Genomic DNA, 56,925 nt, shown 5'->3' with positions numbered 1-56,925 from the left:
GAAGCCGGGCCGCAAGTGGGGGATCTCCACGCTGATCGCGGATGCGGAAATTCTCGAGGATCCGACCACCCGCCGCGTGTGGGTCGAATTCTCGTTCGCGCCGAAGATCAAGAAGAAGCTGCTCGACCCGGTCCAGTACGCGCGTCTGAGCCTGCAGTTCCAGAGCCAGCTGCGCAGCAGCGCGGGTCTCGCGCTGTACGAGATCTGCGTGCGCTACCTGACGAACCCGAGCCACCTGACGATGCGCGAGCCGTGGGAATGGTGGCGGCCGATCCTGTCGGGCACACCCGACACGGAAGCCGGCGACGAAGCGAAGCGCGAGTACAAGTACTTCAAGCGCGACTACCTGCGCCCGGCGATCGCGGAAGTCAACGCGGTCACGAACATCTTCGTCGAGCTGATCGAGCACCGCGAAGGGCGCCGGGTTGCCGAGATCCAGTTCCGCGTGACCGAGCGCAAGCAGCCGATGCTCGCGCTCGACGAACACCCGAACGTGTTCGACAGCACGCTGGTCGACCGGATGGTGAAGCTCGGGATCCCGCTGAAGGAAGCGCAGACGCTCTACGCGGACAGCGAGGAAAACCGGATTCGCGCCGCACTGCAGATGACCGAGCAGCGGATGCGCAGCACGACGCTCCCGCCGGTGCGCAGCGCGCCGGCGCTGTTCAAGGATGCGCTGAAGAAGGGGTATGCGCCGCCGGTCGAATCGGTCGACGCGCTGCCTGCCGGCACGCCGTCCGCGAAGGTCGCGGCTGCCCAGCCGGACGATCTGAAGGCCCGCTTGCTGAGCGAGTTCGCGGCGTTCCGCCGCAAGGAAGCGAAAGTGCTGTACGAAGAGCAGGGCGACGCGGAGCGCGAAGTGGCGCGCGAGTCGTTCGAATCCGAGGCGTTGCCGACGATGGGCTCGCATCTGCGCGACGACTGGCGCAAGCGCGGCCTCGATTCCAAGCTGGCCGAGACGGCCTTTTTCGACTGGCTGGCGCAGAAGACCTGGGGCGAGCCGACGGACGGCGACCTGCTGTCGTTCACGCTGAACCAGTCGCGGGCCGCTTGAGGCCCGCTCAGGCCCGTTGACGGGCCGCCGCCGGCTCCGCCCCCTGATCGGGCGGGACCGGCGCCCTCAATAGGCCCTGCGGGCCGTTTCCCTCACTCCGACAACAGCATCCGCTCGAGCTGCTCGAGAATCGCGTCGCGCTTGTCCTTCGGGAGGCCGCGCAGGCGCAATTCGATGCGGTCTTCGCCATACGACTTCAGGTCGCCGACCGACTTGCCGCCGAGCTTGATCTCGAGACGCTGCGCATAGCGCTGACGGCCCGCAGGCTTCGGCGTCTCCTGTGCCGCGACGCGACCCTTGACGATGTCCGACACCTGGCGCGTGCTGAGATCGTCCGACACGATCTTGTTGATCAGCCGCAGCGTGGCCTCGGTGCCGCGCGCATTGTGATAGCGGCCGACCTGATACGCCATGTTCGATCCGAAGCGATCGGGGCGTGCGACCATTTCCTGCATGATCGCTTCCGGCAACTTGCCGATCGACAGCGCGACGGCCACCGTCGACTCGTCGAGGCCGAGATGCTCGGAGAGTTCTTTCTGGCTCTGGAAATGCTTGTCGTCGAGGAAGCGGCGCCACACGACAGCGTTGTCGAACACCGTCTGCGAATCGCGCTGAACGTTCAGGTCGTAGCCGAGCTTGTAGCTCTGGATGCCGATCGGCACATCGATCACGATCGCCTTGACCGATTCCTTGTTCGCTTCCTTCAGCGCCCGCACGCGACGCCCGCCATCGCTGACGAAATATGTGCCCGGGTTGTCGTAATCCGGAATCACGTGGATCGCCTGCTGCTGTCCCTGCTTCGCGAGGTTGACCGCGAGTTCGGCAATCGACGATTTCAGATAGAAGTGCCGCGGGTTGAACGGACTGTGCTTGATCGCCTTCAGCGGCAGCTCGATCACCTGCCCGGGTGCATAGCGATTCTCGAGACGCCACGCGCGATATTGCTGCGATTCGTCGATCGACGGATCGATCGTGAATTCCGGAGCAGGCGGCGGTGCGATGTCCTTCTTCGCGGATTTGGTCGGCGCCGGGGTCGGCGTCTCGGACTTGACGATGCCGTCGATCGCATTGAGCCGATCAAGCGCCGTGCGCTTCTCGCTCGTCGTGATATCCGGGCGCGCTTGGAATCCTTTGGCAAATTGGGAGGGTTTCATGTGACTCCTTTGTGCGCATAAAGTCAGGGCAGCATGGCGACGATTTCGTCGGCGCATGCGCGAATTTCGGCGGCGGCCAGCTTGCCGCCACGATCGTTCATCTGCAGCACGGTCTGACCGAGCGCCATCGCCTGCTTGTACGCTTCCCGAGTCGGAATCTGCGTCTTCAGCAGCGGGAAGCCGAGTTCCTCGAGCGCACGCTTGAGCTCACGGGTCAGCATGCGCTTCTCTTCGGTCTTGTTCAGCAGGAAGACCGCGCGGAGGTCTTCGTTCATCACCTGCGCCTGCTGAATCAGTTTGACCAGCCCGACGCTCGACCAGTAGTCGGCCGGCGACGACGACGTTGGGATCACGGCAATCGACGCGGCCAGCAGGACGACACCGGAGACTTTCTCGGTGATCGACGGCGGGCAGTCCACGACGATGATGTCGTAGTCGTTGATGAACTTCTTGATCTCGCGATGGATCTGGCCGTCGGCCTCGGCAAGGTTGACGACCGGAAACGGGATGCCGTTGTCGCTGTCGCCGGATGCGCTCGACCAGTGAACGAGCGTGTTTTGACGGTCTGCGTCGATGACGAGGACGCGCTTCCCTTTTTCATGGAACGCGGCGCCGAGATGCATGGCAATCGTGCTTTTGCCGACGCCACCTTTTTGTTGAGTGACTGCAATGATTTCCGCGGCCAATTTTCACTCCTGTTTTGGTCGTTGGAATTCTACAGGACGATATTTGAATTTCAATGAAATTGTCGTTCGACAACTACGCGTTGGCCATTCGGACGATCGGTTTATGCGCATAAACGAGCGGCGGATGTTCGATGGCTCGTTTGGACGGTGTGGTGAAGAGGAAGCGGCTGATGCCGAGTGATCGATGCGGTGCTCAGGATTACGTCTTCACGGGCGTATCGTCGGGGCCGTTCGTGGCAGAGATATCTCGACGCTCTCCCCTTTCGCGGGACGAGTCGCGTTGCCTGCGAGCCGCGAGTTTGTGCGCATAAAGACTGCGGAGGCCGATCGATGGGCTTCGTCGCTAGAGCGCATGGCATTCACTCGCGAGCGACCGGCGTGAGCTGCGCGTCGTAGTCAGGTGCGTAGATCACGAGGTGCGTCGTTGAATGGACGTGCATGGAGGCAATGTCCTGCCGGGCCGTAGTGTTTATGCGCATAAACCAGAGGCAACGATAGGCCGCGACGAAGCGCCGTTGGCAGAGACTACGCCTGAGTCAGGCGGCAACGACGTCATGTTGGGGACGACGGTCTATCGATATAGCCATCGCGCAGTGCCGTTGCGTGTCGACATACGTCCATGCCACGAGCCACGCTGTACCTCGCCCGGCAATCGCGCGCTTTATGCGCATAAACCTACCCGGCGTGTTCCGCAATCGCATACCCCTTTCGCCACCCGAGACAGCCCTCACGAGACAGCCCTCACGAGACAGCCCTCACGAGACAGCCCTCACGAGACAGCCCTCACGAGACAGCCCTCACGAGACAGCCCTCACGAGACATCGGCTGCGCCGGTCGTCGGCCCCGCGAAGCCACCCGCCCGACTTTATGCGCATAAACAACCACTCTTCGACGCGTCGCCGAACACAGGACACTCCCCTCTCGCGATCACTGCGCATCGCCAAACCGAAACCGCCTCAGCGACCTATCAAGAGGAACCCCACACCGATCTCGATTGCCCCCCATCAGGCCCCTCGATGCAGACTCGCTACAATACAGGCCTCACCCCTCCTGCCTTGAACGATGATCACGATCTACCACAACCCCCGATGCTCGAAATCCCGCGAGACGCTTGCGTTGGTCGAGTCGCTGAATACCGCCGGCGTGCCGCTGAATGTCGTCGAGTACCTGAAGACGCCGCCGACTGTCGAGGAACTGGACACGCTGCACAAGCAGCTCGGCCGCCCGGTCCGCGACATGCTGCGCGACGGTGAGGAGCCGTACAAGGCGTTGAATCTGGCCCGCGCGGATCTGACCGACGCCGAAGCCTACGGAGCGATCGTCGCTCATCCGGTTCTGCTGCAACGCCCCATCGTCGTGTATCGCGGCAAGGCGGCTATCGGTCGCCCGCCCGAGTCGGTGAAGGCGCTGTTCGAATAATTCTTGCCGCGCGTATTTTTCTTATTGCATCAACGCGCTCCAGCCCGGCACGCGCAACGGCAATCCACGCCGACGCGCTCGCCGGGCCGCACCCGCCAGCCACCACCGGAACGATGCGTCGGCAGGCACCGCGACGCCTAGCCCCCACCGGACGATCCATCGTCACCGTCCGGCTCCCGCCCGGCCGCCGCTTTCGCGGCCGTCCGCAACAGCGCGATCTGTCCGCGATAGGCGCGGCATCCGCTGCAGGTCGGCAGATGCACGCGCACCTGCAGGCGCTCGTGCAGCGTCAGACGCCGATCGAGCGCATCCGACAGCAGTCGCGTCACGTCAGTACATTTCCCCGGCAGCATCTTCGGTCGTCAGTCCTTTTTCGCTCAGGCAGGTTCGCAGGCGCGTGCGCGCCCGATACAGCAGCACGCTGCAATGATTCGTCGTCAGCGTCAATTCACTGCAGATGTCCACGATCTCGACATCGAGGAATTCGCGCATCATGAACACGCGTCCGATCTGCTCCGGCAGATGGTCGAGGCACGCCTGGAACAGCGTCCAGAATTGCTGCTGCTGCAACAGCGTTTCGGGCTTCGGCCACGGACGCGGTTTCGCGTGCGCGGCCCAGTGACCGTTGTCCTTGAACAGTTCGCGATCGAGCACGGATTCGCCGTCGAGTTCCGCATCGAGCGCGGTCAGGCTCACCATCCGCTGCCGTGCGCGCAGCACGTCGATCAACTTGTTGCGCAGGATGCCGAACACCCAGGTCTTGTGGGCCGACTGTCCGGCGAAATCGCCGGCATGCGACCACGCGGCGGCCAGCGCTTCCTGCACGGCGTCTTCGGCCGCGTCGGCGTCGCGGAGCTGGAGTCGCGCGAAGCGCAGCAGGTCGCGCCGCAGTTGCGCGAGATAGGTGGGGTCGTCGTATGCGGACGGCATGTCTGGGTGGCAGTGTCTCGAGGCGACCGCGCGTGCGTCACGGAGCGGGCGCGTCGCGGTGCGAGCAGCTTACTGGGCGCGGTGCCGGCCTGCAACGCAATGTTCCGTCACGATTTCACGAAGCCGGTCGCCGCGCTGCGCTATGCTTGCCGAACCCTGTCGCGCGCGTCGACGCCGACACGCGGCGGGCAATCTGTAACGTCAGAACATAACGGTCGAGTTATCCACAATTTCTGTGGAAAACCTTGTGGAAAGTCGGCCGGACGGCCCCGTGGGACGGCTCGCGGGCTGGCTTGCCTATAAACAGACCTTTGTCGCTCATTCGGAAGCAATCGATCCGATTCCTCACTCACCGGAAGGAGAATGCCATGTCCTATCGTATTGCGGTCGTCGTCGGCAGCCTGCGTCGCGCGTCGACGAACCGTGCGCTCGCGCACGCCGTGATCTCGCTCGCCCCCGCCGATTTCTCGTTCGAGTTCGTCGAGATCGGCGAGCTGCCGTTGTACAGCCAGGACTACGACGCGGATTTCCCGGACGTCGCGAAACGCTTCAAGCAGTCGATCGAAGCCGCCGACGCGCTGCTGTTCGTCACGCCCGAGTACAACCGGTCGATTCCGGGCGTATTGAAGAATGCGCTCGACTGGGGTTCGCGCCCGTGGGGTTCCAACTCCTGGTCGGGCAAGCCGGGCGCGGTGCTCGGCACGTCGCCGGGCGCGGTGGGAACCGCGCTCGCGCAGCAGCACCTGCGCAACGTGCTCGCGTACCTCGACGTGAAGACGCTCGGTCAGCCGGAGATGTTCATCAAGCACGATCCGGCGCGCATCGACGACCAGGGGCAGATCGTCAGCGAGGACACGCGCAAGTTCCTGCAAGGCTTCGTCGATCGCTACGCGAGCTGGGTGCGCCTGCTGAAGTCGGCGTGATGTCGCCGGCCTGATCGCCACCCCCGTTCACGCCGCCGGCGCCGGCCCGCCCGCAGCGGGTCACGCGCCGGCGTGGCGTGCGTCGCGCGCTTCGCGGATGCCGAGCAGGATCTCGTCGAGCAGCGCGATGTCGAACGGCTTCGACAGCACGCGGACGTTGACGGTGCGCGTGCGGTCGAGTTCCTCCGCATAACCCGTGACGAGAATCACGGGCAGTTTCCCCGGCCGCTTCTCGATCGCTTCGGCGAGATCGATGCCGTTCAGGCGGCCCGGCATGTGGATGTCCGAAATCACGAGATCGAACGCATCGTTCGCGGCGGCGCCTTCGATCAGGCGCAACGCGTCGTCGGCAGTCGGCGCATAGGTCACGCGATGACCGAGCAGCGACAGCAGCGCCTCCGTGCCGGCCGCGACTTCGCCGTTGTCCTCGACGAGCAGCACGTGCAGGCCGGCGAGCGCGCCGCTCCCCGCATCGTGCGCGACGGCCGCCGGCCGCGCGACGACATCCTCGGCGCGCGCGCGCGGCAGGTACAGACGCACCGAGGTACCCGCGCCGACCGCGCTGTCGATCGTCGCAAGGCCGCCCGAGCGTTCGCAGAACGCGAATACCTGGGGCAGGCCGAGCCCCGTCCCCATCCCCTGCGCCTTCGTCGTGAACAGCGGCTCGAACGCGCGGGCGAGCACGTCGGGCGCCATGCCCGAACCCGTGTCGTCGAGCGAGATCTGCACGAAGTCGCCGGTCAGCGGGAAGCCGTCCTCGCGGCGCAGCGTGACGTTGCGCGCGCCGACCGTGAAGCGTCCGCCGGTCGCCATCGCATCGCGTGCGTTGACCGCGAGGTTGATCACCGCGAGCTCGAGCTCCGCGACGTCCACGCGGATCGGCCAGACGCCCGGCTCGATCGCGACGACCAGCGACGACTTCGACCCGAGCGACGTCTTCAGCAGTTCGCGGCACGTGCCGACCCATTGCCCGACGTCGATCGTCTCGTTGTGCAGTGGCTGCTTGCGCGCGACGCCGAGCAGCTGGCGCGTGAGCGACTGCCCGTTCTTCAGCGCGCGTTCGATCGCGCCGAGCTCCTTGTCGAGATGCTGGACGCCGCGCCGCCGCGCGATCTGCACGTTGCTCGAGATGATCATCAGCAGGTTGTTGAAGTCGTGCGCGACACTGCCGACGAGATTGCCGAGCGCCTGCATCTTGCGCGACTGCCGGTACGCCGATTCGATCGAGCGCCGCATCGACGCTTCGGCCTGCCAGCGGTCCCACGCCTCTTCTTCCGCCTTCAGCCGCTTGAGCGACAGCCAGATCACGGACCACAGCGCGACCGACGGCGCGAACATCGAGAGGAACAGCACGCTCAGGTGTTCGTACCATTCATGCCAGATCGCCGACGTGCGGTACGCGCAGCTCACGTAGACGGGATAGCTGCCGACCTGGCGATACGCGACGATCTCGCTGCTCGCGCCGTCGTGGCGCACGCGCACGACGCCGGCGCGCGGATCGTTGCGCGCATTGCCGAACGTGATCGAGCGATCGGTGTGCGCGAGCGACGGCGGCGGCGGATACGACGCGATCACCGCGCCGTCCGAGCGCGCGAGCGCCATCGTCATCGGCGTGCTCGCGCCGCCGAGCAGGTCGCGGTAGAACGCGTTGAAATACGACGACTTCAGCGCGATCGACACCATGCCGGCGAACGAACCGTCGCTATGGCGCCGCGCGACGCCCGTGTTGAACACGGGGATGTTCTCGAGCTTGAGCGGCCCCATCATCAGCCGCGAGATGTGTTCGATGACCTTGCCGTCGCGAATGCCGGCGAAGTCGTCGCGGTTCGCGATCGACGCGTACGGCGCCGGATAGTAGAGGCTGTTGGCGAGCAGCATCCCGCTCGCGCCGAAGATCGACACGGCCGCCACCTGCGGATAACCGCCGCCGATCGTGTTCAGCGCTTCGTGGATGTCGGATTCCCTGCTGCGCACGGTCGCGTCGTCCATGTCCTGCACGAGGTCGACGATGCGCGCATCGAGCGTTTCGCTCAGGTCGAACACCTTGAGCGCATGCTCCTCGGCGACGCGCACCGTGCGCATCGTCACGTCGCTCGCGGCGGCCTCGCGCGCCTTCAGGTCGTTGTACGCCATCACCACCACGTAGATGCACGGCAGCACGATCGCCGCGACGAGCAGCACGATCAGCGTGACGCGGCGCACCGCGAAGTCGTGCTCCGGTGCGCCGGACGCGTAGCTGCCGTCGTCCTGCCAGTCGTCGGCGGGAGGGGGGGCGGGGGCGCGGGAGTCGGCAGGCCGTTCGGACGTCATCGAGGAAAGCGGGTGAGGCAGAGGTGTCTGCCATCATAAACGAGTTGCGACGGCCCGCCGCGCGGCGCCGTACGGGCGTCATCCCGTCGTATGTGACAGCGGTAAACCGTCAGATTGAAAACGCGACGAATCCGGCAGCGCAAACGTACACAAGGAAAAATTTTGCGTGCTTATCTCGAAAATGGTCGCGGCTGTTTTCGGAATGGCCCGCGATCGGATCGATTCTGTCCGAAATGGTGAAAATGGCGAGTTGCATCGCCTCCGGTTTACTCCGAGAATCGCGCCTTGCTTTCCCTATGACAGATATATGCGCCCGCCGGCGATGCCGCGCGGTGCGTCGCGCGCATCTGCGTCGCGGCGCCCGTGCGCGGCCGCAAGGCGGTTGCCCGCGCCCGAAACGCATGGCACTAAAGAAGTGCGCCGCGCGGTCGTTAACGCGAGAGAGACCATTCCGTATACCGCATCGCCCCATGCCTTTGCCGATTGTAATTGCCGACGATTCGCTGCTCGCTCGCAAACTTCTGACAAAGGCGCTGCCGGGAGACTGGGACGTTGACGTCGCGTATGCGGCGAATGGTCGCGAGGCCTTGGCGCTCTATCGTGACGGCAAAGCTTCCGTGATGTTTCTGGACCTGACGATGCCCGACATGAGCGGATATCAGGTCCTGGAAACACTGCGCCACGAAGATCTGAACACGTTCGTGATCGTGGTATCCGCCGATATCCAGCCGCAGGCGCAAGCACGCGTGCGTGAATTGGGCGCGATCGCATTCGTTGCCAAGCCCGTGACGTCGGAGGCATTGCTGCCCATTCTCAAGGAGTATGGGTTGTATGCCTGAATCGGTGTTCACGGCGGAGCAACGCGACGCGTTGCAGGAGATCGCCAACCTTGCAATGGGCCGCGCCGCCGCGCGGCTGGCGTTGCTGCTCGGGCATTTCATCGAGCTGTCGGTGCCGCGCGTGCGCGTCGTGAAAGCGGCCGACGCGGGCGACGCGCTGCGCGAGATGACGGGCATCCACGACAACGTGACCGCCGTGCGCCAGGGCTTCCGTTCCGACATCAAGGGCGAGGCGATCGTGCTGTGCCGCACGGCGGGCGTCGCGCGGCTCATGTCGGTCGTCGACCGCACGTTCGGCGACGGCGTGTACGGCGGGATGGCGACGCCGGACGAGCTCGTGTTCGACGTCGCCAATGTGCTGATGGGCGCGTGCGTCGCGTCGATCCTCGACGAACTCGGCCGCAAGCCCGTGTTCTTTCCGCCGGGGCTGCTCGGCGCGAACGTGTCGTTCGACGACGTGTTCCAGCCGAACGAACTCGGGTGGAGCGTCGCGCTGCTGCTGGAGGTGAACTTCGGGCTCGAGGACCACACGTTCCGCGCGCATTTCGTGATGCTGATGGCCGAGGATTCGATCCGGCTGATGGGCGACGCGCTCGACGCGTTGCTGTCCGCGCTATGACGGCCGCCGCCCCGTCGCTGAGCGACCTCGTGATCGAGCGGGTCGGCTTCGGCCTGTTCGTGCTCGACCGTTCGATGACCGTCCTGATGTGGAATCGCTTCATGCAGGACCACAGCGGTATCCCGGCCGCCGACGTGATCGGCCGCAACCTGTTCGACTGCTTTCCGGACCTGCCGCACGCGTGGCTGTCGCGCAAGCTCGAGAGCGTGTTCCAGCTCGGCAGCTTCGCGTTCAGCTCGTGGGAGCAGCGGCCCTACCTGTTTCGCTTCGAGCACGACCGGCCGATCACGGGCGGCGTCGACTACATGCAGCAGGACTGCACGTTCATGCCGCTCACGCGCGGCCGCGACGTCGAGGCCGTGTGCGTGACGATCTCGGACGTCACGCATGTGAGCGTGATGCAACGGGAGCGCGAGGAAGCGGTCGCGAAGCTGCGCGAACACGCGAATCGCGACGGGCTGACCGGCATCGCGAACCGGCGCTTCTTCGAGGCGCGGCTCGGCGACGAATTCGCGCGCTGGCAGCGCTACGGCGGCGACCTGTCGGTGCTGCTGTTCGATCTCGACCACTTCAAGACGATCAACGACCGCTTCGGGCATGCGGCGGGCGACGCCGTGCTGCGCGAAACCGCGCGCCGCGTCGCGTCGATCGTGCGCGGACAGGATACGTTCGGCCGGTTCGGCGGCGAGGAATTCGCGCTGCTGCTGCCGTGCACGAATCTCGACGAGGCGATGCGGGTGGCCGACAAGGTGCGCGACGCGATCGGCAGCCTGCCGGTCGACGCCGAGGGCGTCAGCGTGCCGGTCACGGCGAGCGTCGGCGGCGCGTGCGCGAAAGCCGGCGCGCTGACCTGCGACGTGCTCGTCAACGAGGCCGACGCCGCGCTCTATCGCGCGAAGCGGCTCGGGCGCGATCGGTCGGTCGCGTACGCGTGACCGGCCGCGCCCGCCCTGCTCAACCCTTCGCGATGTCGGCGAGCACGCCGGCCAGCACGGCCGGCTGCGACACGAACGGCGAGTGGCTGCTGTCGAGCTGGTGTACGTGGGTCGGGTTGCCGGGTGCGAACGCGTCGGCTTCGTCGATGAAGCGCTGCTGCAGCGCGGGCAGGATCACGCGATCCTGCAGGCACTTGATGTAGTGACGGTCGAGCGCGCCCCAACGGGCGGCGGTCGTCGGAATCGCGGTCGCGAACGGCGCGGCCGGCACGTCGCAGCTCATCAGGTTCGCGACCGCATCGAAATCGGCCTGCGGCACGTCTTCGTACAGCGCGCGCTTCATCAGTTCGCGATATGCGGTGTCGCCGCTGTGCGGATCGACGCGCAGCGCACCGGCCACACGCGGGCTCGCGAGCATCAGCGGGCCGAGCAGCTCGCCCTGGTTTTCCGGCGCGCGCACGTAGTCGAGGCCCGGCACGCCCGACGCGGGCATGAACGCCGCGAGATAGACGATCTTCGCGATCTTCTCCGGCGCGCGTTCGGCGGCCGCCGTGATCGCGAGGCCGCCCATGCTGTGCCCGACCAGCACGACCTTGCCGCGGCCGAGCGCGTACGCGTCGTCGACGGCCTGCATCACCTGCGTCGCGTATTCGTCGAGCGTGGTGTTCGCGACCGGCGACGGCTCGGCGCCGAACGCGTCCTGGTCGAGCGGCCGGGCGAGATACGACGCGGGAAAGCGGGCATGGATGCCGTGCGCGGGCAGGTCGCGCGCGATCGACAGGTAACCGCGCGCGGCCAGCGCGGCCGCGACGTGGGCGTAGCACCACGCGCCATGCCACGCGCCGTGCACGAGCACGAAAACGGGATGATCGGCCTGCGGGGTGGCGGTGTCGTGCGTCTCCATGGTGTCCGTATTTTTTGCGGGAAAGGTGTCATCTTAGACGAACCGGCCGGCATCGAGACGCGATCGCGCGGCGCGTTTCGATGCCGGCAACGATCCGTCCCTTTGTGTCGCGCAGGCCACATTTCGTCGGGATCCGATTTGAATTTGTGCCGAAGCGCGCTAATTTGTTGCTTTACCTGCGATTGCGCCCCATGAACGTCGACTATCTCTTCTATCGGAAGCCGAACAAACCCGGCCCCTATTCGCTCGACGACCTGGGCGACATCGCGCCGCCGATCGGCCCGGGCGACGTGGTGCGGGCGGGCATCGCGCGCGTGTTCGAGCAGATCGACTGGCAGGAATCGCCCGACGTGCCGGGCGCGTGGTTCGGCACCGGCGGCGCGGTTTTCCAGTTCACCGCCGAGCCCGACGGCCGCGTGACGAGCTTCATGGGCTCGCGCCTCGAGCGCCGCTCGATGCTGCAGCTCACGCGCGAAATGGGACTCATCGCGCTCGATCTGCAGCGCGACATCGTCTACGGCTGACGCACCGCGCGGCGCCGGTTCGCCCAGGCCGGCTGTGCGGGCCTCCCGACAGCGCTGAACGCCCCGCCAGACAGGGCGCGTGTCCGCCATCGAACTTCAAAGATTGCTATACTTTCGGCCAATTCCGGCTTCCGGCCGGTAATTTGTGCCTGTCTGCGTCGATCGTTCGCATATCTCGCACGCATTCGACGCCCTGACCATCCCAGCCGGGCATGGCTTCTTCAATCGCCCCGCGTGGGTGTCTCCGTGGAGCTCGTCTTGGCCGTTTCCCATTCCGTCGTGGACGAACAAGAAACCGACGCCGCTGCCGTCACATCGGGCAGTTCTTTCTATCTGGCGATGCGCATCCTGCCGGCCGTGCAGCGCGATGCGATGTTCCAGGTCTATGCGTTTTGCCGCGCGGTCGACGACATCGCCGACAGCGACCTGCCGCGCGCCGAGCGCAACGCGGGCCTCGATCGCTGGCGCGCGGACATCGACGCATGCTTCGCCGGCCGCCCGCCGCGCCACCTGGCCGCGCTCGATCGCGAGATCCGCGCGTTCAACCTGCAGCGCGACGATTTCCACGCGATGATCGACGGGATGGCGATGGACGCGGCGGAAGACATCTGCGCGCCCGACGAGCCGACGCTCGACCTCTTCTGCGACCGCGTCGCGAGCGCGGCCGGCCGGCTGTCGGTGAGGATTTTCGGGATGCCGGAAGCCGAAGGGATCACGCTGTCGCACCACCTCGGCCGCGCGCTGCAACTGACGAACATCCTGCGCGACATCGACGACGACGCGGCGATCAACCGCTGCTACCTGCCGCGCGAACTGCTCGCGCGCGAAGGCATCGCGATCACCGATCCGGCGACGATCGTGCGCGATCCGGCGCTGCCGCGCGTGTGCGCGACGCTCGTCGAGCGCGCGCTCGAGCATTTCCGCCAGGCCGACGCGGTGATGGATACCTGCCCGCGTGCGCAGGTGAAGGCGCCGCGCATCATGTCGGGCGCGTATCGCTGCATTCTCGAGGCCGCGATCGCACGCGGCTTTGCCGCGCCGCGCGCCCCGCTGCGCAAGCCGAAGGCGCGCATGCTGATGATCGCCGCGCGCTACGCGCTGTTCTGAGTCGACCGACGCGATGCCCAGAACCGTCCATGTGATCGGCGCAGGACTCGCGGGCTTGTCGGCCGCGGTCGAGCTGCAACGGCGCGGGCGGCGCATCGTGCTGCACGATGCGCATGCGCACGCCGGCGGCCGCTGCCGGTCGTGGTTCGACGGGACGCTGAACACGACGCTCGACAGCGGGCTGCACACGGTTTTCGCGGGGCAGCCGGCGACGCAGCGCTACCTGCGCGCGATCGGCGCGGCCGATCAGCTCGCCGGGCCCGCGCTGGCTGAATTCCCGGTGATGGACATCGCGTCGCAACAGCGCTGGACGCTGCGCTTCGGCAACGGCCGCTGGCCGTCGTGGCTGTTCGATGCCGCGTCGCGCGCGCCGGGCACGACGCCGCTCGACTACCTCGCGCTTGCGCCGCTCGCGCTCGCCCGCACGGGCCGCTCGCTCGCGCAGACGATGCGATGCGACGGCGTGCTGTGGGATCGCTGGCTGCGGCCGTACTTCCTCGGGGTACTGAATATCGAGCCGCGCCACGCGAGCGCCGAGCTCGCGCGCGCCGCGCTGTGCGGCACGTTCGCCGCGGGCGGCCCCGGTTGCCGTCCGCGCGTCGCGCGCCGCGGGCTCGGCAGCGCGTTCGTCGAACCGGCGCTGCGGATGCTGCAGTACGGCGGCGCGCAGATTCGCCTGAATTCGCGGCTCGACGCGTTCGAGTTCGGCGCGCACGGCAATGCGGTCGATGCGGTGTCGATCGGCGGCGAGCGCATCGATCTCGCGCCGGGCGACGCGGTCGTGCTGGCCGTGCCGCCCGAGGTCGCGCAGCCGCTCGTGCCGGAACTCGCCGCGCCCGACACGTTCAGCGCGGTCGTGACCGCGTATTTCGCGGTCGAAGCGTCGGCCGGCCATCCGCTGCAGACGACCGTCGTCAACGGCGTCGTCGATGCGGTGCGGAGCGGCGACGGCCAGCTCGCGGCGACGATCCGCGATGCGGGCCGCTGGCTCGACATGCCGCGCGACACGCTCGCGCGGCGCATCTGGGAAGACGTCGCGCGCGTGACCGGCGCGAACCCGGAAACCATCCCCGCGTGGCAGCTCGTCGTCGAGCCGCGCGCGGGCTTTGCGGCGGTGCCGTCGCAGGAAATGAAACGTCCGGCCGTGCGTACGCGCTGGACCAATCTTGTACTGGCGGGCGACTGGATTGCCACCGGCTTGCCCGCCACGATCGAGGGCGCGATCCGTTCCGGCCAGCTGGCCGCGGACGTGCTCCAGACGCAATAAAGAGAGGGACCGATGAACGATCTCACCGAAATGGCTACCTTGTCCGCCGGCGCCGTGCCGGCCGGCGTCGACGCGGCCGTCGCGCGGGCGACCGACGCGCTGCTGGCCGCGCAGCAAGCGGACGGCCACTGGGTCTACGAACTCGAGGCGGATTCGACGATTCCCGCCGAATACGTGCTGCTCGTCCACTATCTTGGCGAGACGCCGAACCTCGAGCTCGAACAGAAGATCGGCAAGTATCTGCGCCGCATCCAGCAGGCCGACGGCGGCTGGCCGCTGTTCACCGACGGTGCGCCGAACATCAGCGCGAGCGTGAAGGCCTACTTCGCGCTGAAGGTGATCGGCGACGACGAGAATGCCGAGCACATGCAGCGCGCGCGCCGCGCGATCCACGCGATGGGCGGCGCCGAGATGTCGAACGTGTTCACGCGCATCCAGCTCGCGCTGTACGGTGCGATTCCGTGGCGCGCGGTGCCGATGATGCCGGTCGAGATCATGCTGCTGCCGCAGTGGTTCCCGTTCCACCTGTCGAAGGTGTCGTACTGGGCGCGCACCGTGATCGTGCCGCTGCTCGTGCTGAACGCGAAGCGACCGCTTGCGAAGAACCCGCGCGGCGTGCGCATCGACGAGCTGTTCATCGACCCGCCGGTCAACGCCGGGCTGCTGCCGCGCCAGGGGCATCAGAGCCCGGGCTGGTTCGCGTTCTTCCGCGTGGTCGACCATGCGCTGCGCGCGGTCGACGGGCTGTTCCCGAGCTACACGCGCGAACGCGCGATCCGCCAGGCCGTGTCGTTCGTCGACGAGCGCCTGAACGGCGAGGACGGCCTCGGTGCGATCTATCCGGCGATGGCCAACTCGGTGATGATGTACGCCGCGCTCGGCTATGCGGAAGATCATCCGAACCGCGCGATCGCGCGCAAGTCGGTCGAGAAGCTGCTCGTCGTGCACGACGATGAAGCGTATTGCCAGCCGTGCCTGTCGCCGGTGTGGGACACGTCGCTCGCCGCGCATGCGCTGCTCGAAACCGGCGATGCGCGTGCGCAGGAAGCCGTGCTGCGCGGCCTCGAATGGCTGCGCCCGCTGCAGATCCTCGACGTGCGCGGCGACTGGATCTCGCGCCGCCCGAACGTGCGGCCCGGCGGCTGGGCGTTCCAGTACGCGAACGCGCACTACCCGGACGTCGACGATACGGCCGTGGTCGTGATGGCGATGGATCGCGCGCAAAAGCTCACGCAATCGGACACGTATCGCGAATCGATGGCGCGGGCGCGCGAATGGGTCGTCGGCATGCAGAGCAGCGACGGCGGCTGGGGCGCGTTCGAACCGGAAAACACGCAGTACTACCTGAACAACATTCCGTTCTCCGATCACGGCGCGCTGCTCGATCCGCCGACGGCCGACGTGTCGGGGCGCTGCCTGTCGATGCTGTCGCAGCTCGGCGAGACGCCGCTGAACAGCGAGCCGGCCCGCCGCGCGCTGGACTACATGCTGAAGGAACAGGAGCCGGACGGCAGCTGGTACGGCCGCTGGGGGATGAACTACGTGTACGGTACGTGGACCGCGCTGTGCTCGCTGAACGCGGCCGGCCTGACGCCGGACGACCCGCGCATGAAGCGCGGTGCGCAGTGGCTGCTGTCGATCCAGAACAAGGACGGCGGCTGGGGCGAGGACGGCGACAGCTACAAGCTGAACTACCGCGGTTACGAGCAGGCGCCGAGCACGGCGTCGCAGACGGCCTGGGCGCTGCTCGGCCTGATGGCGGCCGGCGAAGTGAACAACCCGGCCGTGGCGCGCGGCGTCGACTACCTGGTTGCCCAGCAGAACGAAGAAGGCCTGTGGGACGAGACGCGCTTCACCGCGACGGGCTTCCCGCGCGTGTTCTACTTGCGCTACCACGGCTATCGCAAGTTCTTCCCGCTGTGGGCGCTCGCGCGCTACCGCAACCTGAAGCGCGCGAACGCGACGCGCGTGACGGTCGGGATGTAACGCGTGGCGACGACGCAGCACAACGGCGCATTGCCCGTCATCGCGGTGACGGGGATGGCGTTCGAGGCGCGCATCGCACGCGGTGACGGCGTCGAGGCGGTGTTCGCCGCGCGGGCCGACCGGCTCGAGCGCGCGCTCGCCGATGCGACCGCGCACGGTTGCGCGGGTATCGTGAGCTTTGGCACGGCGGGCGGCCTCGCGCCCGATCTCGCGCCCGGTGCGCTCGTGATCGCGAACGCGATCGACGGGCCGTTCGGCCGCGTGGAGACCGATGCGGGCTGGAGCGCGCGGCTCGTCGCCGCGCTGCAAGACACGCCGGTGTGGGCGCGCGTCACGCGCGGCACGATGGCGGCCGTCGGCGCGCCGGTCGTCAGCGAACAGGACAAGGCGTCGCTGCATCACGCGAAGGGCGCGCTGGCCGTCGACATGGAGTCGCACATCGCGGCGGCCTTCGCGGCCGCGCGCGGCGTGCCGTTCGCGGTGTGCCGCGCGATCGTCGATCCGGCGTGGCGCACGCTGCCGCGTGCGGCGACGGCCGGCCTGCGCGACGACGGCAGCACGGCGATCCTGCCGATCCTGCGCGAACTGCTGAAGCAGCCGTCGCAGCTCGGCCCGCTGCTGCAGGTCGCCAGCGATGCGCGCGCGGCGCGCACGACGCTGATCCAGGCCCGGCACGCGTTCGAGCGGGCGGGCGCGATGCGGATCGTTTGAGCGGCGCGCGCCGCTTTTTCTCCCCTCTTCGCGTTTTGCGCGGACAAAAAAAGCGCGCTGCATGATGCAGCGCGCTTTGTTCTTGCGCGGTCGCCGTGGTGGCGTTACTGCGCGGCCGGATTGCTCGCGGGCAGCGTCGGCATCGCCGGCGCGATCGGCGCGCCGTTGGCGGCCGGCGCCGTCGTGGCGCCCGACGATGCCGGGACCGATGCAGCCGCCGGCGCGCTCGCGGGCATCGCACTATCCGCACCCGGATCGTCGTACTGCGGCAATCCCGGCGCGGCCGGTGCGTTGTTCGGCGTGGCGCCCGATGCGCCGCCCGACTCGCCCGGATCCTCGTAGTTCGGCAAGCCGCCCGGCATGGTCGGCGTAGCCGCCGGCACCGCACCGGCTTCACCCGGCTCCGCGTAGTTCGGCGCCGCGGCCGATGCCGACTGGCCGTGGTACGTGAGCGACTTGCGCTGCTGCAGGTACGCGTCGCGCACGAACGAATACGGATCGAGCGCGGCCTGCTTCAGCAGGTCGGTCGCGCCGAGCAGGTCCGAACGCGCGCTGATGAACTGCGCGATGTACATCGGATTGCGCGCGGCCGGCTCGATGTAGTTCAGCAGGTTGAAGCGCACGTCCACCGCGCGGCCGACGCCGTCGCGGATCGTGCTCGGCCCGAACACGGGCAGCACGAGATACGGGCCGGACGGCATGCCCCAGCGCGCCATCGTCAGTCCGAAATCCTGGTGATGCTTCGGCAGCCCGGCCGGCGTCGCGATGTCGATCAGGCCGGCGACGCCGAACACCGAGTTCATCGCCACGCGCATCAGATCCTGCGTCGCATCGGTGATGCGCAACTGCAGCAGGTTGTTCGCCATGTTGCCGAGATCGCCGAGGTTCGAGAAGAAGTTGCTGATCGCGGTGCGTACCGGCGTCGGCGTGACTTTCTGGTAGCCCTTCGCGATCGGCTGGGCGATGTTCGTGTCGACCGTGTCGTTGAACTTGTACATCGCCCGGTTCATCGGCTCGAGCGGGTCGTTGGGATTGCGGTTCGGTCCCGTCGCGCAGCCGGTCAGCATCGCGCTGGCGGCGACGGTCGCCGCAATGATTCGCACCTTATTCATTGATTCCTTGCGATTGGTTCTTGGCGCGTTTGACGCGCGGTTTGCCCATCAGGACGGGCTGGAACACCACGGCGCCGATCAGCGTACAGGTCAGGGCCAGCGCGAGCAGCTTGCCCATGCTCGACGTGCCCGGATGATGCGACAGCCACAGGCTGCCGAAGGCGGTCGCCGTCGTCGCGGCGCTGAACAGCACGGCATGCGTGAGGCTCGAATGCAGCAGCCCCGTCTGTCCCGCGCGCCACGCCATCACGAAATACACCTTGAACGCGACGCCGACGCCGAGCATCAGCGGCAGCGCGATGATGTTCGCGAAGTTCAGCGACATGCCGAGCACGACGCACATCTCGAGCGTCACGATGCCCGACACGAGCAGCGGCACCAGCGTGCGCAGCACGTCGCCGAAGCGGCGCAACGTGACCCACAGCAGGATCGTGATCGAGATGATCGACCACAGCGCCGCATGCAGGAACGCGTTGATGATCGTGTCGGCCGAATGCAGGATCGAGATCGGCCCGCCGGTCGCGCCCGGTTCCGCGGCCTTCACGGCCTTGGCGAAACGGCGCAGCATCGTGTCGTCGTTCGGGTCGACGCCCTTCGGCACCTTCGGCGAGATCTGCACGAGCGCGTGGCCGTCCGGCGCGACCCAGTCGCGCACGACTTGCGGCGGCAGCGATTCGCGCGTGATGTCCTGCGGCTGCAGCAGCGAAGCGAGCTGGTCGAGCGCGATGCGTAGCGTATCGGAGAACGCGCGTTCGGCACGGTCGCGCGTCGCGCTGTCGGCGGCGGCGAGCTTCGCGAGCGACGCGGACAGGTGCTGCGCGGCGGCGGCGCCCGGGCCGGGGTGATCTTCGGCTGCATAGCTCAGCAGATCCGACACGCGCTTGAGCGCGGCCACGCGTTGCGCGTCGGTCGCGGGCGGCGCGGCCGGCTGCGTCAGCGCGGGCAGCAGCTCGCTCGCGGCCGCGGCGATCGCCGCGCGCTTGGCCGGCTGGTCGGCGGGGATGAAGGTCGACAGCGTGGTCGTGCGGCCGACTTCGGGCAGCGCGTCGAGGCGCTTCGCGGCCGCATCGGCTTGCGCGAGCGACGGCGCGAGCAGCGTGACGTCGTTGACGGCGGCTTCCGGCGAATCCTTCAGCGCGAGCAGCGTCGCCATCGATTCGCTGTTCGGATCTTTCAGGTGCAGCGGGTTGAAGTCGAAATGCAGGAACGCGAGCAGTGGCAGCGCGCCGATCACGACCGCGAGCGTGCCGATCAGGATCGGCTTGCGGTGGCGATCGAGGTAATCGTCGACCGGCGCGAGCCACGGAAAGCCCGGCGTCTTCGATTCGCCCGGCGGCGCGAACAGGCGCAGCAGCGCGGGCAGCAGCGTGAGCGTGGTCAGCAGCGCGACGAACATCCCGACGCCCGCGATCAGCCCGAGCTCGGACACGCCGCGATACGCGGTGGGGATGAACGAGAAGAAGCTCGCCGCGACGGCCGCGGTGGCCAGCGCGAGCGGCATGCCCATCGAGTGCGCGGCGCCGATCAGCGCGTGATCGATGCGCGAATCGCGGAAGCGTTCCTCGCGGTACTTCACGCCGTACTGGATCGAGAAATCGACGCCGAGGCCGACGAACAGCACCATGAACGCGACCGAGATCATGTTCAGCGAGCCGACCATCGCGAGGCCGAGTGCGGCCGTCACGACGAGGCCGACGAACAGCGTGACGAGCACCGAGCCGATCATCCGCTTCGAGCGCAGCGCGAGCCACAGGATCACGAGCACGGCGAGCAGCGTGAGCACGCCGTTGAGCGCGGCGCCGTCTTCGACCGACGCGAATTCATCGTCGGCGAGCGGCTGTTCGCCGGTCAGGCGCACGGCCGCGCCGTAGCGCTTCTCGAGGTCGAGCGACCGGGCCGCGTCGCGGATCACCTGGCTCGTCGCCGCGCCGGCCTTCAGCGCGCCGTAGTTGACCACCGGCTGCACGGTGACGAACGCGCGCGCGGGCTGCCGCGCGGCATCGTTGTCGACCAGCGCGCGCCACGAGAACGCGGCCGGCTTGCCGGCCAGCACGTCGTCGACCGTCGCGGCGCTGCGCGCGAGCAGCTTCGCCATCGCGGGCAGCTTCACCTGGCCGGTCAGGAGCGGCTGGCCGAGCGTGGTGGACAGCGTGGTGGCGAGCCCGGTGAGGCTCGGGTTCTTCGCGAGTTCGTTGACGAGCGGGCGCGCGCTCGCGAGCTGCGCGGTCGTATCGGTGACGTCCTGCGGCGACAGGAACAGCAGCCCGTTGTGCTCGAAGAACGGTCCGCCGCCCGGCTCGGCGACGGGGCCGATGCGGCCGGCGGCGGCGTCCTTCTGCAGCGCTTCGGTCAGCGCGTGCGCGGCGGCCGTCGCGAATTCGGGCGCGGGCGCCTCGACGACCGCGAGGATCGTGCCGTTGCGTTGCGGGAACGCCTTGTCGACGGCTTGCCCGAGCGCGGCCCATTGCGGCTCCGCATCGACGAGCTTGCTGATGTCGGTGTTGATCTTGAAATGCTGCGCGACGTAGACGCCGCTGAAGGCGGCGATGACGAGCGACAGGACGACGACCCAGACGGGGCGGCGCACCGACCACGCAACGAGTCGGACGATGAGAGATGTCACCATGTGGCGGTGGGGAGCGGCTGGCAAGGGCAAAGTAGCCAAGTATACCGGCGCGGGGCGGCGACGGTCGTGACGTTGGGGAGATTCGGGGCGGGAAGGATATTTGCTCGCGACGTTGGAATCGGATCGCGCGGCCGGTCCATTTGTATGGGGATATTTACATAATCGACGCGGCGCTGCGCCGCCACGCCGCCGCGCCGCCTGTGACAAACGGCGCTGAAAGGTAACAGTCGGTCACCGGGCGGCAGCGGGGCGTCAGGCCCGGTATACTTTGCTCCACCGGCCGATGCAAAGAGCCGGCCGTTTTTTCCCATCGAGTGCGAAATTCGTATGAAACGTCATCTGTTTGCTTTCGTCGCGGCGGCCGCCGTGTCGGTTTCCGCTTTCGCGCAGAGCGCGCCGGTCGATATCGTCCGCACGGCGGTCGAGGGCACCGTCAACGCGATGAAGGCCGATCCGGCCGCGCGCGGCGGTGACATGGCGAAGGTCACGCAGGTCGTCGAGCAGCGCTTCCTGCCCGCGACCAACTTCGAGCGCACGACCCGCATCGCGGTCGGCGACGCGTGGAAGCAGGCCACGCCGCAACAGCAGCAGGAGCTGTACAAGCAGTTCCGGTTGCTGATGACGCGCACCTATGCCGCGTCGCTCGCGCAGCTCGGCGGCCAGGACGCGAAGTTCTCGTTCAAGGCCGGCGGCGCGTCGGGCGCCGATGCGCTGGTGCAGTCGACGGTGACGACGCCGGGCGACAGCCAGTCGGTCGGCTATCGTCTCGGCAAGGTCGGCAACGACTGGAAGATCTACGACATCGACATGTCGGGTGCGTGGCTGATCCAGGTCTACCAGGGCCAGTTCAAGAGCCAGCTCGCGACGGGCGGGATCGACGGCCTGATCGCGTATCTGCAGAAGCACAATTCGCGGACCAACTGACGACCGCTGCAAGGCTGCGGTCTGGATGGACGAAGGGCGCCCCCGGGCGCCCTTTTTTCATCGCGGCGCGTCGGCCGCGCGTCATGCGCCGACGCCGAGCATCCGCAGGCAATCGTCGACCACCGCATCGACGAACGCGGCGCGATCCGTTTGCGGCGCCGCGATGATGTGATCGGTCGCGCCGTGCACACCGGCATAGATCAGCAGCGCGGTGACCTGCGGGTGCGCGAGCCGCCACGTGCCGGCCCGGGCGCCGCCGTCGAGAATCGCGCCGAGCTGCTCGAGGATCGCGTTCTTGTCGGCATTCTCGCGATCGTGGTGGTGATGGTTCGTGTAGACGATGTCGTGCGTGCGATAGGTTGCGGCGTAGATGTCGATGCTGGCGCGGATCCATGCGCGCAGGCGCGCGAGCCAGTCGTCGGCGTCGCACGCGTCCACCGCCTGCTGCAACTGGTCGAGGAACGATGCGGTGTAGCGCTGCGCGAGCGCCGCGAGCATGTCGGTCTTCGATTCGAAGTAGTGATAGAACGTGCCCTTCGCGACCTGCGCGTGCTCGACGATCTCGCTGATGGTGGTCGCTTCGACGCCCTGCGCGAGGAACAGCGTCTCGGCCGCGGCCATCAGTTCATCGAGGCGGACTTCCGCCGGCTTCGTGCGCGGCTTGCCCGCCGGCGCGTCGTCTTTCACTGTCCTGATCCCTGCCTTGGTCCTGTCCGTCATCGCGCGGCTCGACGCCCGTTCATGCAAAGCCCGCAGTTTAGGCCAGCGCCCCCGTTTACGGCCAACATGATCCATTGACCGACGGTCAGTCGATATATAAGATGAGAATCATTCTCATCAATGGGCCCGTCGCGGGTCGACCGCCATGTCTCGCTACCGTCGCGCCGCACTCGTCCTGGCCGCCTGTCTCGGCACCTTTCTCGCCACGCTCGACATCAGCATCGTCAACGTCGCGTTGCCGACGCTGCAGACGGCGCTCGATACCGATATCGGCGGCCTGCAGTGGGTCGTCAATGCGTACGCGCTCGCGCTGTCCGCGTTCATGCTGTCGGCCGGCCCGCTCGGCGACCGCTACGGTCACAAGCGCGTGTGGCTCGCGAGCGTGATCCTGTTCACGGCCGGTTCGATCGTCTGTGCGTGCGCGGGCCGGATCGGGCCGCTGCTGGCCGGCCGCGCGATCCAGGGGCTCGCCGGCGCGTTGCTGATTCCCGGCGCGATGCCGATCCTCACGCATGCGTTTCCCGATGCGCGCGAACGCGCCCGCGTGATCGGTGGCTGGTCGGCGTTCAGTGCGCTCGCGCTGATCCTCGGGCCGCTGCTGGGCGGCCTGCTCGTCGAGCATGGCGGATGGCAGGACATCTTCCTCGTCAACGTGCCGATCGGCATCGTGGCCGTGCTGCTCGGAGCCTGGGGCATTCCGGAGCGCCGGCATCCGGCGCATGCGGCGTTCGATCCGTTCGGGCAGGCGCTGAGCGTGGTGTGGCTCGGGTTGCTGACCTACGGGCTGATCGGGATCGGCCAAGCCGGTGTGTCGCAGGTGAAGGTGCTGGCGCCGCTGGCGGGCGCCGCGGTGGCGTTCGTCGTCTTCGTCCGGGTCGAAACGCGGGTCGAGCGGCCGCTGCTGCCGGTGTGGCTGTTTCGCGACCGGCGGCTGGTGCGCGCGAATCTCGCGTCGTTCGTGCTCGGGTTCTCCGGGTACAGCAGCCTGTTCTTCCTGTCGCTGTTCCTGCAGCAGGCGCAGGGTCGTGCGCCCGCCGCGGCCGGCTGGCAACTGATGCCGCAGTTCGTGATGACGGCGATCACGTCGATGCTGTTCGGGCGCATCGCGGCACGCATGCCGCTGCATACGCTGATGGTGGCCGGGTACGGGCTGATCGGCACGATGCTCGCGATCATGGCCGGCTTCGGTGCGACAACCCCCTACGCGGCGGTCGGCGTGGTGCTGGCGCTGCTCGGCGTCGGCATGGGGCTCGCGGTGCCGGCGACCGGCATGACCGTGATGGAACTGGCGCCGGCCGAGCGCGCGGGCATGGCGTCGGCGACGATGAACGCATTGCGCCAGACCGGGATGAGCCTGGGCATCGCGGTGCTCGGCAGCATGATGAGCGTCGGCGCGTTGCACCGGATGACGGCCGCGATGCACGCGGCGGGCGGTGCGCACGCGGATACGCTTGCGCGGCAGGCCGTGATGGAGCACGTGCTCGCGGCCGGGCGGCCCGACATGCTCGGCGCGTATCGGGATGCGATGGCGCACGGGTTTTCGCTCGCGATCCTGTGTTCCGGAATCCTCAGTATGGTGATCGCGCTGATGTTGACGATGCGACGTGAAAAGGCGCAGCAAGCGGCCGTGTCGTGCGTGACGTCTTCACGGCCGGAGCCGGAATGAGAAGGCGCGCGGGCGGGTCGCGGCGGATCGGTTCGACAGGCGTGCCTACCGCCGCCGATGCTCGACCGCGAACTTGATCAGCTCGGCCTGCCCTTCGATCTCCAGCTTGCGCTTCAGGTTGAGCCGGTGCGTCTCGACCGTGCGCACCGACAGCCCCGTCTGTTGCGCGATCTGCTTGCTCGACAGCCCCTCGGCCAGCGCGTCGAGGATGTCGCGCTCGCGCGGCGTCAACCGGTCCAGCGGCGACGCGGTCGCGCTCGCCTGGATCATGCGCGCGGCCAGCCCTTCGCTGAAGAACGTCTGCCCGGCCAGCACGGCGCCGATCGCGCGGACGATCTCGCTCGCGGGCGAATCCTTCAGCAGATAGCCGCTCGCGCCGGCACGCACCGCCTGCGTCACGTACTCGATGTTGTCGTGCATCGACAGCATCAGCACGCGAATGCCCGGAAAGCGCTCGTGGAATACGCCGGCGAGCGTGATGCCGTTCATGCCGTTCATGCCGACGTCCATCAGCGCGAGATCGGGTTCGAGCGACGCGGCGAGCGCGAGCGCCTCGTCCGCGTTGCCGGCCTCGCCGACCACCGACAGATCGGCCGCTTCGAGCCGCATCCGCAAGCCGTCGCGTACGAGCGGGTGGTCGTCGACGAGCAGCAGTCGGGCGGCGGGCCGGGCGGTATCGGGGGCGCTCATGCGTGAAAGGTCTCCTGTAATGGGGCGCGTCGTCACGCCGCGCTGCGCAGCGGCACGCGTGCGGCGACGATCGTGTGGCCCACTTGCGACGTGATCGTCAGCGTGCCGCCGAGCGCGTCGAGGCGCTCGCGCATGTTGCGCAGGCCGATGCCGCGGCGCGCGTCGGCCTGCGAGCGTTCGGCGTCGAAGCCGCAGCCGTTGTCGGCAATGGTCAGCGTGACGGTTTGCGCGCCGACGTCGAGCGTGACGGCCGCGCGCGACGCCCGCGCATGATGCACGATGTTGCTCAGCGCTTCCTGCGCGATCCGGAACAGCGCGGTGTTGACGGCTTCGGGCAAGGGCTGCGTGCCGCTGTGCGCGACCTGCGTATAGCCGATGTCGATGCCGCTCTCGGCGCCGAGCTCGCGCACGAGTTGCTCGAGCGCGGCCGCGAGGCCGAGATCGTCGAGCATCGACGGCCGCAGCGCATGCGAGATGCGCCGGACTTCGCGCAGCGTATCGCCGAGCCGCCCGACACCCGACGCGAGCGCCTGCTCGGCTTCGGGCACGCGCGACGTGCCGCGCTCGAAGCGCGCGAGCGCGGATTCGAGCATCAGCTTCGCGGACACCATCATCTGGCTGATCCCGTCGTGCAGTTCGCGGGACAGCCGCGCGCGCTCCTGCTCCTGCGATTCGACGACGCGCTGCGCGAGCTGCTTGAGTTTCGCGTCGGCGCTGCGCGACTCGCTGACGTTCAGCACCAGCGCGCACACGGCGATCGCCGCCGCGCCGGTGAGCGCGATCGCGGTGAGCCAGCTCATCGTGCGCTCGATGTTCGCGGACGCGCGCGCGTCGATGCGCTGCAGCGCGGTGTCGACGTCGTCGAGATAGATGCCGGTGCCGACCATCCAGCCCCAGCGCTCGAGCGCGACGACGTAGCCGAGCTTCGGCGCGACGCGGCCCGTCGACGGCCGCTGCCATGCGTAGCGCACATAGCCGCCGCCCTGCGACGCCGCGCCGATCAGCTTCTGGATGGTCAGCGCGCCCTGCGGGTCGCGCATCGACCAGAAGTTGTGGCCGACGCGTTCGGGCTCGCGCGGATGCATCAGCGAATTGCCGTGCAGGTCATACACGAAGAAATAGCCGTCCGGGCCGAAATCCATCTTCTGCAGCATCGCGAGCGCCTGCGTACGCAGCAGCGCGTCGTCGCGCGCATTGCGGCCGCTCGCGTCGTAGAGCGGCATGATCGCGCTCGTCGCGAGCTCGACGTAGTGTTTCAGCTCGACTTCCTTGCTCGACAGGTACGCGGCCTGGATCGTCGCGTGCTGCGTGCGCGCAAGCGACGTCGCCTGCTGGCGCACGCCGAAGCCGATGCCGGCGATCGCGAGCAGGAACGGCACGATGGCCAGAAGGAAGATCTTTGCCTTGAGTCTCATGGTGGTGCGAAGCGGCCGCGAACCGGCGCGGCCGTGGTGCGGCTGGCCAGGCGCGGCCAGCCAGGCGCGGCCCGGCCGGGGACGTCGGCCGCGCGGTGGCGCGGTGGCGTATCGAGCCGATATTGTCGGTGATTTTGCCTGCGGACGGCGGCGGCCCCGCCGCTGCCCGTACGCTCAGGCCCGCCGCGACTGGCGTTCGTCGGGCGGCGTGGCCGCCTGCACGACGATGCGGTTGCGCCCGCCTTCCTTCGCCCGGTACAGCGCATCGTCGGCCAGCTTCAGCGCGGCCTGGATGTTGTCGTCGCGTTCGGGATAGCTGGTCGTCACGCCGATGCTCACCGTCAGCCGGCCGACCGTGCCGGCGTCGTGGCGGATGCCGAGATCGAGGACGCCCGTGCGGATCGTTTCGGCGATCGTCACCGCGCCGTCCGAGTCGATGTCCGGCAGCACCACGACGAATTCCTCGCCGCCATAGCGCGCCGCATAGTCGGCCGGGCGGCGCAGGCAGCCGGCGATGCAGTGGCCGACCGCGGCGAGGGCGTCGTCGCCGGCCTGGTGGCCCTGCGTGTCGTTGTAGCGCTTGAAGTAATCGACGTCGATGAACAGCAGCGACAGCGCATGTTGCGAGCGCGCGGCACGCCGCCATTCGCGCGCGAGCGTGACGTCGAGCATCCGGCGGTTGTCGAGGCCCGTCAGGCCGTCGGTGCGCGCGAGCGCCTGCAGCTCGGTTTCCGCGCGATGACGCTTGCGCAATTGCACGTCGAGCAGCAGCGACAGGCCGACGAAGCCGATCGCGAGCACGACCATCGCGGAGCCGATCGGGATCGCACGGTCGTACCACGCGGCGTAGGTGTCCGCTTCCGAGCGCGCGACCATGACGATCAGCGGCAGGCCGTCGAGGTGCCGGAACACGTACAGGCGTCGCACGCCGTCGATCGACGCGGTATCGGCGAAGCTCCCTTCGCTGGCGGTCATGAAATGCCGGAACGTGCTCGCGCGACTGATGTCGCGGCCGACAATCCTGGGGTCGTAGGGCTCGCGCGCGACCATCTTGCCGTCCGTGTTGATCAGGGCAACCGAGCCGCGATCGCCGAGCGACAGGCGCGAGAACAGATTCTGGAAATATTCGAGCCGGATCGACATCACCGCGACGCCGCCGAACGACCCGTCGGGCCGCGTGATTCGCCGGCTGAGCGCGATGCTCGGCGAGCCGCCGCGCAGCCGCGAATGATACGGGGGGCTCACGTACAGGCCGATCTCGGGGTGGTCGCGGGGCACGGTGAAGTACGGTTCGTTCGCGAAGTTGGCCTTGCGCGGCACGTCGCTCTTGCCGTCGACCGCGATGTCGCCCTTTGCGTCGAGCACGTAGATGCCGCCGAGGTACTTGGCCGTCGTCGCGCGGTCGAACAGCACCTGGCGGCGCAGCGGCATCGGCAGCTTGGTGACGTCGGGGTCGTTCGCGCCTTCGACGACCGCCTGCAGCGACAGCGAATAGATCTCGATGTTGCGTTCGATGTCCCACGACGCCATCAGCGCGAGATTCTGCTGCATGCTGCGCGAACGGTCGCGCGCGTCGATGCGGCCTTCGTACAGCACGATTCCGCACAGGAGCAGCAGGATCAGCGCGATCAGCAGCCCCGTATAGAAGATCAGGTGCGGCAGCAGGAACCGGCGCAGATGAGCGGCGACACGGCTCGTCAGGCCGGATTCGCTGGGCATTGCGTAGTCGGTTTCGGCCATGGTCCGTGGATCGGGGGCATCGTCGCCGGGCGGCGGGTCGATGCGATTGTTCGTATGACTACCGGTGGCGATCCGGTGCGCAGCCCTCTGCCCGTGCCAGCCTTTCGTTCAGCGGAAAAAACGGCCGCCGATTATCGACAATCGCGACCGGATAAACCCTATATTCACAGGTAAACATTGACTGCAATTCGACGATCTGACGAATTGCGTGATGCGAATTCCACGGAGTATAACGCGCGTGTTTGCGTGCGCGGAAAATGTTGCATCCTGTTGATCGGGGTCAAATTACGGTGTAATCCCGGGCTTGCCAATATCGGGCGCAGCGTTGCGGCGCAAGGCTTCGCGGGGGAGCGGGGAGGTCGCGCCGACGGTTGCGGATACCGGCGGATTAATGGTGGGCCGGCGACAGGCGCCGATTATCGGTTTCAACGCTCGGCTGAACGCGAATATGAAAACGGGCAGCCGCGAGGCTGCCCGTTTCGCGAGGCCGGCGTACGGCCGGCGCCCGGCATGCGGGACGAACCCGCATGCGCAGGTTCATGCGCCGCGCTGTTGCGCCTTGAACGCGAGCCGGAACTGATGCAGCAGCGGCTCGGTATAACCGCTCGGCTGCGACGTACCTTGCAGCGCGAGCGCGCACGCGGCCTGGAACGCGGTCGACTGGTCGTAGCCGGGCGCCATCGGGCGATAGTTCGGATCGCCGGCGTTCTGCTGGTCGACGACGCGCGCCATCCGCTTGAACACGTCGAGCACGAATGCCTCGGTGATCACGCCGTGGCGCAGCCAGTTCGCGATGTGTTGGCTCGAAATGCGCAGCGTCGCGCGATCTTCCATCAGGCCGACGTCGTGGATGTCCGGCACCTTCGAGCAGCCGACGCCCTGTTCGACCCAGCGCACGACGTAGCCGAGGATGCCCTGCGCGTTGTTCTCGACCTCGCTCAGGATTTCCGCCTCGCTCCACGCGGCACGCTCGACGACCGGCACGGTCAGCAACCCTTCGAGCAGTGCGTCGCGCTCGCTCGCGTACGGCGTCTTCTCGAGTTCCTGCTGGACGGCCTGCACGTCGACGAGGTGGTAGTGCAGCGCGTGCAGCGTCGCGGCGGTCGGCGACGGCACCCATGCGGTGTTCGCGCCGGCGCGCGGATGCGCGATCTTCTGCTCGAGCATCGCATGCATCAGGTCCGGCATCGCCCACATGCCCTTGCCGATCTGCGCGCGGCCGCGCAGGCCGGCCGACAGGCCCGCGAGCACGTTGTTGCGCTCGTACGACTGGATCCACGCCGACGACTTCATGTCGCCCTTGCGGATCATCGGGCCCGCTTCCATCGCGGTGTGCATCTCGTCGCCGGTGCGGTCGAGGAAGCCGGTGTTGATGAACGCCACGCGCGCGGCGGCGGCGGCGATACATGCGGCGAGGTTCACGCTGGTGCGGCGCTCCTCGTCCATGATGCCCATCTTCAGCGTGTTGCGCGGCAGGCCGTACAGATCCTCGATGCGCGCGAACAGCGTGTCGGCGAACGCGACTTCCACCGGGCCGTGCATCTTCGGCTTCACGATGTAGATCGAGCCCGTGCGCGAATTGCGCTTCGCCTTCAGGTCGTGCAGCGCGCACAGCACCGTGACGACGCCGTCGAGAATCCCTTCCGGAATCTCGTTGCCGTCGCGGTCGAGCACCGCGCCGTTGGTCATCAGGTGGCCGACGTTGCGCACGAACAGCAGCGAGCGGCCATGCAGCGACAGCGTGCCGCCGGCGGGCGTCGTGTACTCGCGATCGGCGTTCAGGCGGCGCGTGAAGGTCTTGCCGCCCTTCGCGACTTCCTCGACCAGCGTGCCCTGCATCAGGCCGAGCCAGTTGCGGTAGAGCTGGACCTTGTCGTCGGCGTCGACCGCCGCGACCGAATCCTCGCAGTCGATGATCGTGCTGACCGCGGCTTCGAGCACGACGTCCTTCACGTTCGCGAGGTCGGCGCGGCCGATCGGCGTCGACGCGTCGATCTGGATCTCGAGGTGCAGGCCGTTGTGCTTCAGCAGGATCGCGGACGGCGCATCGGCCGCGCCCTGGTAGCCGACGAACTGCGCGGGCTGCGCGAGCGCGACGTTGCCCTGCGCGGTTTCGACCGCGAGCTGGCCGTCCTGCACGCGGTAGCGCAGCGCGTCGCGGTGCGAGCCGCTCGCGAGCGGCGCCGCGGTGTCGAGCACGTTGCGCGCGTAGTCGATCACGCGCTGGCCGCGCGTCGGGTTGTAGGCCGACGTGCGTTCGGCGCCGCCGTCTTCGGGTAGTGCGTCGGTGCCGTACAGCGCGTCGTACAGGCTGCCCCAGCGCGCGTTCGCGGCGTTCAGCGCATAGCGTGCGTTCGACAGCGGCACGACGAGCTGCGGGCCGGCCTGCGTGGCGATCTCGCTGTCGACGTTCGCGGTGGCTGCCGCGACGTTCGACGGGACCGGCACGAGGTAGCCGATTCGTTCGAGGAATGCGCGATACGCGGCATGGTCGCGAACCGGGCCGGGGTGCGCGCGATGCCACGCGTCGAGTTCCTGCTGCAGGCGGTCGCGTTCGGCGAGCAGCTCGCGGTTGCGCGGCGCGAGGTCGTGCACCAGGGCCGAGAAACCGCTCCAGAACGCGGCCTTGTCGATGCCGGTGCCCGGCAGCGCTTCGTTTTCAATGAACTGGCTCAGCGCTGGCGCGACTTGCAGTCCTGCTTGGTCGATCATCGTGAATCCTCCCGGGGAAAATGCGCGCGGTTTGGCTGGTTATTCCGCGACGCTCTGTGTACCGGCGCGGGCGATCTGCGCGTCCTGTTCGGACTTTACGCCAGACACACCGATCGCGCCTGCAATCCGGCCGCCGACCGTGACCGGCACGCCGCCTTCGAGCAAGCCCGTCAGCGGCGCGCTCAGAAACGCGGTGCGGCCACCGTTGATCATATCCTCATACGCCTTCGTCTCGCGACGGCCGAGCGCCGCCGCGCGGGCCTTGTCCTGCGCGAGGGCGCTGCTGGCCGGCGATGCGCCGTTCAGTCGAGCGAACGCGAGCAGGTGGCCGCCGTCGTCGACGACGGCGATCGACACGGCCCAGCCGTGGCGTTCCGCTTCCGCGCGCGCCGCGGCGAGCATGCGCTCGGCATCGGCCAGTTCGAGTTCGGGTTTCGTTTGCATGGGTTTCCTCCGGAAGCGGCGGTCAGGTGACCAGCCGGTTGTCGACGAGCTCGATCCAGTGGCGCACGGGCGTGCGGCCCGCGCCGTTCAGATGAGTCTGGCAGCCGACGTTGGCGGTGACAATCAGGTCCGGCTGCGCCGCTTCGAGCGCATCGAGCTTGTTGTCGCGTAGTGTCGTCGCGAGGTCGGGTTGCGTCAGCGCATACGTGCCGGCCGAGCCGCAGCACAGATGGCCGTCGGCGACATTCGTCAGATCGAAGCCCAGCCGCGTCAGGATGCGCTCGACCGCACCGCCGAGGCGCTGCGCGTGCTGCAGCGTGCACGGGCAATGGACCGCGACGCGCCGTGGCGTCGCATCGGCGAGTGCGTCGAGCGGCTCGGCCGCGATCACTTCGGCCAGATCGCGCGCGAGCGCGCTGACGCGCCGCGCCTTCTCCGCATAGACGGGGTCGGAGCGCAGCAGGTCGCCGTATTCCTTCACGAACGCGCCGCAGCCGCTCGCGGTCAGCACGATCGCCTCCGCACCGGCCTCGATCGCGGGCCACCATGCGTCGATGTTGCGGCGCGCGCGCTGAAGGCCCGCATCCTGCGCGTTCAGGTGATATTCGGTCGCGCCGCAGCAGCCGGCTTCGCGCGCGGGGCTCACGCTGATGCCGAGCCGGTCGAGCACGCGCGCGGCAGCCGCATTGGTGTTCGGCGACAGCGACGGCTGCACGCAGCCCTCGAGCATCAGCACGCGCCGTGCATGACGCACGGCCGGGCGCGGCGCGGCGGCGGGCACGGCGGCCGGGATCTTGTCCCGCAGCGTGCCGGGCAGCAGCGGGCGCAGCGCGCGGCCGGCCTTCAGCAGCGCGGCGAACGTGGCCGGGCGCGGCACCACGTGACGCAACCCGGCGCGCAGCAGGCGTTCGCGCGCCGGCCGTTGCACGCGCTTTTCGGCTTCCGCGCGACCGATGTCGAGCAGCGTGTGATAGCGCACGCCGGACGGGCAGGTCGTCTCGCAGTTGCGGCACGTCAGGCAGCGGTCGAGATGCCGTTGCGTGCGTTCGCCGCACGGCTCGCCTTCGAGCAACTGCTTGATCAGGTAGATGCGGCCGCGCGGCCCGTCGAGCTCGTTGCCGAGCACCTGATAGGTCGGGCAGGTCGCATTGCAGAAGCCGCAGTGCACGCACGCGCGCAGGATCGCTTCCGCTTCGTCGGCCCGGGCGAGGGCCTTGCTTGCTTCGCTGAGATTGGTTTGCATCGGCGGGTCGGGATCGGGTTCGCGTCAGAAGTCGGCGTAGAGCCGGCCGGGATTGAAGATCGCGTGCGGGTCGAGCTGCGCCTTGAGCTGCCGGTGCACGCGCAGCAGCGCGGGCGGCAGCGGCTGGAACGGCTCAGGTGTCGTGCCCGGCGTGAAGCAGGTCGCGTGGCCGCCCCATTGCGCGGCCAGGCGCTGCACGTCGGCCGGCGCCGCGTCGCTTTTCAGCCAGCGCTGCGCGCCGCCCCAGTCGACGAGCTGCGCGCCCGGCCACGCGTCGAGCGGCGCGGCAGCCGGCACCGACACGCGCCACAGCGGACGCGGGTCGTCGAAGAACGGCAGCGCGAGATCGCGCAGCCGCGCCCAGAATGCGTCGCCGCGGTCGTCCATCCGGTCGCCGCCGATCATGTCGCGCGCGGCCTTCACCGAGCCGTCGCCGCCTTCGATCCGCACGCGCAGTACGCCGTTCGCGTGGCACGCACCCGCGAGCGGCAGCCCCGCGCGACGCCACGCGGCGACGCGCTGCACGGCTTCGCTTGCCGCGAGCGTCAACGCGAGATCGCACGTCGCGCGCGGCTTCGGCAGCACCTTCAGCGACACTTCGGTCACGACGCCGAGGCAACCGAAACTGCCGGCCAGCAGGCGCGACACGTCGTAGCCCGCGACGTTCTTCATCACTTCGCCGCCGAAGCGCAGATGCTTCGCGTGGCCGGTGATCACGCGGCAGCCGAGCACGAAGTCCCGCACCGCGCCGGCCCACGGACGACGCGGGCCCGACAGCGCCGCCGCGAACATGCCGCCGACGGTGGCCGCGCCGCCGAACGACGGCGGCTCGCACGGCAGCATCTGGCCGGCCGCGTCGAGCATCGCGTCCAGATCGGCGAGCGGCGTGCCCGCGCGCGCGGTGATCACGAGTTCGGTCGGGTCGTACGACACGATGCCGCGATGCGTGCGCACGTCGAGCGTGCGGCCTTCGACCGGGCGGCCGGCGAACGCCTTCGTGCCGGCGCCGCGGATGCGCAGCGGCTGGCGATCGCGGATCGCCGCGTCGACCTGCGCGACGAGCGCCGCGCTGTCGTCGATGGATTCGATGTCGCGTCGCATCAGAAGCGCTCCAGTTCGGGAAACGGCAGCTTGCCGTGATGGACGTGCATTGCGCCGAATTCGGCGCAGCGGTGCAGCGTCGGGATGTTCTTGCCGGGATTGAGCAGCCCCTGCGGATCGAATGCGGCCTTCACCGCGTGGAAGAACGTGATTTCGTCGGCGTTGAACTGCACGCACATCTGGTTGATCTTCTCGCGCCCGACACCGTGCTCGCCGGTGATGCTGCCGCCCGCCGCGACGCACAGCTCGAGGATCTTGCCGCCGAGCGCTTCCGCGCGGTCGAGCTCGCCGGGCCGGTTCGCATCGAACAGGATCAGCGGGTGCATGTTGCCGTCGCCCGCGTGGAACACGTTCGCGACCGGCAGCCGGTATTCGGCGGACAGCGCGGCGATCCCTTCGAGCACGCGCGGCAGCTCGCGGCGCGGGATCGTGCCGTCCATGCAGTAGTAGTCGGGCGACATCCGGCCGACCGCCGGGAACGCGTTCTTGCGGCCGGCCCAGAAGCGCTGGCGCTCGGCTTCGTCGCGCGCGACGCGAATCTCGCTTGCGCCCGCGTCGCGCAGCAGCGCGGCGACGCGTTCGGCATCCTCGTCGACGTCGCTGGCCGCGCCGTCGAGCTCGCACAGCAGGATCGCCTGCGCGTCGACCGGATAGCCCGCGTGGATGAAGTCCTCGGCCGCGCGGATCGCGAGGTTGTCCATCATCTCGAGGCCGCCAGGGATCACGCCCGCGCCGATGATCCGCGCGACCGCGGCGCCCGCCTCGGCGACGTCGTCGAAGCTCGCCATCAGCACCTTCACGCTCGGCGGCTTCGGCAACAGCTTCACCGTCACCTCGGTGACGATGCCGAGCATTCCTTCGGAGCCGGTGAACAGCGCGAGCAGGTCGAAGCCCGGTGCATCGAGCGCGTCGGCGCCGAGCGTGAGCGTGTCGCCGTCGATCGTCAGGATCTCGACCTTCAGGATGTTGTGCACCGTGAGCCCGTATTTCAGGCAGTGGACGCCGCCCGCGTTCTCGGCGACGTTGCCGCCGATCGAGCACGCGATCTGCGACGACGGATCGGGCGCGTAGTAGAGGCCGAGCGGCGCGGCGGCCTGCGAGATCGCGAGATTGCGCACGCCGGGTTGCACGCGCGCGATGCCGGCATCGGGGTCGATGTCGAGGATCCGGTTGAACTTCGCCATCACCAGCAGGATGCCTTTTTCGAGCGGCATCGCGCCGCCCGACAATCCGGTGCCCGCGCCGCGCGCGACGACCGGTACGCCGTGCGCGGCCGCGACGCGCAACACCGCGCGCACCTGGTCGACCGTGTCGGGTAGCACGACCGCGAGCGGCACCGTGCGGTACGCGGCCAGCCCGTCGCATTCGAACGGCTTGAGCGCCTCGCGTTCGTGCAGCACGTCGAGGCCGGGCGCCGCCGCGTGCAGCGCGGCGACGAGGGTGGCGCGATCGACGGTCGCCAGCGGCCCGTCGATCCGTTCGTCGTAGATGAAACTCATTGGTTCGTCTCCACCATGCGGGCGGCCGCGCGAGGCGCGACACGCCGGAAGGACAGGATTCTTGGCGGCCCGCGCGGGCATGTCCAGACGTCGCGAGGGTGGTCATACCAGTTTTTGATACGCGATCGATCCTGCGTTCTTGAATGATCGGCAAAACCCAACGACAACAAGGCTTTGTGCGAAAATCGGTGTCATCTGTCCAAAGTGGTCATACCAGTATGGAAATGCAGGAGCGGGAAGGGCCGGCGCGACGCGTGGCCGACGTCGTCGCCGAGCGGATCGAGCAGTTGATCGTCGACGGCGTGCTGAAGGCCGGGCAGGCGCTGCCGTCGGAGCGGCGGCTGACCGAGAAGCTCGGCGTGTCGCGCACGGCCGTGCGCGAAGGCATGAAGCTGCTGCACGCGCGCGGGATCATCGATACGACGCACGGCAAGGGTTCGTTCGTCGCGAGCCTGACCCCGCAGCGTGCGATCACGCCGATGATGCATCTGCTCGGCTCGCAGCCGCGTACGCTGTACGACCTGTTCGAGGTGCGCGGAATGCTCGAGGCCGAGGCCGCGCGGCTCGCGGCGCTGCGCGGCACGCCGGCCGATTTCATCCTGATCCGGCGCCGCTACGAGGAAATGACGGCGGCCGACGCGCAGGATCTCGATCCCGCCGCGCGCGCGAAACTCGACCACGCGTTTCATCTTGCGATCTGCGAGGCGTCGCACAACCCCGTGCTCGTCAATACGCTGCAGTCGCTGACCGACCTGCTGCTCAGCTCGGTGTTCGCGTCGGTGAACAACCTCTATCACCGCGAACCGCTGAAAAAGCAGATCGACCGTCAGCACGCGCGGCTCTACAACGCGGTCACGGGGCGGCTGCCCGACCAGGCGCGCAAGGCCGCGAGCGAACATATCCGTCAGTGCGTAGACTATCTGCGCGAGATCGAGCAGGAGGAGCAGCGGCTCGTGCGTTCGACGTTGCGGCTCGAAGGGTGGACGTAAACGGGCGGTGGCTCGCCTGCACGTTGATGTAAATCACGCCTGGTGCGCTGTCGCTGCGGCCTCACGATCGAATATGTCACAATATGATCTATTCGGCGCGCGGCTTGGCATCGCTCGTGCACGTGGATGCAACACGTACGGTGTACCGTCGAGCGTGATACGCCACTGATCCCGCTTCTGACAGGAGGATGCTGCATGTCGATTCCGACGCGTGGCGACGGGCACGACGCCCGCGCCATCCAGATCCTGCATCGCCCCGTCTGCGACCTGCTCGGCTGCACCTGGCCGATCGTGCTCGCGGGCATGGGCGGTGTCGCGCGCGCGGAGCTCGCGAGCGCCGTGAGCGCGGCCGGCGGGTTCGGCTTTCTCGGCATGGTGCGCGAGCCGGTTGCGCTGATCCGCAGCGAAGTGCAGCGAGTGCGCGCGGCGACCGATCGCCCGTTCGGCATCAATCTGATTCCCGCGTCGACGCCGCCCGATCTGCTCGATGCCCAGCTCGACGCATGCGTCGAGCTGGGCGTGCCCGTCGTCGCGCTGTTCTGGGACGTGATGCCGGCCGTCGTGCGGCGCCTGCGCGACGCGGGCGTGTGCGTGGTGCATCAGGTCGGCTCGCTCGACGATGCGCGCGCGGCCGAAGCGGCCGGGGCGCAGGCATTGATCGTGCAGGGGCGCGAGGCGGGCGGCCATGTCCGCGGCGACCGGCCGCTTGCCGCGTTGCTGCCCGACGTGATCGGTGCCGCGAACGTGCCGGTACTCGCGGCGGGCGGGATCGTCGACGGTGCGGGCGTGGCGGCCGCGATGGCGCTCGGCGCGCAGGGCGCGGTGATGGGCACGGCCTTCATCGCGACCCACGAATCGTTCGCGCATGCGTATCACAAGCAGCGCATCGTCGAGGCGCACGAAGGCGACACGCTGCTGACCGACATCTTCCACATCAACTGGCCCCGCGGCGCGAGGGTGCGCGTGCTGCCGTCGAGCGTGACGCGCGGCGAACGCGGCGATCCGTTCGGCGACGCGCGGACCGTGATCGGCGACGAGGAAGGGCGGCCGATCTATCTGTTCAGCACCGATTCGCCGCTGCGCACGATGACCGGCGATGTCGAGGCGATGGCGCTGTATGCGGGCACGGGCGCGGGGCGGATCGAGGCGGTCGAGATGGCCGGCGACGTGTTGCAGCGGATCGTCGTCGGCGCGGCCGCGATACTCGACAAAGGCGGCACGGGGACGCCGGCCGGCGCCGTCGACGAGCGCGAACACGAGCGCCGCGCCGCGTTGCTGGCTACGCTCGATGAATTGCTGGAAGCCGAGCGCGCGGGTGCGCGCGTCGCGTCCGAGACGGCGACCGAGGTGACCGACGATCCCGAGCTGCATCGGCTGATCGCCCGTATCCGCCAGGACGAGGCGCACTGGTGCAGCGTGCTCGTCGACGCGATCCGGTCGCTCGACGCGGTGCCGACGCGCGCGACCGGCGCGTTCTACGAGAAGGCGATGGCGATCGACGATCTGGCGGAGCGGATGGCGTTCCTGAATCGCGGCCAACGCTGGGTCGTGCGCAAGCTGCAGACCTTGCTGCCGACGCTCGCCGATCCGGACATTCACCATGCGCTGTCGTTGATGCTGGTCGCGCACGAGAAGAATATCGGGGCGGTGGACGTGCGGCTGCGCGGCGGCGCGGGCGGGGCGCAACCGGCGCGGTAACCGCTAGAATTGCGGTTTTCGCCCGGAATACGTCCATGTCTTTTGCCTCGCTTGGCCTGATCGAGCCGTTGCTGCGTAACCTGCAGGGCCTCAATTACCAGACACCCACGCCGGTGCAGGCCAAGGCGATTCCCGCCGTGCTCGGCGGCAAGGACGTGATGGCCGCGGCCCAGACCGGCACCGGCAAGACGGCCGGCTTTGCGCTGCCGCTGTTGCAACGGCTGGTGCAATACGGCCCGGCGGTATCCAGCAACCGCGCGCGCGTGCTGGTGCTGGTGCCCACGCGCGAACTGGCCGAACAGGTGCTGCAAAGCTTCGTCGAATACGGCAAGGGCCTCGATCTGCGGTTTCTGGCCGCCTACGGCGGGGTGAGCATCAATCCTCAGATGATGAAGCTGCGCAAGGGCGTCGACGTGCTCGTGGCGACGCCGGGCCGCTTGCTCGACCTCAATCGCCAGAACGCGGTGCAGTTCGATCAGGTGCAGACGCTGGTGCTCGACGAAGCCGACCGCATGCTCGATCTCGGCTTCGCGCGCGAACTCGACGCGGTCTTTGCCGCGTTGCCCGCCAAGCGCCAGACATTGCTGTTCTCCGCCACGTTCTCCGACGAGATCCGCACGATGGCGGCGGGCATTCTGCGCAACCCGGTCGATATCAGCGTCAGCGCGCCCAACGCCACGGCCAGCAAGATCAAGCAGTGGGTGGTGACGGTCGACAAGCGGAACAAGCCGGACCTGTTCATGCATCTGGTGGCGCAAAACAAGTGGGAGCACGCGCTGGTGTTCGTCAAGACCCGCAATGGCGTCGATTATCTGGCGGTGATGCTGGAGAAAGCCGGCTATGCGGTCGACACGATCCACGGCGACAAGCCGCAACCCGCGCGTTTGCGGGCGCTGGAGCGTTTCAAGGCGGGCGAAGTGCAGATGCTGGTCGCCACCGATGTGGCGGCGCGCGGACTGGATATCGACGATCTGCCGCTCGTGATCAACGTCGATCTGCCGATCGTCGCGCAAGACTATGTGCACCGTATCGGCCGCACCGGCCGCGCGGGCGCCAGCGGCGTGGCGGTATCCCTCGTATGCGCCGATGAAGCGCCGCAACTGGCGGCGATCGAAGCGCTGATCCGGCAGACGCTGCGGCGCGAAGAAGAGCCGGGTTTCGAAGCCGAGCATCGCGTGCCGGAAACCAGCGCGACGGGCCAGATCATCAAGAAACCGAAAAAGCCGAAGAAGCCCAAGGTGCCGCAAGCCGCGCCGGTCGCGAGGCAAACGCCGGGCAAGAAGCCGCATACGCCGAGCAACGACGGCAGGCGCAAGCCGGGGGCGCAGCATGCGACGGCCGCTGGTGCCGGTAAAGGTCCGGACTACACCATCGGCAGCCCGTTCAGCGTGCAGAAGCCGCGCAGCAAGCCAGCCGGGAAGGCGGGGGCGGCGAAGCCCGCCGGGAAATCCGCCGGTGGGCGCGGCAAACCGTCCAGGTAGGCCGAATCTTCCTGTCCGGGGTGCCGAGACGATTGAATCGTCCGATGCAGTGGACGAATACGGGTGGCTGGAAGCAGCGCGGCCGGTTTTCTCGTTGCCGACCTGAAACCGGCCGCGACCCGGCCTTCCCGGCGTGACCGACGATGTGCGATGACTGAAGTGAGAGAGGGAATGACGACGACATTCGACGAGGCGACAACGGCGGCGATCGCCGCGTTTGCCCAACTGGATTTGTACACGGCCGTGCAAGCGATGCGCGCCGAGGCCGATTATGACCACGAGCGGGACCAGTGGATCACGCGCTATATCGACGAGCACGGCGGCGGCGTGGACGATGCCGAGTACGACGCCTTGCATGCGCAGGCGCAGGCAACGCCGGAATACGCGCACTTCATCGATGGGGTTCGCCAAGAAATCCTCGAATACTTCGGCGTGACCGACGATCAACTGGACTGCATGATCGTGCTGCGCGAGGACGACAGCGATGCGCTGTGGGCGGAGGTCAACCGCCAGCGGAGCGCGCTGGGAACCGGTGAAGTGCGCGGCGATCTCTGACAGGCCCGTCATTCGCCGGTCCTGTGGGTGGGTCATTCGAGCATGTCGATTCCACCCGGGTATCGGATGCTCGCCTATCGGTCTTCTCGCGCAAGTCGCAGCAAGACGTCGGCGAGGGCCCGAATTTTCGGTTGTGCCGCACGTTGGGGCGGATAGACGAGGAAGTACGAAAGGCCGTCTCGAGCCACGTCCTCGAACGGCGTCACCAGCGATCCGGCGCGGAGCCGGTCTCTTGCCATTCGCGGGTCGCCGATTGCAACGCCGTGTCCTTCCATCGATGCCGCGAGCGTCAATTCGAGGGTATCGAATACGAGTCCGCGTCCCGCATCGACCTGGCGTGCCCCGACATGATCGAGCCAGCACTTCCATTCCGCGTGGCTGGGCCCGGGATGGAGCAATTCGACCTGCGCAAGGTCGGCAACGGATCGCAGTGAGGTTGCCAAGGCGGGCGCGCACATCGGCGTGAGCATCTCGGCAAACAGCGGGATCGCCTCCATACCGGTCCATTGCCCCGTGCCGCGCACGACGACGGCATCGACGTCGGACGTCGTGAAATCCGGCGTGTCGTCCGCGGATGTCGAGATACGAAGCTCCGTTCCGCTCATCGCGCGCTGGATGTCCGGCAGCCGCGGGAGCAGCCAGCGAACGGCGAACGTGGAAGGCAACTTCAACGTGAGCACCGAGGTCGCCCGTGCATGGACGTCCGCGTGCCGAACCAATTGCGTGAGCACGTTGACCGCGACCGTCAGCAGTGCATTCCCTTCCGCCGTCAACGTCAGGCCCGATACGTGGCGCACGAAGAGTGCGCATCGGTAATGCGTCTCCAGCTGCTGTATCTGGCGGCTGACCGCACCTTGCGTCCGGCATAGGTGGTCCGCCGCCTTGCTGACGCTGCCCAACTGCGCCGCGGCGACGAACGACTGAATCGCCGCCAACGGCGGGAGCGGCCGCGTCAGGTCGGCCAGCGGATATGCATGCGCCGCATACCCGGGTTGCAAATTTTTCGATTGTTCGGTCATCGGGGCGTCGCTATCGTGCGTCTACCGGATGCCCTGTTCTTGCGAGTGAACGGGGTCGTCAACGAATGATCGGAGGATAGTCTTGGGCTCAACGTCGGGATCACTATATACGCAACAGGTTCGCGCCTACCTTCGGGAACTGGAGCGAGGCGATGTCGGCGCCATCTGCGCGCTATTTACGCCGGACGCGCGGATTTTCTCGCCCTTTCTCGGCTGGATGCAGCCTGAGCCCTTCTTTTCGAAGGTCGCTGCCGCGTCGGGAGAAAGCAGGATTACGCCGATCGATATCTGCGTCAGCACGAGTGGCGCTCGCCGTGCGACCGGTTACTTCATCTACGACTGGGGCCTGAAAGACGGCTCGGCGGCGCGCTTCGAGTGCGTCGACGTATTCGAGTTCGACGTCGCGGGGCTCATCGAACGAATGATCATCGTCTACGACACCCATCCGATTCGCAGTACGGTCGGCGACAAGTACGCGTAGCCGAATCGATGTCGAGCAAAGTCGCGCCCAGACGTCCAGGCGCGTCGAAACCGGCAGTCAGCTGCGCGTTTAATCGGTTGGCGGCATTGGAGCCTGGATGGCGGGCCAAGGTCGCCAACCGACATCGCCCCAATCTGCAAAGCATGAAAAAAGCCCGCCGAAGCGGGCAACCTCACGATGCGGAGGGGGAGATTCGAAACGCGAGCGGCGCGCGTTCAGCCTTTCGTCGCGCCGAACGTGAGCCCCGCGACGAAATGCTTCTGCATCGCGAAGAACATCGCGACCGACGGCAGCGCGGCGAGAATCGACCCGGCCGAGACGAGGTTCCACGAAGTCGTCCATTGACCTTTCAGCGCGGCGACGCCCGCCGTGATCGGCGCCGCCTCGTCGCCTTGCGTAAGGCACAGCGCCCAGAAGTAATCGTTCCACACGAACGTGAACACGAGAATCGCGAGCGCGGCCAGCGCCGGCCGGATCAGCGGCAGCACGATCCGCCAGAACACCGTCCATTCGCCCGCGCCTTCGATGCGCGCCGCCTCGATCAGCTCGAACGGCAGCTGCTTGATGAAGTTGCGCAGGAACAGCGTGCAGAACCCCGTCTGAAATGCGACGTGGAACAGGATCAGCGCTTCGACGGTATTGAACACGCCGAGCCGCAGCGACAGGTCGCGCACCGGAATCATCAGCACCTGCACCGGCACGAAGTTGCCGGCGACGAACGTGCCGAACAGCGCGGTATTGCCGCGAAACCGGTAGGTCGCGAGCGCGAAGCCGGCCATCGCCGCGAGCGCGATCGAGCCGATGACCGACGGCACGGTGATCTGCACGCTGTTCCAGAAGTAATGCAGCATCGGCGACGTGGTCAGCGCATCGCGATAGTTCTCGATCATCGCGAAGCGGCGCGGCCAGCCCCAGTAGTGACCTTCGACGAGTTCCTCCGTCGAGCGCACCGACGTGACGAACACCGCGATCATCGGCAGCAGCCAGATCACGAGCGCGACGGGCAGCGACAGCTTGTACAGCCGGCGCGATACCGGCTTCCAGTGGGCAACGGGTGTCGGAAACATGATGAGTGGGCTCCCGAAAGGTCACTGCTCGTTGCGCAGCATGCGGCGCAACTGGAACACGATGTAGACGAGCATGATCGCGAACAGCACGACCGCGATCGACGCGGAATAGCCGAGCCGGTAGTACTTGATCGCCTGGTCGTACATGTAATACGCAAGCACGGTCGAGCTTTCGAACGGGCCGCCGCCCGTCATCACCGAGATCAGGTCGAAGCTGCGCAGCGCGCCGATCACGGTGACGACGATTGCCATGAAGGTGGTCGGCCGCAGTTGCGGCAGCACGACGTGCCACAGCAGCGCGAAGCCGCGCGCGCCTTCCATCCGCGCGGCTTCGATCTGTTCCGGGTTGATCGACGTGAGGCCGGTCAGGTACAGGATCATGCAGTACGCCGTCTGCGGCCACAGCGCCGCGAACACCACGCCGAGCGTCGCATAGCGTGCGTCGCCGAGCACCGGGATGCCGTGCCCGGCGATGAGCGCGAGCAGCCCGAAAGTCGGATCGTAGAACCACGAGAAGATCAGCCCGACGACCACGCCCGACAGCACGAACGGCGCGAAGAACAGCGACTTCACGAGCCGGATGCCGCCGACCGCCTGGTTCAGGTACAGCGCGAGCGCGAGGCCGAGCGGCGGTGCGAGCATGAACAGCACGAGCCAGATCACGTTGTTGCGCAGCGCGGTGTAGAACGTCGGCGCCTGCAGCAGCTCAGCATAGTTCGCGAGCCCGACGAAGGTGCGCTCGGTCATCCCGTCCCAGTTGTACAGGCTCAGCCACAACGTCGACAGGATCGGCCAGATCACATAAATGGCAACCATTGCGCAGGCCGGCGCGAGAAACAGCCACGCGGCGCGCCGTTGCCGCCGCACGGCGGGCGACGGCCGGCGCGCGGGCAACGCGGTGGTGGACGGGCCGCGCGGCGGCGGTGCGGTGCCGGCGGGCGGGGGGGACGTGATCGGACTGGACACGGCAAGCCTCCTGAACGGACACGGCGGCGCGCGGCCGCCGGTTGGGTCACGCGGTCACTTCTTGTAGATCCGCTTGCGGGTCTGTTCGAGTTGCGCGAGCACCGTATCGAGCTGCGCGGGATTCGCGAGGAACTGCTGCATGCCCTTCATCCCTTCGTCGGCCATTTCCTTGGTCATGTCGCGGTCGTAGAACTGCGCGACGCCGCCCTTCGTGTCGGCGAGGATCCGGAAGCCGATGCGCGAGATCGGATCGGCCGGCTCGGGCGACTTGCTGTTGGCCGACAGCGAGCCGAGCCCTTCGGCGAGCTTCGCGCCCATCTCGGGCGTTTCGACGAACGCGAGGAACGTGTGCGCGTCGGCCTTGTTCTTCGCCTTGGTCGGGATGTGCAGCGATTCGACCGGGCCGTCCTCGGCGGTCGGCACCTTCGGGTCGATGATCGGAAAGCGGTAGTAACCCATTTCCGGCTTCACGTTCGGCGGGAAACCGGCCGCGATGAAGGTACCCATCAGCATCATCGCGGCCTTGCCCTGGAACAGGAACGGCTGCGCGCCGTCGAGATCGTAGGACAGCGCGTTGTCGATGAAGTAGCCCGAGTCGATCAGCGATTTCCACGTCGTGTAGACCTTCTTCACGCGCGGGTCGGTGTACGGCACGTCGCCGGCCATCAGTTGCTGATGGAACGCGTTGCCGTTCAGGCGCAGGTCGAGATAGTCGAACCAGCCGGCGAGCGTCCACGCGTCGCGGCCGCCGATCGCGATCGGCGTGATGCCGGCCGCCTTCAGTTTCTTGCACGCATCGAGAAACTGGTCCCACGTCTTCGGCTCGTCGGCGATGCCGACCTTGCGGAACAGGTCCTTGCGGTAGAACAGCCCCCACGAGTAGTAGACGGTCGGCGCCGCGTATTGCTTGCCGTTATAGGACGACGCGCTGCGCGTCGACGCATACATCGCATCCCAGCCGTTCTTCGTCCAGTCGCCGCTCAGGTCCTCGAACAGCCCGCGCTTCGCGTAGTACGCCATCCGTTCGCCCGCGTGCCAGTTCACGACGTCCGGCGCGACGGTGGTGAGCCACGCCGGGAGCTGCACCTTGTACGCTTCCTCGTCGACGAAGGTCGGCTTCACGTCGATGTCGGGATGCGCCTTGTGGAACGCTTCGATCGTCGACTGCCAGACCGCGCGCTGGCTCGCGCCCTTGAACGCGATGTTGATGGTCAGCGTGCCGGCATCGGCGGGCGCCGTCGTGCCGAGCGACGCGAAGGCGACCGCGGCGGCCGTGGTGAGCCGGGCGGCGGCGCGAAGGGGGCGATGTGTCATGGTGTCTCCAGTCCTGTGTGTCGTTGTGCGTGCCCGGCGCGTCACGGCGCCGGTGAGGGGTTACGAACGGCTTCGATACACGGCTACGTCCTGCGGTCCGACCTGCGCGGCGCCGAACACGAACGCCGACGGCGGTACCGCGTCGATCGTGTGCGGCGTGCTGCCGTAGTTGAACACGTAGGTCAGGCCGCCGCGGCGGCTCACGCGTACGCCGTCGGGCAGCGGCGTCGGCGCGAGGCCCGCTTCGGCCGCGACATCGGCGAACAGGCGCATGGTGGTCGCGTCGTCGAACAGCGCGGCCCAGTAATGCAGTGCGCCATGCGACACGCAGGCGGGATGACCGTCGGCGAAGCGCGCATGCACGACGCTGCGCGTGTCGTCGTGCAGTTCGACGAAGTCGCGCCAGTGGCGCGCCGCGCCCGCGAGCGGCGAGCCGTCGCGCAGCGTGCCGTCGATCCGTTCGGTCAGGTTCGGCCGCAGCGATTCGACGCGCCACACGCGTACCGGCAGGATCGACGCGAGCGGGCCGGGCGGCAGCGCCGGCGGAATCTGCAGGTCGACGGTTTTGGAGCCGGTGCGCGGCCCGAACACCACATGGGCGCCCGATGCGGCGAGCCGTGACGCGAAATCGTCCGGCACGATCGGCAGCGGCGGCACCACGACGACGCGGTAGCCGTCGAGCGGCGCGTGCGCGGACACGATGTCGACGTCGAGGCCGAGCGCGCGCAGCGCCGAGTAGTACTCGAACGCGAAACGCGGGTAGTGGAAATCGGCGCCCTGCGGCTGCACTTCGAACAGCCACTTCGCCTCGTAGTCGAACACCAGCGCAACGGGCGCGCGCACCGCGCCGTCTGCGTCCGCGCCGGCGTCGTGCACGGTCGCGATCTCGCGCGCGACGCGCTGCGCTTCGCGGCCGCCTTCGTCGAGCTTGTCGTCGGGCGTGTGCAGCCCCGCGTGCATCTGTTCCTGCGCGAACGGCGCCTGCCGCCAGCGGAAGTAGGACACGCAGCCGGCGCCGTGCGCGAACGCCTCCCAGCTCCACAGCCGCACCATGCCCGGCAGCGGCGCGGGGTTCCACTGCGCCCAGTTCACGGGCCCCGGCTGCTGTTCCATCACCCAGAACGGCAGCTTCGACATGCCGCGATACAGATCGTGATTGAACGACGCGAAATCCGGATGGCCGGTGCGCAGCCAGCGCGCCTTCACGTCGGGCGCGAACCATTGCTCCTCCAGCGCGCCGAGCGGGTAGCTGTCCCACGTCGCGATGTCGAGGTCGCGGGCGACCTCGTAGTGATCGAACTCGGTGAACAACTGCATGAAGTTGTGCGCGACCGGCCGGCCCGGCGAGTGTGCGCGGATCACGTCGACCTGCATCCGGTGATAGCGCGCGAGCTCGTCGGACGCAAAGCGTCGGTAGTCGAGGCGATGCGACGGATGGGCTTCGGTCACGGTGCCCACCGGCGCGTCGACTTCGTCGAAATGGCGATACTCCATGCTCCAGAACACGGTGCCCCATGCACGGTTCAGCGCGTCGATCGTGCCGTAGCGCGCCTTCAGCCATTCGCGGAAGCGCACGAGCGCGGCCGGCGAGTAGCTGACGACGGTCTGGTGGCAGCCGAGCTCGTTGTCGGTCTGCCAGTAGCGCACGGCCGGATGGCGGCCGTAGCGCTCGGCGACCGCCGTGCAGATCTGGCGCGACGCTTCGAGATAGGTCGGCGACGAGAAATCGTAGTGGCGGCGCGAGCCGAACGCGCGCGGCCGGCCGTCCGCGCCGATCGCGAGGATGTCGGGATGACGGTCGACCAGCCATTTCGGCGGCGTCGCGGTCGGCGTGCACATCACGATCTCGAGGCCGGCCGCGCCGAGCACGTCGACCGCACGGTCGAGCCAGCCCCAGTCGTATTCGCCCGGCGACGGCTCGATGCGGCTCCACGCGAATTCCGCGATCCGCACCTGCTCGATGCCGAGCGTTTTCATCCGGCGGGCGTCGTCGGCCCACATCGATTCCGGCCAGTGTTCCGGGTAGTAGCAGACTCCGAGGCGCATGCCGATCCTTATGCGTAGTGGTGAACGTGGACGTCGGCGCACGCGGGCACCGCGCGGCCGTCTTCGGTGAACAGGTGGCAGGCCGCGGCCGGCGCGTGCACGTGCACGCGTTCGCCGGTGCGCACCTGCGCGTCGCCGGGCACCTTCGCGATCAGCGGCGTCGCGTCGGGCAGGCCAGGCGAATCGAGGTGCACGTAGGTCTGTTCGCCCAGGCGTTCGACGAGCGCGACGTCGCGCGCGAGCGTCGTCGCGTCGGCCGCGGCGCCGAGCGTCAGGTGTTCGGGACGGACGCCGAGCGTCACGGCGGCGCCGGCGCTCAGCGCCGAGCCGTCACGCGGCAGCGCGAAGGTTTCGCCGGACGGCACCAGCTTGACGGTCGTGCGCTGCGCGTCGCACGCAGTCACGACGGCCGGCAGGAAGTTCATCCGCGGCGAGCCGATGAAGCCCGCGACGAAGCGGCTGGCCGGGTGGTGGTAAAGGTCGAGCGGCGCGCCGACCTGCGCGATGCTGCCGTGCTGCGCGGTATCCGCGCCGGCGTGCAGCAGCACGATCTTGTCGGCGAGCGTCATCGCCTCGGTCTGGTCGTGCGTCACGTAGACGACGCTCGCGCGTTCGAACTGCCGGTGCAGCCGCGCGATCTCGATGCGGGTCTGGCCGCGCAGCGCCGCGTCGAGATTGGACAGCGGTTCGTCGAACAGGAACACGCCGGGCTCGCGCACGATCGCGCGGCCGATCGCGACGCGCTGCCGCTGGCCGCCCGACAGCGCCTTCGGCTTGCGTTCGAGCAGCGTGTCGAGCTGCAGGATGCGCGCGGCGTCGCGCACCTTCCGGTCGATCTCGGCTTTCGGCACGCGCGCGAGCTTCAGCCCGAACGCCATGTTCTCGTACACCGTCATGTGCGGAAACAGCGCGTAGCTCTGGAACACCATCGCGACGCCGCGTTCGGCGGCCGGCACGTCGTCGACGCGACGGCCGTCGATCGACAACTCGCCCGCGCTCAGATCCTCGAGCCCGGCGATCATGCGCAACAGGGTCGACTTCCCGCATCCGGACGGCCCGAGAAACACGCAGAACTCGTGCGCGCCGATCTCCAGATCGACGTCGCGAATGACCGGCGCGTGCTCGCCATAGGCTTTCTGCACGCGTCGCATCGAGATGCTCGCCATTGTCTCCGCTCCATGTTTTAATGCGCCACACTGCTTGATTAAGCGCTTAATCATCGCGATCAAAAAAAGGGGCGATGCGATCGCGGCCGAGTCGCGCCCGTCGGTCGGGCGGCAGGGTGTGCGGCGATAGTGCGCCGCTTCGGTGAGCGAAGCAAATATTGGATCGACGTCTCATATAGTGAGCAAACGATGGCAACTCTGGATGAAGTGGCGCGCCGCGCCGGCGTGACGGCCGCGACGGTGTCGAACGTGCTGCGCGATCGCGGCCGGGTCGGCGACGCGACGCGGGCGCGGGTGCTCGAAGCGGTCGACGCGCTCGGGTATCGGCCGCACCTCGCCGCGCGGGCGCTGGCGGAAGGGCGCGCGCCGACGGTCGCGCTGATGGTATCGAGCATCGCGAACCCGTTCTATCCGGAGTTCGCGCTGGCGGTCGAGCGCGCGGTGCGCCGCAACGGGCAGTTCCTGATCGTCTGCAATACGAACGAAGATCCGTTGCAGGGGCGCGCGTATCTCGACCAGATCGCCGGCACGATCTCCGAAGGGATTCTCGTGACCAATGCGAACCTGCACCTGCCGGACCTGCTCGACGTCGCGCGGCGTGGCGTGCCGGTCGTGCTGTGCCTGTGGGAGCGGCCTGACGCGCCGCCCGACGGGTTGCCGTGCGTGGCGATCGATTTCCGCGAGGCGGGACGGATCGCGACGCGGCATCTGCTCGAACTCGGTCACGAGACAATCGGAGTGATCGTCGGCGGCGCGGCGAGCGGCGTGCAGGCGGCGCGCTACGACGGCTTCGTCGACGTGATGCGCGATGCGGGGCTCGACGCGTCGATCGTCGCGGCCGAGCGTGATTCGATCGAAGGCGGGCTGCGTGCGGCGGGCCGGCTGCTCGATGCGCACCCGCGGTTGACCGCGCTGGTCGCGACCAACGACCTGCCGGCGATCGGCGCGATGCATGCGGCGGCCGATCGCGGCCGGCGCGTGCCCGACGATCTGTCGATCGTCGGCATCACCGACATCCATCTCGCGCGCGACACGCGGCCCACGCTGACGACCGTCGCGATCCCCACTGCCGAAGCGGCCGGCCTCGCAGTCGAGCTGCTCAATACGCTGCGCGAGGCGGGCGGGAAGGGCGACGGCGCGTCGCGCGTGCGGGTCGCGTCGCTGCCGACGCTGACGGTGCGCGGCACGACCGGGCCGGTGCCGCGCGCGGCATGACGAAACGCGAGCGGTAGCCCGCCGGCTTCAGCCGCCTTCGACGAGCCGCAGCACGATGCGGCGGGCCGAATCGAGATGCGCGACGGTCATCGCGCGGGCGCCGCGGGCATCGCGTTCGAGGCACGCCTGCAGGATATCGTCGTGTTCGACCTGGAACGACGAGGTATCGGCGAGCAGCGTGGCCTGCAGGCGCTCGTAACGTTCGACCTGGCCGCGCAGTTCGGCGATCGACTTCAACTGCCGCGCGTTGCCGCAGCACGAATACAGCAACGCGTGGAATTCGCGGTTCAGTTCGCCTTGCCGGCGTGGCACGGTTGCATCGCCGAGCAGCCGATGCACGAGTTCGGCGCGGGCGAGCGTTTCGTCGTCGAGCCGCTTCACGCTGCGGTAGATCGCATCGCCTTCGAGCAGCACGCGCAGATCGTAGATTTCGTGCACGTCCGACGCGCTCAACATGCGCACGACGGCGCCGCGATTCCGGAAGATGTCGAGCAAGCCCTCGCGTTCCAGCCGCTGGATCGCCTCGCGCATCGGAATCCGGCTGATGCCGAAGCGCTCGGCCAGATCGCGCTCGACGAGCCGCTCGCCGGCCGCCAGTTCGCCGTTGATGATCATGTCGCGCAGCGACGCGGCGACCGCGTCCGCCGTGGAGTCGAGTTTGGCTTCCATGCCTGCCTGTTTCGTCATTTTGGAATAATGGTATACCAAACGGCCATCCAGTGCCACAATGGCGACCATCGGCGGGCTTCACGCAACGGCGTCCGGCCCGGTCGAGGCAACCGACATCAATGGAGAGCGAGATGGCATCGGGCGAACACCAGTATCGCGTCGCAGTGGAGTGGACGGGCAATCGTGGCACCGGCACGTCGGGGTATCGCGAGTACGGGCGCGATCATGTGATCCGCGCAGGCTCCAAGCCGGATATTCCCGGCTCGTCGGACCCGGCGTTTCGCGGCGACGCGGCGCGCTGGAACCCTGAAGACCTGCTGCTCGCGTCGGCATCGGCGTGCCACAAGCTGTGGTATCTGCACCTGTGTTCGGAAGCCGGCATCCGCGTGCTGGCCTATGTCGACCACGCGGAAGGCACGATGCTCGACGGTGCCGAAGCGGGTCGCTTCACCGAAATCGTGCTGCGCCCGCAGGTGACGATCCGGGCCGGCGACGATCGTGAACGCGCGGCGCAGCTGCATCACGATGCGCATGCGAAGTGTTATATCGCGAATTCGGTCAATTTTCCGATTCGGTGCGAGCCGGTGATCGAGGTTGCCGCGGCGTAGGAAACCGCGGCTGCGTCGTCACAGCGCGACCCCATAAACCTCCCGCGCCGCGGCCCGAATCGCCTCGACCATCACCGTCACCGCCGGCGAATGCAGCCGGTCGGTGCGCGTGATGATCCCGAAATCGTCCATCCGGCAATCCATCTCCAGCGGCAGCATCGTGACGATCCCGTGCCGCGCGTAGTAGCGCGCGACGTCCTCGGCGAGCACCGCGATCATGTCGCTCTGTTCGAGCAGTTGCGTGATGAACAGCAGCGCCGACGTTTCGACGAGGTTCGCCGGCGGCGCGAGGCTCGCGCGCTGGAACACGAGTTCGAAGCGGTGCCGCAGCACGCTGCCGGCCGGCGGCACGACCCACGCGGCGCGCTGTACGTCCGCGAGCGCCAGCGGCGCTTGCGCGAGCAGCGGATGGCCGGGCCGCACGACCGCGGCCACCGATTCGCCGGTCAGCGGCTCGTAGCGCAGGCGCAGCTTGTCGTGTTCGGCGGACAGCCGGCCGAGCACGATGTCGATCTTTTCCTGCGCGAGATGCTCGAGCAGCACGTTGCTGGTGTCGATCTCGACCGACACGTGCAGGCCCGCATGCGTGCCCTTCACCGCGGCGACGGCCGGCGGCACGAGCCGCAGGGCCGGCGACGTGATCGCCCCCACCGCCACGTGGCCGAGATGGCCGGCCTTCAGCGCGGCCAGCTCCTCGCGTGCCTGGTCGAGGCTGCCGAGCGCCGCGCGCGCGTGGCGGATCAGCGCGTCGCCGTACAGCGTCGGCCGCATCCCGCGTGGCAGGCGCTCGAACAGCACCGCGCCAATCGATTCCTCGAGTTCGCGCAGCAGCTTCGACGCGGCCGGCTGCGTCATGTTCAGCGCGGCCGCCGCGCGGTGGATGCTGCCTTCGTCGGCGAGCGCGACGACCAGCAGCAACTGGCGCGTCTTCAGGCGGGCGCGGTTTCCCCACGGACTGGCTTCGGTCATCGTACGGGTTTATATCGATATCGGAATCGATATCGTAATCGCCAAAAACGTCATTAGCCAGTTATCAAAATTCTGCCTAGACTGCGCCGGTATCCCGTCACCACAGGACTGACGATGTCGGCAACAAAACCCAGGCTGCGCTCCGCCCAATGGTTCGGCACGAACGACAAGAACGGCTTCATGTACCGGAGCTGGATGAAGAACCAGGGCATTCCCGATCACGAATTCGACGGCCGGCCGATCATCGGCATCTGCAATACGTGGTCCGAACTGACGCCGTGCAACGCGCACTTCCGCAAGCTCGCCGAGCACGTGAAGCGCGGGATTTCGGAAGCGGGCGGCTTCCCGGTCGAGTTCCCGGTGTTCTCGAACGGCGAATCGAACCTGCGGCCGTCGGCGATGCTCACGCGCAACCTCGCGTCGATGGACGTCGAGGAAGCGATCCGCGGCAACCCGATCGACGCGGTCGTGCTGCTCGCCGGCTGCGACAAGACGACGCCCGCGCTGCTGATGGGCGCGGCAAGCTGCGACGTGCCGGCGATCGTCGTGTCGGGCGGCCCGATGCTCAACGGCAAGCTCGAAGGCAAGAACATCGGTTCGGGCACGGCCGTGTGGCAACTGCACGAAGCGCTGAAGGCCGGCGAGATCGACCTGCATCACTTCCTGTCGGCCGAAGCCGGGATGTCGCGCTCGGCCGGCACCTGCAACACGATGGGCACCGCGTCGACGATGGCGTGCATGGCCGAGGCGCTCGGCGTCGCGCTGCCGCACAACGCGGCGATTCCGGCCGTCGATTCGCGCCGCTACGTGCTCGCGCACATGTCGGGCATCCGCATCGTCGAGATGGCGCTCGAAGGGCTCGTGCTGTCGAAGGTCCTGACGCGTGCGGCGTTCGAGAACGCGATCCGCGCGAATGCGGCGATGGGCGGCTCGACCAACGCGGTGATCCACCTGAAGGCGATCGCCGGCCGCATCGGCGTGCCGCTCGAACTGGAAGACTGGATGCGCATCGGCCGCGACACGCCGACGATCGTCGACCTGATGCCGTCGGGGCGCTTCCTGATGGAGGAGTTCTATTACGCGGGCGGGCTGCCGGCCGTGCTGCGCCGGCTCGGCGAAGGCGGGCTGCTGCCGCACCCGGACGCGCTGACGGTCAACGGCAAATCGCTGTGGGACAACGTGCGCGAAGCGCCGAACTACGACGACGAGGTGATTCGTCCGCTCGACCGGCCGCTGATCGCGGACGGCGGCATCTGCATCCTGCGCGGCAATCTCGCGCCGCGCGGCGCGGTGCTGAAACCGTCGGCGGCGAGCCCCGAACTGCTCAAGCATCGCGGCCGCGCGGTGGTGTTCGAGAACCTCGACCACTACAAGGCGACGATCAACGACGAAGCGCTCGACGTCGACGCGAGCTCGGTGATGGTGCTGAAGAACTGCGGGCCGCGCGGCTATCCGGGCATGGCCGAGGTCGGCAACATGGGGCTGCCGCCGAAGCTGCTGCGCCAGGGCGTGAAGGACATGGTGCGGATTTCCGATGCGCGGATGAGCGGCACCGCGTACGGCACGGTCGTGCTGCACGTCGCGCCGGAAGCGGCCGCCGGCGGGCCGCTCGCGGCCGTGCGCAACGGCGACTGGATCGAGCTGGACTGCGAGGCCGGCACGCTGCATCTCGACATTCCGGATGAAGAGTTGCAGCGCCGCCTGTCCGACGTCGATCCGACCGCGGCGCCGGGCGTGGCCGGCCAGCTCGGCAAGGGCGGCTACGCGCGGCTGTATATCGATCACGTGCTGCAGGCGGACGAGGGGTGCGACCTCGACTTCCTGGTCGGCACGCGCGGCGCGGACGTGCCGAGCCATTCGCATTGAGCAGGCGGGCGGCGCGACCTGCGTCGCCGCCGGTTGCGGGCCTTCCCGGCCCGCGCTTCATGAAACCGTGAACGCATGACGGCCGGCGACAACCGGGCCGAAGCAGGACGCGAACCATGACATCGAGCAGCACGCCGCGCTATCGCGGCATCTTTCCCGTCGTTCCGACGACGTTTGCCGATACCGGCGAGCTCGACCTCGCGAGCCAGAAGCGCGCGGTCGATTTCATGATCGACGCCGGCTCGGACGGGCTGTGCATCCTCGCGAACTTCTCCGAGCAGTTCGCGATCACCGACGACGAACGCGACGTGCTCACGCGCACGATCCTCGACCACGTGGCCGGCCGCGTGCCGGTGATCGTCACGACGTCGCACTACAGCACGCAGGTGTGCGCGGCGCGCAGCCTGCGCGCGCAGCAGCTCGGCGCCGCGATGGTGATGATGATGCCGCCATATCACGGCGCGACGTTCCGCGTGCCGGAAGCGCAGATCTTCGACTTCTATGCGCGCGTGTCGGATGCCATCGACATTCCGATCATGATCCAGGACGCGCCCGCGAGCGGCACCGCGCTGTCCGCGCCGTTCCTCGCCCGGATGGCGCGCGAGATCGAGCAGGTCGCGTACTTCAAGATCGAGACGCCGGGCGCGGCGAACAAGCTGCGCGAGCTGATCCGGCTCGGCGGTGACGCGATCGAGGGGCCGTGGGACGGCGAGGAAGCGATCACGCTGCTCGCCGACCTCCATGCGGGCGCGACCGGCGCGATGACGGGCGGCGGCTTCCCGGACGGCATCCGGCCGATCCTCGAAGCGTTCCGCGAAGGGCGGCACGACGATGCGTTCGCGCATTACCAGGCGTGGCTGCCGCTGATCAATCACGAGAACCGCCAGTCCGGGATCCTCACCGCGAAGGCGCTGATGCGCGCAGGCGGCGTGATCGCGTGCGAGCGGCCGCGGCATCCGATGCCGGAACTGCACCCGGACACGCGCGCGGAATTGCTCGCGATCGCGCGCCGGCTCGATCCGCTCGTGCTGCGCTGGGCGCGCTGAGCGATTCGCGAAGGAGAAAGGCACGATGAGTGAACCGATTTCGCTGGGCGTCGTCGGGATCGGCAAGATCGCACGCGACCAGCATCTGCCGGCGATCGCCGCCGAACCGGGCTTCGCGCTGACCGCATGCGCGAGCCGCCACGCGGAAGTCACGGGCGTACGCAACTACTCCGACCTGCGCGCGCTGCTCGCCGCCGAACCCGAACTCGACGCGGTGTCGCTGTGCGCGCCGCCGCAGGTGCGCTACGCGCAGGCGCGCGCCGCGCTCGAAGCCGGCAAGCACGTGATGCTCGAGAAGCCGCCGGGCGCGACGCTCGGCGAAGTGGCCGCGCTGGACGCGCTGGCCCGCGAGCGCGGCCTCACGCTGTTCGCGACCTGGCATTCGCGTTGCGCGAGCGCGGTCGAGCCCGCGCGCGCGTGGCTCGCGCACCGCGCGATCCGCGCGGTGCAGGTGCGCTGGAAGGAAGACGTGCGGCGCTGGCATCCGGGGCAGCAGTGGATCTGGGAGCCGGGCGGCCTCGGCGTGTTCGATCCGGGCATCAACGCGCTGTCGATCGTCACGCGGATCCTGCCGCGCGAACTCGTGCTGCGCGAGGCGACGCTCATCGTGCCGAGCGACGTGCAGACGCCGATCGCGGCCGAACTCGATTGCGCGGATACCGACGGCGTGCCGGTGCGCGCGGAATTCGACTGGCGCCACGGTCCCGTCGAGCAATGGGAGATCGCGGTCGACACGGCCGACGGCGTGCTCGCGATCAGCCGCGGCGGCGCGCAATTGTCGATCGCGGGCGAGCCGGTCGAGATCGGGCCCGAACGCGAATACCCGGCACTGTATGCGCACTTCCATGCGCTGATCGCGCGTGGCGAAAGCGACGTCGACGTGCGGCCGCTTCGGCTCGTCGCCGATGCCTTCCTGTTCGGCCGGCGCGTGCAGACCGACGCGTTCGGCCGCTGAACCTGCGCGCGCGCTTCGGTACGACGAAGCGCGCGCGACGAATGATTGATTACGGCACACATCACGGCATCAGCCGATACAAAGGAGACACCCATGAACCGCACGACTCACACGATTCGCCGCCATACCCTGCGCGCGCTGCTGGCCGCGCTCTGCATCGCGCCGCTCGGCATGCAGGGCGCCGCGCACGCCGACGCGCCGCTGAAGATCGGCTTCCTCGTGAAGATGCCGGAGCAGGCGTGGTTCATCAACGAGCAGAACGCGGCGTCCGCGCTCGGCCAGAAGGAGAATTTCTCGGTCGTGAAGATCGGCACGCCGGACGGCGAGAAGGTGCTGGCCGCGATCGACAACCTCGGTTCGCAGGGCGCGCAGGGCTTCGTGATCTGCGCGCCGGACGTGCGCCTCGGGCCGGCGATCGCGTCGCGCGCGAAGCGCTACAACATGAAGTTCGTGACGGTCGACGACCAGCTCGTCGATTCGAGCGGCAAGCCGCTGCCGAACGTGCCGCACCTCGGGATGTCGGCGACCAAGATCGGCAACCAGGTCGGCCAGGCGATCGCCGACGAGATGAAGCGGCGCGGCTGGAAGCCGGAAGAAGTCGGCGCGCTGCGCGTCACCAACTACGAGTTGCCGACCGCGAAGCTGCGCACCGACGGCGCGACGCAGGCGCTGCTCGCGAACGGCTTCCGCAAGGAAAACATCTTCGACGCGCCGCAGAAGACCACCGACGACGAAGGTGGCTTCAGTGCGGCGGCGCCGGTGCTCGCGCGCCATCCGAACGTGAAGAAATGGGTGATCTACGCGCTGAACGAGGAAACCGTGCTCGGCGCGGTGCGCGCGACCGAACAGCTGCACATCCCGGCGGCCGACGTGATCGGCGTCGGCATCAACGGCGCGGGCGAGGCGTTCGCCGAGTTCCAGAAGAAGGAGCCGACCGGCTTCTACGGGACGATCGCGGTCAGCTCGACGAACCACGGCAAGGACAGCACGCAGAACCTCGTCGACTGGATCCGCAACGGCAAGACGCCGCCGGCCGACACGCAGACGAGCGGCAAGCTGATGACGCGCGCGAACTGGCAGGCCGTGCGCGCCGAACTCGGTATCTGAGCGGGGCGAGGCGAGAACGCGATGACGATGCAGACGATCACGGCCGCGTCCGGCCACGACGCCGAAGCGGGCATGCGGCCGGACGGCCCGCTGCTCGCGCTCGACGGCATCACGGTGACGTTTCCGGGCGTGCGGGCGCTCGACGCGGTGTCGCTGTCGGTGCGCGCGGGCGAGGTGCACGGGCTGATGGGCGAGAACGGCGCGGGGAAATCGACGCTGCTGAAGGTGCTGTCCGGCGTGAACCAGCCGCAGGCCGGCACGCTGACGCTGAACGGCACGGCGCAGCGCTTCGCGTCGACGCGCGCGGCGCTCGAGGCCGGCATCGCGATCATCTACCAGGAACTGCATCTGGTGCCCGAGCTGACGGTCGCGGAAAACCTGATGCTCGGGCAATTGCCGAGCCGGCTCGGCGTGGTCGACGAGCGCACGCTCGCCGCGCGCGCGCTCG

Annotated in this window: 50 protein-coding genes (2 of these 50 running past the window's edge); 25 read left to right on the top strand and 25 right to left on the bottom strand. The window is 68.0% G+C overall.

The window, feature by feature from the left end; translation table 11 throughout:
- A protein-coding gene (locus DFS13_RS17305) for a replication initiation protein (protein ID WP_006480193.1) crosses the window boundary here: on the top strand, positions 1–1,054 show its 3' portion. It extends 314 nt beyond the left edge of the window; the window shows 1,054 of its 1,368 coding nt (coding positions 315–1,368); its start codon lies beyond the left edge, outside the window; it ends in the stop codon at positions 1,052–1,054.
- A 92-nt stretch (positions 1,055–1,146) separates the two neighbouring features.
- On the opposite strand, the gene DFS13_RS17300 is transcribed toward DFS13_RS17305, so the two are convergent.
- Positions 1,147–2,208, bottom strand: coding sequence for a ParB/RepB/Spo0J family partition protein (locus DFS13_RS17300; protein WP_006485146.1), 1,062 nt, complete (start codon positions 2,206–2,208; stop codon positions 1,147–1,149).
- 23 nt (positions 2,209–2,231) lie between these two features.
- Positions 2,232–2,894, bottom strand: coding sequence for a ParA family partition ATPase (parA, locus tag DFS13_RS17295; RefSeq protein ID WP_006480195.1), 663 nt, complete (start codon positions 2,892–2,894; stop codon positions 2,232–2,234).
- A gap of 1,062 nt (positions 2,895–3,956) precedes the next feature.
- Between parA and arsC the strand changes: the two genes are divergently transcribed.
- Complete coding sequence (gene arsC / locus DFS13_RS17285; protein ID WP_111441913.1) at positions 3,957–4,313, top strand: arsenate reductase (glutaredoxin); 357 nt, start codon at positions 3,957–3,959, stop codon at positions 4,311–4,313.
- 137 nt (positions 4,314–4,450) lie between these two features.
- On the opposite strand, the gene DFS13_RS17280 is transcribed toward arsC, so the two are convergent.
- Positions 4,451–4,666: a zf-HC2 domain-containing protein gene (locus DFS13_RS17280; RefSeq protein ID WP_006485156.1), complete on the bottom strand. Its 216-nt coding sequence runs from the start codon at positions 4,664–4,666 to the stop codon at positions 4,451–4,453.
- Positions 4,644–5,243, bottom strand: a complete 600-nt coding sequence (locus DFS13_RS17275) for an RNA polymerase factor sigma-70 (protein ID WP_006496230.1) — start codon at positions 5,241–5,243, stop codon at positions 4,644–4,646. The genes DFS13_RS17280 and DFS13_RS17275 overlap by 23 nt, the downstream gene beginning before the upstream one ends.
- A 368-nt stretch (positions 5,244–5,611) precedes the next feature.
- Here DFS13_RS17275 and DFS13_RS17270 point away from each other — a divergent pair, with 368 nt between their 5' ends.
- Complete coding sequence (locus tag DFS13_RS17270) at positions 5,612–6,166, top strand: NADPH-dependent FMN reductase (protein ID WP_006485152.1); 555 nt, start codon at positions 5,612–5,614, stop codon at positions 6,164–6,166.
- Between the two features lie 60 nt (positions 6,167–6,226).
- Here DFS13_RS17270 and DFS13_RS17265 read toward each other — a convergent pair whose 3' ends face one another.
- Positions 6,227–8,476, bottom strand: a complete 2,250-nt coding sequence (locus DFS13_RS17265) for a hybrid sensor histidine kinase/response regulator (protein WP_012493655.1) — start codon at positions 8,474–8,476, stop codon at positions 6,227–6,229.
- Positions 8,477–8,946: 470 nt separating this feature from the next.
- Between DFS13_RS17265 and DFS13_RS17260 the strand changes: the two genes are divergently transcribed.
- The 3 genes from DFS13_RS17260 to DFS13_RS17250 are packed head-to-tail and all read left to right on the top strand — an operon-like array spanning position 8,947 to position 10,869.
- Entirely contained in the window at positions 8,947–9,315 is a 369-nt protein-coding gene (locus tag DFS13_RS17260) for a response regulator (protein ID WP_011548759.1), read from the top strand.
- Complete coding sequence (locus DFS13_RS17255) at positions 9,308–9,934, top strand: chemotaxis protein CheC (protein WP_006496234.1); 627 nt, start codon at positions 9,308–9,310, stop codon at positions 9,932–9,934. The genes DFS13_RS17260 and DFS13_RS17255 overlap by 8 nt, the downstream gene beginning before the upstream one ends.
- Positions 9,931–10,869 carry a GGDEF domain-containing protein gene (locus DFS13_RS17250; protein WP_006485173.1) on the top strand — a complete coding sequence of 313 codons (939 nt, stop codon included), beginning with the start codon at positions 9,931–9,933 and terminating at the stop codon, positions 10,867–10,869. The genes DFS13_RS17255 and DFS13_RS17250 overlap by 4 nt, the downstream gene beginning before the upstream one ends.
- Positions 10,870–10,888: 19 nt before the next feature.
- On the opposite strand, the gene DFS13_RS17245 is transcribed toward DFS13_RS17250, so the two are convergent.
- A complete protein-coding gene (locus tag DFS13_RS17245; RefSeq protein WP_034203110.1) occupies positions 10,889–11,773 on the bottom strand; it encodes an alpha/beta fold hydrolase in 885 nt (294 codons plus the stop codon).
- Between the two features lie 191 nt (positions 11,774–11,964).
- On the opposite strand from DFS13_RS17245, the gene DFS13_RS17240 reads away from it, so the two are divergent.
- The 5 genes from DFS13_RS17240 (at position 11,965) to DFS13_RS17220 (ending at position 17,368) form a co-directional block, all read left to right on the top strand.
- Positions 11,965–12,297: a hypothetical protein gene (locus DFS13_RS17240; RefSeq protein ID WP_034203111.1), complete on the top strand. Its 333-nt coding sequence runs from the start codon at positions 11,965–11,967 to the stop codon at positions 12,295–12,297.
- A gap of 258 nt (positions 12,298–12,555) precedes the next feature.
- Complete coding sequence (gene hpnD / locus DFS13_RS17235; RefSeq protein WP_006485179.1) at positions 12,556–13,404, top strand: presqualene diphosphate synthase HpnD; 849 nt, start codon at positions 12,556–12,558, stop codon at positions 13,402–13,404.
- A 13-nt stretch (positions 13,405–13,417) separates the two neighbouring features.
- Positions 13,418–14,671, top strand: coding sequence for a hydroxysqualene dehydroxylase HpnE (gene hpnE, locus DFS13_RS17230; protein ID WP_012493654.1), 1,254 nt, complete (start codon positions 13,418–13,420; stop codon positions 14,669–14,671).
- Positions 14,672–14,683: 12 nt separating this feature from the next.
- Positions 14,684–16,657, top strand: a complete 1,974-nt coding sequence (shc, locus tag DFS13_RS17225; protein WP_006482092.1) for a squalene--hopene cyclase — start codon at positions 14,684–14,686, stop codon at positions 16,655–16,657.
- 3 nt (positions 16,658–16,660) lie between these two features.
- Complete coding sequence (locus DFS13_RS17220; RefSeq protein ID WP_006496236.1) at positions 16,661–17,368, top strand: phosphorylase; 708 nt, start codon at positions 16,661–16,663, stop codon at positions 17,366–17,368.
- Between the two features lie 104 nt (positions 17,369–17,472).
- On the opposite strand, the gene DFS13_RS17215 is transcribed toward DFS13_RS17220, so the two are convergent.
- Positions 17,473–18,480 (bottom strand): VacJ family lipoprotein, encoded by a 1,008-nt coding sequence (locus DFS13_RS17215; protein WP_034203112.1) that lies wholly within the window; start codon positions 18,478–18,480, stop codon positions 17,473–17,475.
- A complete protein-coding gene (locus DFS13_RS17210; RefSeq protein ID WP_006496238.1) occupies positions 18,473–21,106 on the bottom strand; it encodes an MMPL family transporter in 2,634 nt (877 codons plus the stop codon). The genes DFS13_RS17215 and DFS13_RS17210 overlap by 8 nt, the downstream gene beginning before the upstream one ends.
- 327 nt (positions 21,107–21,433) lie before the next feature.
- On the opposite strand from DFS13_RS17210, the gene DFS13_RS17205 reads away from it, so the two are divergent.
- Entirely contained in the window at positions 21,434–22,030 is a 597-nt protein-coding gene (locus tag DFS13_RS17205) for a phospholipid-binding protein MlaC (protein WP_006485934.1), read from the top strand.
- Positions 22,031–22,111: 81 nt separating this feature from the next.
- On the opposite strand, the gene DFS13_RS17200 is transcribed toward DFS13_RS17205, so the two are convergent.
- The gene (locus tag DFS13_RS17200) at positions 22,112–22,750 is read right to left on the bottom strand and encodes a TetR/AcrR family transcriptional regulator (protein ID WP_111441912.1); all 639 of its coding nucleotides are present in this window, start codon (positions 22,748–22,750) and stop codon (positions 22,112–22,114) included.
- 145 nt (positions 22,751–22,895) lie between these two features.
- Between DFS13_RS17200 and DFS13_RS17195 the strand changes: the two genes are divergently transcribed.
- Positions 22,896–24,416, top strand: a complete 1,521-nt coding sequence (locus tag DFS13_RS17195) for an MFS transporter (protein ID WP_062910156.1) — start codon at positions 22,896–22,898, stop codon at positions 24,414–24,416.
- 45 nt (positions 24,417–24,461) lie between these two features.
- Here the strand turns inward: DFS13_RS17195 and DFS13_RS17190 are convergent, their stop codons facing one another.
- From DFS13_RS17190 to glcD, 8 genes are all read right to left on the bottom strand, one after another.
- Positions 24,462–25,106, bottom strand: a complete 645-nt coding sequence (locus DFS13_RS17190) for a response regulator transcription factor (protein WP_006485936.1) — start codon at positions 25,104–25,106, stop codon at positions 24,462–24,464.
- Positions 25,107–25,138: 32 nt separating this feature from the next.
- The gene (locus DFS13_RS17185) at positions 25,139–26,521 is read right to left on the bottom strand and encodes a cache domain-containing protein (RefSeq protein ID WP_006496242.1); all 1,383 of its coding nucleotides are present in this window, start codon (positions 26,519–26,521) and stop codon (positions 25,139–25,141) included.
- Positions 26,522–26,695: 174 nt separating this feature from the next.
- Positions 26,696–28,261 carry a sensor domain-containing diguanylate cyclase gene (locus DFS13_RS17180; RefSeq protein ID WP_006494277.1) on the bottom strand — a complete coding sequence of 522 codons (1,566 nt, stop codon included), beginning with the start codon at positions 28,259–28,261 and terminating at the stop codon, positions 26,696–26,698.
- 537 nt (positions 28,262–28,798) lie between these two features.
- A complete protein-coding gene (locus DFS13_RS17175) occupies positions 28,799–30,973 on the bottom strand; it encodes a malate synthase G (protein ID WP_048988876.1) in 2,175 nt (724 codons plus the stop codon).
- 39 nt (positions 30,974–31,012) lie between these two features.
- On the bottom strand, positions 31,013–31,417 hold the full coding sequence (locus DFS13_RS17170) for a heme-binding protein (protein ID WP_111441911.1): 405 nt from the start codon (positions 31,415–31,417) through the stop codon (positions 31,013–31,015).
- Between the two features lie 22 nt (positions 31,418–31,439).
- On the bottom strand, positions 31,440–32,660 hold the full coding sequence (gene glcF, locus DFS13_RS17165; RefSeq protein WP_048988872.1) for a glycolate oxidase subunit GlcF: 1,221 nt from the start codon (positions 32,658–32,660) through the stop codon (positions 31,440–31,442).
- A gap of 24 nt (positions 32,661–32,684) precedes the next feature.
- The gene (gene glcE / locus DFS13_RS17160; protein ID WP_077021432.1) at positions 32,685–33,761 is read right to left on the bottom strand and encodes a glycolate oxidase subunit GlcE; all 1,077 of its coding nucleotides are present in this window, start codon (positions 33,759–33,761) and stop codon (positions 32,685–32,687) included.
- Positions 33,761–35,260, bottom strand: a complete 1,500-nt coding sequence (glcD, locus tag DFS13_RS17155; RefSeq protein ID WP_105866253.1) for a glycolate oxidase subunit GlcD — start codon at positions 35,258–35,260, stop codon at positions 33,761–33,763. Before glcD ends, glcE begins: the two co-directional genes overlap by 1 nt.
- A gap of 218 nt (positions 35,261–35,478) precedes the next feature.
- Here glcD and glcC point away from each other — a divergent pair, with 218 nt between their 5' ends.
- The 4 genes from glcC (at position 35,479) to DFS13_RS17135 (ending at position 39,983) form a co-directional block, all read left to right on the top strand.
- Entirely contained in the window at positions 35,479–36,249 is a 771-nt protein-coding gene (glcC, locus tag DFS13_RS17150; RefSeq protein WP_006483542.1) for a transcriptional regulator GlcC, read from the top strand.
- Between the two features lie 195 nt (positions 36,250–36,444).
- Positions 36,445–37,947 carry a nitronate monooxygenase gene (locus tag DFS13_RS17145; protein WP_105866254.1) on the top strand — a complete coding sequence of 501 codons (1,503 nt, stop codon included), beginning with the start codon at positions 36,445–36,447 and terminating at the stop codon, positions 37,945–37,947.
- A gap of 35 nt (positions 37,948–37,982) precedes the next feature.
- Positions 37,983–39,428, top strand: a complete 1,446-nt coding sequence (locus tag DFS13_RS17140) for a DEAD/DEAH box helicase (protein WP_111441910.1) — start codon at positions 37,983–37,985, stop codon at positions 39,426–39,428.
- Positions 39,429–39,599: 171 nt separating this feature from the next.
- Positions 39,600–39,983, top strand: a complete 384-nt coding sequence (locus DFS13_RS17135) for a hypothetical protein (protein ID WP_006493972.1) — start codon at positions 39,600–39,602, stop codon at positions 39,981–39,983.
- Positions 39,984–40,057: 74 nt separating this feature from the next.
- Here the strand turns inward: DFS13_RS17135 and DFS13_RS17130 are convergent, their stop codons facing one another.
- Complete coding sequence (locus DFS13_RS17130; protein WP_105866256.1) at positions 40,058–41,002, bottom strand: LysR substrate-binding domain-containing protein; 945 nt, start codon at positions 41,000–41,002, stop codon at positions 40,058–40,060.
- A gap of 82 nt (positions 41,003–41,084) precedes the next feature.
- Here DFS13_RS17130 and DFS13_RS17125 point away from each other — a divergent pair, with 82 nt between their 5' ends.
- A complete protein-coding gene (locus DFS13_RS17125; protein ID WP_171983974.1) occupies positions 41,085–41,483 on the top strand; it encodes a nuclear transport factor 2 family protein in 399 nt (132 codons plus the stop codon).
- Positions 41,484–41,698: 215 nt separating this feature from the next.
- On the opposite strand, the gene DFS13_RS17120 is transcribed toward DFS13_RS17125, so the two are convergent.
- From DFS13_RS17120 to DFS13_RS17100, 5 genes are read right to left on the bottom strand one after another with little or no spacing between them, the layout of a single operon-like run.
- Positions 41,699–42,550: a carbohydrate ABC transporter permease gene (locus tag DFS13_RS17120; RefSeq protein ID WP_006482683.1), complete on the bottom strand. Its 852-nt coding sequence runs from the start codon at positions 42,548–42,550 to the stop codon at positions 41,699–41,701.
- Positions 42,551–42,571: 21 nt separating this feature from the next.
- Positions 42,572–43,516: a carbohydrate ABC transporter permease gene (locus tag DFS13_RS17115; RefSeq protein WP_105866257.1), complete on the bottom strand. Its 945-nt coding sequence runs from the start codon at positions 43,514–43,516 to the stop codon at positions 42,572–42,574.
- Positions 43,517–43,570: 54 nt separating this feature from the next.
- Positions 43,571–44,830, bottom strand: coding sequence for an ABC transporter substrate-binding protein (locus tag DFS13_RS17110; protein ID WP_111441909.1), 1,260 nt, complete (start codon positions 44,828–44,830; stop codon positions 43,571–43,573).
- Positions 44,831–44,890: 60 nt separating this feature from the next.
- Positions 44,891–46,876 carry a beta-galactosidase gene (locus tag DFS13_RS17105; protein WP_077189863.1) on the bottom strand — a complete coding sequence of 662 codons (1,986 nt, stop codon included), beginning with the start codon at positions 46,874–46,876 and terminating at the stop codon, positions 44,891–44,893.
- Between the two features lie 8 nt (positions 46,877–46,884).
- Positions 46,885–48,042 (bottom strand): ABC transporter ATP-binding protein, encoded by a 1,158-nt coding sequence (locus DFS13_RS17100; protein WP_006485100.1) that lies wholly within the window; start codon positions 48,040–48,042, stop codon positions 46,885–46,887.
- Positions 48,043–48,231: 189 nt separating this feature from the next.
- On the opposite strand from DFS13_RS17100, the gene DFS13_RS17095 reads away from it, so the two are divergent.
- On the top strand, positions 48,232–49,257 hold the full coding sequence (locus DFS13_RS17095) for a LacI family DNA-binding transcriptional regulator (RefSeq protein WP_006485083.1): 1,026 nt from the start codon (positions 48,232–48,234) through the stop codon (positions 49,255–49,257).
- A 27-nt stretch (positions 49,258–49,284) separates the two neighbouring features.
- On the opposite strand, the gene DFS13_RS17090 is transcribed toward DFS13_RS17095, so the two are convergent.
- Complete coding sequence (locus tag DFS13_RS17090) at positions 49,285–49,926, bottom strand: GntR family transcriptional regulator (protein ID WP_006493069.1); 642 nt, start codon at positions 49,924–49,926, stop codon at positions 49,285–49,287.
- Positions 49,927–50,057: 131 nt separating this feature from the next.
- On the opposite strand from DFS13_RS17090, the gene DFS13_RS17085 reads away from it, so the two are divergent.
- The gene (locus DFS13_RS17085; protein ID WP_006485099.1) at positions 50,058–50,534 is read left to right on the top strand and encodes an OsmC family protein; all 477 of its coding nucleotides are present in this window, start codon (positions 50,058–50,060) and stop codon (positions 50,532–50,534) included.
- 18 nt (positions 50,535–50,552) lie between these two features.
- Here the strand turns inward: DFS13_RS17085 and DFS13_RS17080 are convergent, their stop codons facing one another.
- Positions 50,553–51,503: a LysR family transcriptional regulator gene (locus DFS13_RS17080; protein ID WP_006485089.1), complete on the bottom strand. Its 951-nt coding sequence runs from the start codon at positions 51,501–51,503 to the stop codon at positions 50,553–50,555.
- A 114-nt stretch (positions 51,504–51,617) separates the two neighbouring features.
- Here DFS13_RS17080 and DFS13_RS17075 point away from each other — a divergent pair, with 114 nt between their 5' ends.
- The 5 genes from DFS13_RS17075 to araG all read left to right on the top strand — a co-directional run.
- Positions 51,618–53,369 (top strand): IlvD/Edd family dehydratase, encoded by a 1,752-nt coding sequence (locus tag DFS13_RS17075; RefSeq protein ID WP_111441908.1) that lies wholly within the window; start codon positions 51,618–51,620, stop codon positions 53,367–53,369.
- A 116-nt stretch (positions 53,370–53,485) separates the two neighbouring features.
- Positions 53,486–54,415, top strand: a complete 930-nt coding sequence (locus DFS13_RS17070) for a dihydrodipicolinate synthase family protein (protein ID WP_034203128.1) — start codon at positions 53,486–53,488, stop codon at positions 54,413–54,415.
- 25 nt (positions 54,416–54,440) lie between these two features.
- Positions 54,441–55,370, top strand: a complete 930-nt coding sequence (locus tag DFS13_RS17065) for a Gfo/Idh/MocA family protein (protein WP_006494295.1) — start codon at positions 54,441–54,443, stop codon at positions 55,368–55,370.
- A 93-nt stretch (positions 55,371–55,463) separates the two neighbouring features.
- Positions 55,464–56,477, top strand: a complete 1,014-nt coding sequence (locus DFS13_RS17060; RefSeq protein ID WP_006485098.1) for an arabinose ABC transporter substrate-binding protein — start codon at positions 55,464–55,466, stop codon at positions 56,475–56,477.
- 21 nt (positions 56,478–56,498) lie between these two features.
- Positions 56,499–56,925, top strand: the beginning of a protein-coding gene (gene araG / locus DFS13_RS17055; protein WP_034203129.1) for an L-arabinose ABC transporter ATP-binding protein AraG. 1,121 nt of this gene lie beyond the right edge of the window; the window shows 427 of its 1,548 coding nt (coding positions 1–427); it begins with the start codon at positions 56,499–56,501; its stop codon lies off the right edge, out of view.

The organism is Burkholderia sp. 28_3 (assembly GCF_003253915.1).
Lineage (GTDB): Bacteria > Pseudomonadota > Gammaproteobacteria > Burkholderiales > Burkholderiaceae > Burkholderia > Burkholderia cenocepacia.
The sequence above is the reverse complement of the archived record's forward strand: the minus strand, read 5'-3'. Positions and strand labels throughout refer to the sequence as shown.

Bases quoted from the DNA above. Each gene is read 5' to 3' on its own strand.
- hpnE (WP_012493654.1), top strand. From the start codon at position 13,418: ATGCCCAGAACCGTCCATGTGATCGGCGCAGGACTCGCGGGCTTGTCG.
- DFS13_RS17100 (WP_006485100.1), bottom strand. From the start codon at position 48,042: ATGGCGAGCATCTCGATGCGACGCGTGCAGAAAGCCTATGGCGAGCAC.
- DFS13_RS17270 (WP_006485152.1), top strand. From the start codon at position 5,612: ATGTCCTATCGTATTGCGGTCGTCGTCGGCAGCCTGCGTCGCGCGTCG.
- glcE (WP_077021432.1), bottom strand. From the start codon at position 33,761: ATGCGACGCGACATCGAATCCATCGACGACAGCGCGGCGCTCGTCGCG.
- DFS13_RS17265 (WP_012493655.1), bottom strand. From the start codon at position 8,476: ATGACGTCCGAACGGCCTGCCGACTCCCGCGCCCCCGCCCCCCCTCCC.
- DFS13_RS17250 (WP_006485173.1), top strand. From the start codon at position 9,931: ATGACGGCCGCCGCCCCGTCGCTGAGCGACCTCGTGATCGAGCGGGTC.
- shc (WP_006482092.1), top strand. From the start codon at position 14,684: ATGAACGATCTCACCGAAATGGCTACCTTGTCCGCCGGCGCCGTGCCG.
- glcC (WP_006483542.1), top strand. From the start codon at position 35,479: ATGGAAATGCAGGAGCGGGAAGGGCCGGCGCGACGCGTGGCCGACGTC.
- DFS13_RS17205 (WP_006485934.1), top strand. From the start codon at position 21,434: ATGAAACGTCATCTGTTTGCTTTCGTCGCGGCGGCCGCCGTGTCGGTT.
- DFS13_RS17080 (WP_006485089.1), bottom strand. From the start codon at position 51,503: ATGACCGAAGCCAGTCCGTGGGGAAACCGCGCCCGCCTGAAGACGCGC.
- DFS13_RS17240 (WP_034203111.1), top strand. From the start codon at position 11,965: ATGAACGTCGACTATCTCTTCTATCGGAAGCCGAACAAACCCGGCCCC.
- DFS13_RS17300 (WP_006485146.1), bottom strand. From the start codon at position 2,208: ATGAAACCCTCCCAATTTGCCAAAGGATTCCAAGCGCGCCCGGATATC.
- DFS13_RS17215 (WP_034203112.1), bottom strand. From the start codon at position 18,480: ATGAATAAGGTGCGAATCATTGCGGCGACCGTCGCCGCCAGCGCGATG.
- DFS13_RS17210 (WP_006496238.1), bottom strand. From the start codon at position 21,106: ATGGTGACATCTCTCATCGTCCGACTCGTTGCGTGGTCGGTGCGCCGC.
- DFS13_RS17170 (WP_111441911.1), bottom strand. From the start codon at position 31,417: ATGCAAACGAAACCCGAACTCGAACTGGCCGATGCCGAGCGCATGCTC.
- DFS13_RS17075 (WP_111441908.1), top strand. From the start codon at position 51,618: ATGTCGGCAACAAAACCCAGGCTGCGCTCCGCCCAATGGTTCGGCACG.
- DFS13_RS17060 (WP_006485098.1), top strand. From the start codon at position 55,464: ATGAACCGCACGACTCACACGATTCGCCGCCATACCCTGCGCGCGCTG.
- DFS13_RS17185 (WP_006496242.1), bottom strand. From the start codon at position 26,521: ATGAGACTCAAGGCAAAGATCTTCCTTCTGGCCATCGTGCCGTTCCTG.
- DFS13_RS17260 (WP_011548759.1), top strand. From the start codon at position 8,947: ATGCCTTTGCCGATTGTAATTGCCGACGATTCGCTGCTCGCTCGCAAA.
- DFS13_RS17105 (WP_077189863.1), bottom strand. From the start codon at position 46,876: ATGCGCCTCGGAGTCTGCTACTACCCGGAACACTGGCCGGAATCGATG.
- DFS13_RS17120 (WP_006482683.1), bottom strand. From the start codon at position 42,550: ATGTTTCCGACACCCGTTGCCCACTGGAAGCCGGTATCGCGCCGGCTG.
- DFS13_RS17280 (WP_006485156.1), bottom strand. From the start codon at position 4,666: ATGCTGCCGGGGAAATGTACTGACGTGACGCGACTGCTGTCGGATGCG.
- DFS13_RS17090 (WP_006493069.1), bottom strand. From the start codon at position 49,926: ATGGAAGCCAAACTCGACTCCACGGCGGACGCGGTCGCCGCGTCGCTG.
- DFS13_RS17190 (WP_006485936.1), bottom strand. From the start codon at position 25,106: ATGAGCGCCCCCGATACCGCCCGGCCCGCCGCCCGACTGCTGCTCGTC.
- DFS13_RS17135 (WP_006493972.1), top strand. From the start codon at position 39,600: ATGACGACGACATTCGACGAGGCGACAACGGCGGCGATCGCCGCGTTT.
- glcD (WP_105866253.1), bottom strand. From the start codon at position 35,260: ATGAGTTTCATCTACGACGAACGGATCGACGGGCCGCTGGCGACCGTC.
- DFS13_RS17095 (WP_006485083.1), top strand. From the start codon at position 48,232: ATGGCAACTCTGGATGAAGTGGCGCGCCGCGCCGGCGTGACGGCCGCG.
- DFS13_RS17175 (WP_048988876.1), bottom strand. From the start codon at position 30,973: ATGATCGACCAAGCAGGACTGCAAGTCGCGCCAGCGCTGAGCCAGTTC.
- DFS13_RS17195 (WP_062910156.1), top strand. From the start codon at position 22,896: ATGTCTCGCTACCGTCGCGCCGCACTCGTCCTGGCCGCCTGTCTCGGC.
- DFS13_RS17145 (WP_105866254.1), top strand. From the start codon at position 36,445: ATGTCGATTCCGACGCGTGGCGACGGGCACGACGCCCGCGCCATCCAG.
- DFS13_RS17200 (WP_111441912.1), bottom strand. From the start codon at position 22,750: ATGACGGACAGGACCAAGGCAGGGATCAGGACAGTGAAAGACGACGCG.
- DFS13_RS17110 (WP_111441909.1), bottom strand. From the start codon at position 44,830: ATGACACATCGCCCCCTTCGCGCCGCCGCCCGGCTCACCACGGCCGCC.
- glcF (WP_048988872.1), bottom strand. From the start codon at position 32,660: ATGCAAACCAATCTCAGCGAAGCAAGCAAGGCCCTCGCCCGGGCCGAC.
- DFS13_RS17085 (WP_006485099.1), top strand. From the start codon at position 50,058: ATGGCATCGGGCGAACACCAGTATCGCGTCGCAGTGGAGTGGACGGGC.
- DFS13_RS17140 (WP_111441910.1), top strand. From the start codon at position 37,983: ATGTCTTTTGCCTCGCTTGGCCTGATCGAGCCGTTGCTGCGTAACCTG.
- DFS13_RS17130 (WP_105866256.1), bottom strand. From the start codon at position 41,002: ATGACCGAACAATCGAAAAATTTGCAACCCGGGTATGCGGCGCATGCA.
- DFS13_RS17070 (WP_034203128.1), top strand. From the start codon at position 53,486: ATGACATCGAGCAGCACGCCGCGCTATCGCGGCATCTTTCCCGTCGTT.
- DFS13_RS17065 (WP_006494295.1), top strand. From the start codon at position 54,441: ATGAGTGAACCGATTTCGCTGGGCGTCGTCGGGATCGGCAAGATCGCA.
- DFS13_RS17275 (WP_006496230.1), bottom strand. From the start codon at position 5,243: ATGCCGTCCGCATACGACGACCCCACCTATCTCGCGCAACTGCGGCGC.
- DFS13_RS17255 (WP_006496234.1), top strand. From the start codon at position 9,308: ATGCCTGAATCGGTGTTCACGGCGGAGCAACGCGACGCGTTGCAGGAG.
- DFS13_RS17180 (WP_006494277.1), bottom strand. From the start codon at position 28,261: ATGGCCGAAACCGACTACGCAATGCCCAGCGAATCCGGCCTGACGAGC.
- arsC (WP_111441913.1), top strand. From the start codon at position 3,957: ATGATCACGATCTACCACAACCCCCGATGCTCGAAATCCCGCGAGACG.
- DFS13_RS17245 (WP_034203110.1), bottom strand. From the start codon at position 11,773: ATGGAGACGCACGACACCGCCACCCCGCAGGCCGATCATCCCGTTTTC.